The 56,675-nt window shown below is 70.1% G+C and carries 50 protein-coding genes (2 of these 50 cut by a window edge); 21 read left to right on the forward strand and 29 right to left on the reverse strand.

Annotated features, from left to right (window positions below; translation table 11 throughout):
• Positions 1–102, reverse strand: partial view of a hypothetical protein gene (locus ACLIME_RS07990; RefSeq protein WP_411558597.1) — the 5' portion only. Its footprint begins 489 nt before the window's first position; the window shows 102 of its 591 coding nt (coding positions 1–102); the start codon lies at positions 100–102; the stop codon falls past the left edge of the window.
• A gap of 147 nt (positions 103–249) precedes the next feature.
• Here ACLIME_RS07990 and ACLIME_RS07995 point away from each other — a divergent pair, with 147 nt between their 5' ends.
• Positions 250–750 (forward strand): Rv3235 family protein, encoded by a 501-nt coding sequence (locus tag ACLIME_RS07995; protein ID WP_411558598.1) that lies wholly within the window; start codon positions 250–252, stop codon positions 748–750.
• 94 nt (positions 751–844) lie between these two features.
• On the opposite strand, the gene secA is transcribed toward ACLIME_RS07995, so the two are convergent.
• Positions 845–3,673, reverse strand: a complete 2,829-nt coding sequence (secA, locus tag ACLIME_RS08000; protein ID WP_079707252.1) for a preprotein translocase subunit SecA — start codon at positions 3,671–3,673, stop codon at positions 845–847.
• A 226-nt stretch (positions 3,674–3,899) separates the two neighbouring features.
• Here secA and ACLIME_RS08005 point away from each other — a divergent pair, with 226 nt between their 5' ends.
• Positions 3,900–4,520, forward strand: coding sequence for a PadR family transcriptional regulator (locus tag ACLIME_RS08005; protein WP_124769637.1), 621 nt, complete (start codon positions 3,900–3,902; stop codon positions 4,518–4,520).
• On the opposite strand, the gene hpf is transcribed toward ACLIME_RS08005, so the two are convergent.
• From hpf to mtrA, 5 genes are all read right to left on the reverse strand, one after another.
• Positions 4,495–5,139, reverse strand: coding sequence for a ribosome hibernation-promoting factor, HPF/YfiA family (hpf, locus tag ACLIME_RS08010; protein ID WP_064295235.1), 645 nt, complete (start codon positions 5,137–5,139; stop codon positions 4,495–4,497). The two genes, ACLIME_RS08005 and hpf, sit on opposite strands and share 26 nt — an antisense overlap.
• Before the next feature lie 141 nt (positions 5,140–5,280).
• Positions 5,281–5,982, reverse strand: coding sequence for a ComF family protein (locus ACLIME_RS08015; RefSeq protein ID WP_164486962.1), 702 nt, complete (start codon positions 5,980–5,982; stop codon positions 5,281–5,283).
• A 95-nt stretch (positions 5,983–6,077) separates the two neighbouring features.
• Positions 6,078–7,811, reverse strand: coding sequence for an LpqB family beta-propeller domain-containing protein (locus tag ACLIME_RS08020; RefSeq protein WP_411558599.1), 1,734 nt, complete (start codon positions 7,809–7,811; stop codon positions 6,078–6,080).
• Positions 7,804–9,495 (reverse strand): MtrAB system histidine kinase MtrB, encoded by a 1,692-nt coding sequence (gene mtrB / locus ACLIME_RS08025; RefSeq protein ID WP_079707256.1) that lies wholly within the window; start codon positions 9,493–9,495, stop codon positions 7,804–7,806. Before mtrB ends, ACLIME_RS08020 begins: the two co-directional genes overlap by 8 nt.
• Positions 9,496–9,501: 6 nt before the next feature.
• Complete coding sequence (gene mtrA, locus ACLIME_RS08030) at positions 9,502–10,185, reverse strand: MtrAB system response regulator MtrA (RefSeq protein WP_064295232.1); 684 nt, start codon at positions 10,183–10,185, stop codon at positions 9,502–9,504.
• A 163-nt stretch (positions 10,186–10,348) separates the two neighbouring features.
• Between mtrA and ACLIME_RS08035 the strand changes: the two genes are divergently transcribed.
• The 5 genes from ACLIME_RS08035 to ACLIME_RS08055 are packed head-to-tail and all read left to right on the forward strand — an operon-like array spanning position 10,349 to position 16,021.
• Positions 10,349–11,848, forward strand: coding sequence for a hypothetical protein (locus ACLIME_RS08035; protein ID WP_411558600.1), 1,500 nt, complete (start codon positions 10,349–10,351; stop codon positions 11,846–11,848).
• Positions 11,845–12,513 carry a DUF4129 domain-containing protein gene (locus tag ACLIME_RS08040; protein ID WP_411558601.1) on the forward strand — a complete coding sequence of 223 codons (669 nt, stop codon included), beginning with the start codon at positions 11,845–11,847 and terminating at the stop codon, positions 12,511–12,513. Before ACLIME_RS08035 ends, ACLIME_RS08040 begins: the two co-directional genes overlap by 4 nt.
• The gene (locus ACLIME_RS08045; RefSeq protein WP_411558602.1) at positions 12,510–13,727 is read left to right on the forward strand and encodes a DUF4350 domain-containing protein; all 1,218 of its coding nucleotides are present in this window, start codon (positions 12,510–12,512) and stop codon (positions 13,725–13,727) included. Before ACLIME_RS08040 ends, ACLIME_RS08045 begins: the two co-directional genes overlap by 4 nt.
• A complete protein-coding gene (locus ACLIME_RS08050; RefSeq protein WP_411558603.1) occupies positions 13,724–14,713 on the forward strand; it encodes an AAA family ATPase in 990 nt (329 codons plus the stop codon). The genes ACLIME_RS08045 and ACLIME_RS08050 overlap by 4 nt, the downstream gene beginning before the upstream one ends.
• Positions 14,714–16,021 (forward strand): DUF58 domain-containing protein, encoded by a 1,308-nt coding sequence (locus ACLIME_RS08055; protein WP_191941443.1) that lies wholly within the window; start codon positions 14,714–14,716, stop codon positions 16,019–16,021. It abuts the gene before it with no gap.
• Between the two features lie 60 nt (positions 16,022–16,081).
• Here ACLIME_RS08055 and ACLIME_RS08060 read toward each other — a convergent pair whose 3' ends face one another.
• The gene (locus ACLIME_RS08060) at positions 16,082–16,948 is read right to left on the reverse strand and encodes a LysR family substrate-binding domain-containing protein (RefSeq protein ID WP_411558604.1); all 867 of its coding nucleotides are present in this window, start codon (positions 16,946–16,948) and stop codon (positions 16,082–16,084) included.
• A gap of 98 nt (positions 16,949–17,046) precedes the next feature.
• On the opposite strand from ACLIME_RS08060, the gene ACLIME_RS08065 reads away from it, so the two are divergent.
• Positions 17,047–17,442, forward strand: a complete 396-nt coding sequence (locus tag ACLIME_RS08065) for a DUF5997 family protein (protein ID WP_056012681.1) — start codon at positions 17,047–17,049, stop codon at positions 17,440–17,442.
• Between the two features lie 3 nt (positions 17,443–17,445).
• Here the strand turns inward: ACLIME_RS08065 and ACLIME_RS08070 are convergent, their stop codons facing one another.
• The gene (locus ACLIME_RS08070) at positions 17,446–18,441 is read right to left on the reverse strand and encodes a stage II sporulation protein M (RefSeq protein ID WP_191941445.1); all 996 of its coding nucleotides are present in this window, start codon (positions 18,439–18,441) and stop codon (positions 17,446–17,448) included.
• A 67-nt stretch (positions 18,442–18,508) separates the two neighbouring features.
• Here ACLIME_RS08070 and ACLIME_RS08075 point away from each other — a divergent pair, with 67 nt between their 5' ends.
• Positions 18,509–19,369 (forward strand): RDD family protein, encoded by an 861-nt coding sequence (locus ACLIME_RS08075; protein ID WP_085513390.1) that lies wholly within the window; start codon positions 18,509–18,511, stop codon positions 19,367–19,369.
• A 22-nt stretch (positions 19,370–19,391) separates the two neighbouring features.
• On the opposite strand, the gene ahcY is transcribed toward ACLIME_RS08075, so the two are convergent.
• On the reverse strand, positions 19,392–20,882 hold the full coding sequence (gene ahcY, locus ACLIME_RS08080; protein ID WP_411558605.1) for an adenosylhomocysteinase: 1,491 nt from the start codon (positions 20,880–20,882) through the stop codon (positions 19,392–19,394).
• Positions 20,883–20,964: 82 nt separating this feature from the next.
• Positions 20,965–21,174, reverse strand: a complete 210-nt coding sequence (locus ACLIME_RS08085; protein WP_369808449.1) for a DUF3499 family protein — start codon at positions 21,172–21,174, stop codon at positions 20,965–20,967.
• A gap of 107 nt (positions 21,175–21,281) precedes the next feature.
• On the opposite strand from ACLIME_RS08085, the gene ACLIME_RS08090 reads away from it, so the two are divergent.
• The gene (locus tag ACLIME_RS08090; RefSeq protein WP_079707264.1) at positions 21,282–21,719 is read left to right on the forward strand and encodes a metallopeptidase family protein; all 438 of its coding nucleotides are present in this window, start codon (positions 21,282–21,284) and stop codon (positions 21,717–21,719) included.
• Positions 21,720–21,735: 16 nt separating this feature from the next.
• On the opposite strand, the gene ACLIME_RS08095 is transcribed toward ACLIME_RS08090, so the two are convergent.
• The 5 genes from ACLIME_RS08095 to ACLIME_RS08115 form a co-directional block, all read right to left on the reverse strand.
• Complete coding sequence (locus ACLIME_RS08095; protein ID WP_411558606.1) at positions 21,736–23,169, reverse strand: DUF5719 family protein; 1,434 nt, start codon at positions 23,167–23,169, stop codon at positions 21,736–21,738.
• Positions 23,159–26,527 (reverse strand): glycosyltransferase, encoded by a 3,369-nt coding sequence (locus tag ACLIME_RS08100; protein WP_411558607.1) that lies wholly within the window; start codon positions 26,525–26,527, stop codon positions 23,159–23,161. Before ACLIME_RS08100 ends, ACLIME_RS08095 begins: the two co-directional genes overlap by 11 nt.
• Before the next feature lie 111 nt (positions 26,528–26,638).
• A complete protein-coding gene (locus ACLIME_RS08105; protein ID WP_079002812.1) occupies positions 26,639–26,968 on the reverse strand; it encodes a WhiB family transcriptional regulator in 330 nt (109 codons plus the stop codon).
• 186 nt (positions 26,969–27,154) lie between these two features.
• A complete protein-coding gene (galE, locus tag ACLIME_RS08110) occupies positions 27,155–28,117 on the reverse strand; it encodes a UDP-glucose 4-epimerase GalE (RefSeq protein ID WP_159879353.1) in 963 nt (320 codons plus the stop codon).
• A gap of 54 nt (positions 28,118–28,171) precedes the next feature.
• Positions 28,172–28,315 carry a hypothetical protein gene (locus ACLIME_RS08115; protein WP_411558608.1) on the reverse strand — a complete coding sequence of 48 codons (144 nt, stop codon included), beginning with the start codon at positions 28,313–28,315 and terminating at the stop codon, positions 28,172–28,174.
• 93 nt (positions 28,316–28,408) lie between these two features.
• On the opposite strand from ACLIME_RS08115, the gene ACLIME_RS08120 reads away from it, so the two are divergent.
• Positions 28,409–29,389 (forward strand): GlxA family transcriptional regulator, encoded by a 981-nt coding sequence (locus tag ACLIME_RS08120; protein WP_411558609.1) that lies wholly within the window; start codon positions 28,409–28,411, stop codon positions 29,387–29,389.
• A gap of 31 nt (positions 29,390–29,420) precedes the next feature.
• Here the strand turns inward: ACLIME_RS08120 and manA are convergent, their stop codons facing one another.
• Positions 29,421–30,620: a mannose-6-phosphate isomerase, class I gene (gene manA / locus ACLIME_RS08125; protein ID WP_159879359.1), complete on the reverse strand. Its 1,200-nt coding sequence runs from the start codon at positions 30,618–30,620 to the stop codon at positions 29,421–29,423.
• Positions 30,621–30,816: 196 nt separating this feature from the next.
• Between manA and ACLIME_RS08130 the strand changes: the two genes are divergently transcribed.
• Genes ACLIME_RS08130 through ACLIME_RS08140 form a run of 3 tightly spaced genes read left to right on the forward strand, consistent with a single transcriptional unit; the run spans position 30,817 to position 34,764 of the window.
• Positions 30,817–31,995, forward strand: coding sequence for an acyl-CoA dehydrogenase family protein (locus ACLIME_RS08130; RefSeq protein WP_124769654.1), 1,179 nt, complete (start codon positions 30,817–30,819; stop codon positions 31,993–31,995).
• Between the two features lie 56 nt (positions 31,996–32,051).
• On the forward strand, positions 32,052–33,479 hold the full coding sequence (locus ACLIME_RS08135; protein WP_411558610.1) for an O-antigen ligase family protein: 1,428 nt from the start codon (positions 32,052–32,054) through the stop codon (positions 33,477–33,479).
• A 7-nt stretch (positions 33,480–33,486) separates the two neighbouring features.
• The gene (locus ACLIME_RS08140) at positions 33,487–34,764 is read left to right on the forward strand and encodes an O-antigen ligase family protein (protein WP_411558611.1); all 1,278 of its coding nucleotides are present in this window, start codon (positions 33,487–33,489) and stop codon (positions 34,762–34,764) included.
• A gap of 22 nt (positions 34,765–34,786) precedes the next feature.
• Here ACLIME_RS08140 and ACLIME_RS08145 read toward each other — a convergent pair whose 3' ends face one another.
• A complete protein-coding gene (locus tag ACLIME_RS08145; RefSeq protein WP_411558612.1) occupies positions 34,787–36,184 on the reverse strand; it encodes a sugar transferase in 1,398 nt (465 codons plus the stop codon).
• Positions 36,185–36,417: 233 nt separating this feature from the next.
• On the opposite strand from ACLIME_RS08145, the gene ACLIME_RS08150 reads away from it, so the two are divergent.
• The gene (locus ACLIME_RS08150; RefSeq protein WP_411558613.1) at positions 36,418–37,338 is read left to right on the forward strand and encodes a polysaccharide pyruvyl transferase family protein; all 921 of its coding nucleotides are present in this window, start codon (positions 36,418–36,420) and stop codon (positions 37,336–37,338) included.
• A gap of 1,220 nt (positions 37,339–38,558) precedes the next feature.
• Here ACLIME_RS08150 and ACLIME_RS08155 read toward each other — a convergent pair.
• Together ACLIME_RS08155 and ACLIME_RS08160 are read right to left on the reverse strand one after the other, a co-directional pair.
• Complete coding sequence (locus ACLIME_RS08155; RefSeq protein ID WP_411558614.1) at positions 38,559–39,671, reverse strand: glycosyltransferase family 4 protein; 1,113 nt, start codon at positions 39,669–39,671, stop codon at positions 38,559–38,561.
• The gene (locus ACLIME_RS08160; RefSeq protein WP_411558615.1) at positions 39,671–40,735 is read right to left on the reverse strand and encodes a glycosyltransferase family 4 protein; all 1,065 of its coding nucleotides are present in this window, start codon (positions 40,733–40,735) and stop codon (positions 39,671–39,673) included. The genes ACLIME_RS08155 and ACLIME_RS08160 overlap by 1 nt, the downstream gene beginning before the upstream one ends.
• 120 nt (positions 40,736–40,855) lie before the next feature.
• Here ACLIME_RS08160 and ACLIME_RS08165 point away from each other — a divergent pair, with 120 nt between their 5' ends.
• Positions 40,856–41,701: a glycosyltransferase gene (locus tag ACLIME_RS08165; RefSeq protein WP_159879375.1), complete on the forward strand. Its 846-nt coding sequence runs from the start codon at positions 40,856–40,858 to the stop codon at positions 41,699–41,701.
• Positions 41,702–41,803: 102 nt separating this feature from the next.
• A complete protein-coding gene (locus ACLIME_RS08170; RefSeq protein ID WP_411558616.1) occupies positions 41,804–43,084 on the forward strand; it encodes a lipopolysaccharide biosynthesis protein in 1,281 nt (426 codons plus the stop codon).
• On the opposite strand, the gene ACLIME_RS08175 is transcribed toward ACLIME_RS08170, so the two are convergent.
• Positions 43,081–44,070 (reverse strand): glycosyltransferase family 2 protein, encoded by a 990-nt coding sequence (locus ACLIME_RS08175; RefSeq protein WP_411558617.1) that lies wholly within the window; start codon positions 44,068–44,070, stop codon positions 43,081–43,083. The two genes, ACLIME_RS08170 and ACLIME_RS08175, sit on opposite strands and share 4 nt — an antisense overlap.
• Before the next feature lie 73 nt (positions 44,071–44,143).
• Between ACLIME_RS08175 and ACLIME_RS08180 the strand changes: the two genes are divergently transcribed.
• Positions 44,144–45,238 (forward strand): glycosyltransferase family 4 protein, encoded by a 1,095-nt coding sequence (locus ACLIME_RS08180; protein WP_411558618.1) that lies wholly within the window; start codon positions 44,144–44,146, stop codon positions 45,236–45,238.
• A 109-nt stretch (positions 45,239–45,347) separates the two neighbouring features.
• Here ACLIME_RS08180 and ACLIME_RS08185 read toward each other — a convergent pair whose 3' ends face one another.
• The 5 genes from ACLIME_RS08185 to gmd form a co-directional block, all read right to left on the reverse strand.
• Positions 45,348–47,867 (reverse strand): glycoside hydrolase family 65 protein, encoded by a 2,520-nt coding sequence (locus tag ACLIME_RS08185; protein ID WP_159879383.1) that lies wholly within the window; start codon positions 47,865–47,867, stop codon positions 45,348–45,350.
• A complete protein-coding gene (locus ACLIME_RS08190; RefSeq protein WP_411558782.1) occupies positions 47,864–48,598 on the reverse strand; it encodes an HAD family hydrolase in 735 nt (244 codons plus the stop codon). Before ACLIME_RS08190 ends, ACLIME_RS08185 begins: the two co-directional genes overlap by 4 nt.
• Positions 48,599–48,815: 217 nt before the next feature.
• Positions 48,816–50,003, reverse strand: coding sequence for a DegT/DnrJ/EryC1/StrS family aminotransferase (locus tag ACLIME_RS08195; RefSeq protein WP_124769667.1), 1,188 nt, complete (start codon positions 50,001–50,003; stop codon positions 48,816–48,818).
• Positions 50,000–50,935 (reverse strand): NAD-dependent epimerase/dehydratase family protein, encoded by a 936-nt coding sequence (locus tag ACLIME_RS08200; RefSeq protein WP_079707283.1) that lies wholly within the window; start codon positions 50,933–50,935, stop codon positions 50,000–50,002. Before ACLIME_RS08200 ends, ACLIME_RS08195 begins: the two co-directional genes overlap by 4 nt.
• A gap of 5 nt (positions 50,936–50,940) precedes the next feature.
• Positions 50,941–51,972, reverse strand: a complete 1,032-nt coding sequence (gene gmd, locus ACLIME_RS08205) for a GDP-mannose 4,6-dehydratase (protein WP_206428248.1) — start codon at positions 51,970–51,972, stop codon at positions 50,941–50,943.
• A 90-nt stretch (positions 51,973–52,062) separates the two neighbouring features.
• On the opposite strand from gmd, the gene ACLIME_RS08210 reads away from it, so the two are divergent.
• The 3 genes from ACLIME_RS08210 to ACLIME_RS08220 all read left to right on the forward strand — a co-directional run bounded on the left by ACLIME_RS08210 (position 52,063) and on the right by ACLIME_RS08220 (position 54,215).
• Positions 52,063–52,950, forward strand: a complete 888-nt coding sequence (locus ACLIME_RS08210; RefSeq protein ID WP_411558619.1) for a glycosyltransferase family 2 protein — start codon at positions 52,063–52,065, stop codon at positions 52,948–52,950.
• Positions 52,951–53,076: 126 nt separating this feature from the next.
• Positions 53,077–53,820 carry a glycosyltransferase family 2 protein gene (locus ACLIME_RS08215; protein WP_079707285.1) on the forward strand — a complete coding sequence of 248 codons (744 nt, stop codon included), beginning with the start codon at positions 53,077–53,079 and terminating at the stop codon, positions 53,818–53,820.
• Complete coding sequence (locus ACLIME_RS08220; RefSeq protein WP_236555503.1) at positions 53,817–54,215, forward strand: DUF2304 domain-containing protein; 399 nt, start codon at positions 53,817–53,819, stop codon at positions 54,213–54,215. Before ACLIME_RS08215 ends, ACLIME_RS08220 begins: the two co-directional genes overlap by 4 nt.
• Here ACLIME_RS08220 and ACLIME_RS08225 read toward each other — a convergent pair.
• The 3 genes from ACLIME_RS08225 to ACLIME_RS08235 all read right to left on the reverse strand — a co-directional run.
• Positions 54,148–55,203, reverse strand: a complete 1,056-nt coding sequence (locus ACLIME_RS08225; protein ID WP_411558620.1) for an acyltransferase family protein — start codon at positions 55,201–55,203, stop codon at positions 54,148–54,150. The two genes, ACLIME_RS08220 and ACLIME_RS08225, sit on opposite strands and share 68 nt — an antisense overlap.
• Positions 55,204–55,279: 76 nt before the next feature.
• Entirely contained in the window at positions 55,280–56,575 is a 1,296-nt protein-coding gene (locus ACLIME_RS08230; protein ID WP_411558621.1) for a hypothetical protein, read from the reverse strand.
• Positions 56,559–56,675: the 3' end of an NAD-dependent epimerase/dehydratase family protein gene (locus tag ACLIME_RS08235; RefSeq protein ID WP_079707288.1), read on the reverse strand. 951 nt of this gene lie beyond the right edge of the window; the window shows 117 of its 1,068 coding nt (coding positions 952–1,068); its start codon lies off the right edge, out of view; its stop codon occupies positions 56,559–56,561. Before ACLIME_RS08235 ends, ACLIME_RS08230 begins: the two co-directional genes overlap by 17 nt.

Genomic DNA, 56,675 nt, shown 5'->3' on the forward strand with positions numbered 1-56,675 from the left:
ACGCCGAAGCCGCTCGGCCTCGATGCGGACGGCGTCGTCGTCGACGGCGAGCTCGTCGTCGAGCTGACCGGCGAGATCGTCGAACAGGCTGTCCCAACGCATACGCCGACGGTAGTGCGCAGAGGGCGGCGACGTCCTGCGTTCTCCACAGACCCCTGGTCCTGGACACCCGGGAACTGACATGATGAGTGTGACATGTCAGATTCTGGTCGCCCGACTCGTGGCGGCCGCTCACCCCTCGGAGGCCCCATGAGCACCGTTGCCCGGCACGACGACGACGAGCCCGAAGCACGCACGGCTCGCCTCCGGCCGGCGCCTCCGCTCCCCGAGCGACGCACGCCGGAGATGCGGGCGGCGGCGCGCACCGGCGCTGACGACTACTTCGCGCCGCAGCCGGCGCCCCGAGCCGAACTCCCTGATCCGCGACCACTGCTCGAGAACCTCACGCGGAGCGTGATCGAAGTGATCGCCGGAGCCCGCGACCTCACACAGCTCGCGCGGTGGATCACCGCCGACGTGCACACCGTCCTGCTGAAGCGCGTGATCCTCGCCGAACGGGCACGACGCGTCCGCGGCGTCCCGGGCACCGTGCCGGCCGTCTCCATCGGCACCGTGACCGTCTCCGAGCCACGCGACGGCGTCGTCGAGTCCGTGGTCATCGTCCACGGACGAGCGCGGTCCCGAGCCGTGGCCATCCGACTGGAGGGCTTGGACGGCCGCTGGCGGGCGACCTCGGTGAGCGTGCTCTGACCGCCGCTGCACATCCGCCCGCAACCGACAGACGGGAGCCCTCCGGACCGATGTCACCATGGTCCGGAGGGCTCCCGTTCGCGCCGGCGTGGGCCTACTTCTTCTTGCCCTGCTTGCGACGGTCCGAACGGTTGCTCGGAGCAGCCGCAGGCGCCTCGGACTGCTGACCGAAGGCCCCACGCGACGCCTTCGCGGCCGGGGCGGCCTTCGTCGCCGGAGCCGCATCGCCGGCGGGACGGTTCGTCTGCTGGAGCCGCTGTGCGCGTTCGGTGGCCGCCTTCTCGATCTGCCCGCGCTGGTTGCGGACCTCGACCCCACCCTGCTCGCTCGGAGCGGAGTAACTGAGCTTCTCGGTGTCGGGGGTCTCCTGCGTCAGGCCCTTGGCCGTGATCGCCGGTGCAGCGGTGCCCGCATCGACCTCGCCGGCGACCTCGACCTCGAGGTTGAAGAGGAAGCCGACGCTCTCCTCGCGGATCTGCCCCATCATCTGCTGGAACATCGCGTAGCCCTCGCGCTGGTACTCGACCAGCGGGTCGCGCTGCGCCATGGCCCGCAGACCGATGCCGTCCTTCAGGTAGTCCATCTCGTACAGGTGGTCGCGCCAGCGGCGGTCGATCACCTGGAGGACGACGCGGCGCTCGAGTTCGCGCATCGCCGGGGCACCGAGCGACTCCTCGCGGTTGGTGTACGCGAGCTTGGCATCGGAGAGGATCTCGCGCCGCATGAAGTCGCGGTTGATCCGCCCCTTCGTCCCCGCCTCCTGGACGACCTCGTCGATCGTCAGGCCGACGGGGTAGAGCGTCTTCAGTTCGGCCCAGAGTGCGTCGAAGTCCCAGTCGTCGCCGTTGCCCTCGCCGGTGTGCTCGTCGAGGACGTCGTCGACGACGCTCTCCAGGAACTGCTGTGCGCGATCGTGGAGGTCGTCGCCCTCGAGGATGTGGCGGCGGTCGGAGTAGATCGCCTCGCGCTGCCGGTTGAGGACGTCGTCGTACTTGAGCACGTTCTTGCGGATCTCCGCGTTCCGCGCCTCGACCTGCGACTGGGCGCTGCGGATCGCGCGGCTGACGATCTTCGACTCGATCGCGAGGTCGTCCGGCACGTTCTGGCGCCCCATGAGGCTCTCCGCGGCTCCGGCGTTGAAGAGGCGCATGAGGTCGTCGGTGAGGGACAGGTAGAACCGGCTCTCGCCGGGGTCGCCCTGACGGCCGGAGCGACCGCGCAGCTGGTTGTCGATGCGGCGCGACTCGTGGCGCTCGGTACCGAGGACGTAGAGTCCGCCGGCGTCGATGACCTTGTCGGCCTCCTCCTTGACCGCGGCCTTCACCTCGGTGAAGACCTCGTCCCACGCGGCCTCGTACTCCTCGGGGGTGTCGATCGGGCTGAGACCCTTGGCGTTCATCTCCGCGACGGCGAGGAACTCGGCGTTGCCGCCGAGCATGATGTCGGTTCCACGACCGGCCATGTTGGTGGCGACGGTGACCGAGCCGAGTCGACCGGCCTGGGCGATGATCGCGGCCTCACGCGCGTGGTTCTTCGCGTTGAGGACCTCGTGCTTGACGCCCTTCTTGGCGAGGAGCCTCGACAGGTACTCGCTCTTCTCGACGCTCGTCGTGCCGACGAGGACCGGCTGGCCCTGCTCGTGGCGCTCGACGATGTCCTCGACGACCTGCGCGAACTTCGCCTCCTCGTTCTTGTACACGAGGTCCGACTGGTCGATGCGCTGCATCGGGCGGTTGGTCGGGATCGGGACGACGCCGAGCTTGTACGTCGACATGAACTCCGCCGCCTCGGTCTCAGCCGTACCGGTCATGCCGGACAGCTTCTCGTAGAGACGGAAGTAGTTCTGGAGCGTCACGGTCGCGAGGGTCTGGTTCTCGGCCTGGACGGCCACGCCCTCCTTGGCCTCGATCGCCTGGTGGATGCCCTCGTTGTAGCGACGTCCGACCAGGATGCGACCGGTGTGCTCGTCGACGATGAGCACCTCGCCGTTCATCACGACGTAGTCCTTGTCCTTCTTGAAGAGCGCGCGGGCCTTGATCGCGTTGTTCAGGAAGGAGATGAGCGGGGTGTTGGCGGACTCGTAGAGGTTGTCGATGCCGAGGTAGTCCTCGACCTTCTCGATGCCGGGCTCGAGCACGCCGACGGTGCGCTTCTTCTCGTCGACCTCGAAGTCCTCACCGGGCTCGAGTCGCACCGCGAGCCGGGCGAACTCCTGGAACCAGCGGTTCGCCTCGCCGGAGGCCTTCCCGGAGATGATGAGCGGGGTCCGTGCCTCGTCGATGAGGATGGAGTCGACCTCGTCGACCACGGCGAAGAAGTGACCGCGCTGGACCATGTCCTTGGCCTGCCACGCCATGTTGTCGCGGAGGTAGTCGAACCCGAACTGGTTGTTCGTGCCGTAGGTGATGTCGGCCGCATACTGCTCGCGGCGCTGCTCCGGCGTCTGACCCTCGACGATCACGCCGGTCGTCATGCCGAGCGCGCGGAAGACGCGCCCCATGATCTCCGACTGGTAGGACGCGAGGTAGTCGTTCACCGTGACGATGTGCACGCCCTTGCCGGCGATGGCGTTGAGGTAGGCCGGGAGGGTCGCGACGAGCGTCTTGCCCTCACCGGTCTTCATCTCGGCGATGTTGCCGAGGTGCAGCGCGGCGCCACCCATGATCTGGACGTCGAAGTGGCGCATGCCGATCGTGCGGCGTGCAGCTTCGCGCACCGCGGCGAAGGCTTCGGGGAGGAGGTCGTCGAGGGTCTCGCCGTTCTCGAAGCGCTCGCGCAGCTCGACGGTCTCGCTCTTCAGCTCCTCGTCGCTCAACTCCGTGAAGTCGTCCTCGAGGGCATTGACCGCCTTCGTGAGGCTGGTCAGCTTCCGGAGGATGCGACCTTCGCCGACGCGAAGGATCTTCTCAAGTGGTGAGGCCACGAATTGCTCTCCATTACGTGTTCCTGTTCTCCGTCCTGGTCGACTGACCGGGACGGACGGGGTGCACCAGAACGGGGCAGTCCTCTGAACATGTTAGCGGGGAGTCCCTTGAGTGGACGCTGTGTATCGAGGGGCGGACGGATGTCGACGGAGCGCCGCCGCAGCGCGGGACGGACGGGTCACTAGGCTGGCGACACCTACGGCGTAGGTATTTCATGGAGGTTCGATGTCGGTCAAGCACGGTCTGCTCGCGATCCTCGCGCTCGGCGACGACTACGGGTACCGTCTGCGCGGTGAGTTCGACCGGCGGACGACACCCGACACACCGCTCAACGTCGGCCAGGCCTATGCGACCCTCGATCGTCTCGAGCGGGACAGGCTCGTCGAGCGGGCCGCCGTGGATGCGCAGGGGCATGTCTTCTACCGCATCACCGCCGACGGGCGCGACGTCCTCGAACGCTGGTGGGCGACACCCGTCGCGGCCAGCGCTTCGCGGGACGAACTCCCGAACAAGGTCGCCCTCGCGGCGTCACTCGACGGCGTCGACGTGTTCGGGGTCATCGCCGTCCAACGCGCGTGGGCGCTCGATCTCGTGCAGCAGCTCGACGAGGATCTGTCGACGCTCCCCCCGACGCCGCAGGGTGACATCGCGTGGATCGGGCTCGAAGCCAGACGGCGACGCTCCCTGGCCGAGCTCGACTGGCTCGAGGTGACCTCGGCACGCCTGCGGGTACACGACGCCGTCTTCGACGTCGCCACCGACATGCCACGACGCGGCCGCCCGGCGAACCGGGCGACCGCGTCGGTCGGGGTGCAGGACGCTAGTTCGAGCCGTCCTCGAGGCTGATCACGCCGTAGTCCCAGCCCTTGCGGCGGTACACGACGCTCGCCCGCTCCGACGAGGCGTCGATGAACAGGAAGAAGTCGTGGCCGACGAGTTCCATGCGGTCGACGGCGTCCTCGACGCTCATCCACTCCGCGGGGAACTCCTTCGTGCGGATGACGACGGGCGAGTACGCCTCCTGCTCCTCGTCCTCGTGGGTCAGCGTCGCGACGCTGCCGGTCGCGACCTGCTCGAGCAGCTCCGGCGCGGCAGGAGTGATGTCGACGCCGCTGAACCCCTCGCTGCTGGCGGCGTGCAGCGAGGTGCGGTGCTTGCCGCGGTGCTCCTTCTTGCGGTCCTTCGAGCGGCGGACGCGCTCGAGCATCCGCGCGATCGCGAGATCGAAGGCCACGTACTTGTCGGAGCCGGTCGACTCCGCACGGACCAATGGTCCGGGGCCGACGAGCGTCAGCTCGACGCGGTCCTCGCCCTTGCGTCCGTTGGCGTCGTGATGGCGGGACACCTTGATGTCGAGCGACTGCGCCTGCTCGACCAGATGGGCGACCTTCTCCGCCTTCTCGGTCGCGTACTCGCGGAACCGATCGGTGATGCCGAGTCCAAGTCCGACGATGTTGATATCCACGTTCGACCTCCTCATCCGGCTGACCACCCGGTCCCGGGCGGTCCTTTCACGCCGTTCTGCAACCGTAGTGCCCGAGCCTGCGGAAGTCATCAGCGGTGTTCAGGGAACGTTCATCTTCCGGCCTCGTGACCCGCCGTCCGTTCACGGTCCGACCCTGGCGAGGGCCACGACACCGACGACGAGGCCACCGCCGTCGTGCATCGCCCGGACCGCTTCCCCGACGGTGGCGCCCGTCGTGACGACGTCCTCCACGAGCAGGAAGCGGCGCCCGTCGAGCCGCCGTGGCGCGACCAGGGCATCGGCGAGGTTCTCGAGACGCTCCGCCCGGCCGAAGTCCCGCTGGTCGGCGGGCTCCCGCGCCCATCGCAGCGGGCGCGACGGTCTGGCGCCGAGCCGGCGCACGAGCTGCTCCACCGGGTGGAAGCCCCGATCGCGGGCGGCGCGTCGTCTGGCCGGGATCGTCGCGATCTCCGGCGAGACGCCGCCCATCGCCCGGCTCGCCTCGAGCACGGCGGACCGGAACGCCGGTTCGAGTGCGGCGGCCAGCGGGCGGACGAGGCCGGTCCGGGCATCCTCCTTGTAGGCGAGGAGGATGGCGCCGACGAACTCGTCGTAGCGACGGGCGGCGAGACCGGGGGTACCGTCCGCACCGTTCCACCGCACGAGGAGGGCGTCGTCGTCGGGGGCCGCCGGTCGGACCAGACGCCCGCGGCAGTCGTCGCACAGCCCGCGGTCCGGCGCACCGCATCCGGCGCACGTGACCGGGACCACGAGGGCCCATGCGTCCAGGCAGGCCTCGCGGGCATGAGCGAGGGGCGTGCTTCGACTCGACGAGGATCGCATCATCCGATGGTCGCGCCCACGCGGCACGTCCGGTGGCGCATCGTCCGAGACGCAGACGGCTTCGGCACTCCGAACACGCTGTGGAGCGCGTTCACTCAGTCGGGCGACCCCAGCTGGGTCGCGATGAACCGGACGTCGCTGCCCGCCTCCTGCCAGCTCGACCCACGGGGCAACAGCAGCCGACCGTCACTCGTGAGGGCCCGCAGTTGCGTCGGTCCGTTGCCCCCGACCAGGTTCGTAACGTCCGCGAGCTTCGGCACGGGCGCGGAGCGGCCGCCGATCTGCTGCGTGACGATCGCCGTCGCGTCACCGCCACCCAGCAGGACGGCGACGGTGATGTCGTCGACCCAGGTGACGGTCGTCGCCTCCGTCGACATGACGCGGAGCTCGACGGGGTCGCCGAGTCGCAACGGCGCGTTCCGGTCACCGCGGATGATCGCGGCGGCCACGAGCCGCGACTGCGTCCCGTCCCTGAGCAGCGCGACGAGGCGCGTACCCTCCCGGGACACCTGGATCGAATCGATCGTGGACGCGCCGGTCCAACTCGTCGCGACCTGCACCGTGCCACCCGCGGCGTCGTGCGCGAGCAGTGCGGACGGCGCCGCCGCGGGGACGGTCCAGGTGAAGCCGAACGGGTCCATCGTCGGCGGGAGGAGTCCCGGGCGGTTGTCGACGAGCCGGATGTCGCCGTCGGCCTGGATCACCGTGACACCGGCGGCGGAACGGACCGCGGCCTGGTCATGGTCGGCGGACAACACGGCCGCGTCGGCCCCGGCCGCCACGACCGCCGTCGAGATCCCCGGCACGGCCTCGAGCCGGTTCCCCGAGGCGAAGCCGAACTCGTCCCCGCGCTGGACGAGTGCCCGGGGGTCGACCCGCGGTGCGGCGAGCGACAGCGGCGAGACCGTCTGCGTGGAATTGCCGACGACGGTGATCGCGACGTTCGAGACGGCGGCCACCCCGCCGACGCTGCCGGACAGCTGCACGAGGCTGCTGCTCAGCTGGAGCTGCATCCGCTGGAGGGTGACCGCGTCCGCTTGCAGGGCCGGTTTGGTCAGGTCCACGCGCGCGGTCCCGGCCTCGACCGGAACGGCGTCGCTCGTGAGCGAGGTCCCCTCGGGGAACGCCGTCGCCACCGCGCCCTTCAGCCACTCCGCCGGTCCGTCGAGCAGCGCCCCCACGATCCTCGTCGCGGTCGACGCCCGCGAGGGGAACCAACGCTGGTCGGGGACGAGTCGGGTGAAACTCGGGTCGAAGTAGCTCAGTGAGTAGGCCGCGAAGACGTCGGCAAAGGTCGATGACTCGAGGACGATGCCCGGCGGAGCGGCCGCGATCCGCCACTCCCCCCGCACCTGCTCGAAGGAGTAGGTCCAGCTCAGTGGCGACGAGTTCCCCGATTCGCGGTACTCACCCCGGTCGTCGACCGCCGCGACGGGGCTGACGGTGAGTTGCACCGTGTCGGCGACCGGGGCGAACGTGCGGCCGCCCTGGTCGATGGTCACTCCGGCGTCGGGATCCCAGTCGGACCGGAGCGCGGGTGCGAGGAACTCGCGCGCGATCTCGTAGTTGTTCTGCGGGCTCGCGGCGGCGTCGATGAAGCCCCGGAGGATCTGCTCCGGCGTCGCCCCCTCGGCGGGGCCCGGCGCGATGAAGTTGACGTCGACGTCGCCGCCGTCCCCCTCGACCGTTCCGCCGTCCTGCACGGAACCGCCCCGCGGGATGCCCACGCAGGCGCTGAGCACCACCACGAGGAGCATCGGCAGCGCCGCCGCAGCGATCCGACGTACTGCGGATCGTCGTCTCGGCGATCGTGCGGGGACGTCAACCACGAGCATCCTCCTTGTCGTCGTCCGCCGATCGCACGGTCGGGAGTGAGCGGGTCGTCGGCGCGGTGAGCTCGTCGACGATGGACTCGATCGCATCGTCGGGCGGCAGGCTGATGGGCGAGCGGACGATCTCCGTCCCGGGTTCGCGTGGGATGGTGAGGCGGAAGGACGAGCCGGCGGCGGGCTCCGACCAGACCTCCAGCCACCCCTCGTGCAGGACCGCGTCCTCGAGGGAGATCGCGAGTCCGAGCCCGGTGCCGCCGATGGTGCGCTTGCGGGACGGGTCCGCGCGCCAGAAGCGGTCGAACACGCGCTCGGTGGCCTCACGCGTCATGCCCTGGCCGTAGTCGCGTACCGCGATCGCGACCGAGGACTCGTTGCTATCCACCGACACCACGATCGGTTTGCCCTCGCCGTGCTCGATGGCGTTGCCGACGAGGTTGCGCACGATCCGCCGGATGCGCCGCGGGTCCATCGGGACCGCCGAGTAGCCACCCGGTGCGACGATCCGGAGGTCCGAACCGGTCGGCTCCGCGAGCGGTCGGAGCTCCTCCACGACCTCCTCCGCGAGATGGACGAGACTCGTCGGTTCCAGTTCGAGTTCGATGCTCCCGGCGTCGTAGCGGCTGATCTCCAGCAGATCGGCCAGCAGGATCTCGAACCGCCCGACCTGATCGTGGAGGAGCTCGGCCGTCCGCTCGGTGGCCGGTGGGAAGGAGTCGCGCTGGTCGTAGAGCACGTCGCCGGCCAGGCGGATGGTCGTCAGAGGTGTGCGCAGCTCGTGTGAGACGTCCGACACGAACCGCTGCTGCACGAGCGAGAGGTCCGCGAGTTCCTTGATCTGCTTCTGCATGCTGGCGGCCATCCCGTTGAAGGAGCGGGCGAGGATGGCGAGCTCGTCCTCGCCCTTCTCGGGCATCCGCACGTCCAGGTCGCCGCCGGCCAGACGCTGACTCGTCTCGGCGGCGAACCGGATCGGTGTCGCGACGAAGCGGACGATGAACCACGCGGCACCACCGACGAGGATCATGAGGCCGACGCCCGCGAGGAAGAGGGTCCGTTGGACGAAACCGAGCGTCTGCTCCGAGTCGCTCAGGTCGTAACCCAGGTAGATCTCGTATGACCCCGCGGTCGGCATCGACACCATGGAACCGACGACGATGCCGGCGGTGGTCGAGCCGTCGGCGGCCGTGAGGGTCACCGACTGCCACTGGAGGGTGTCCGGGTCGGCCCGGACCGCCTCGCTGAGCGCGTCCGAGATGACGCCCCCTCCCAGCCCCGGCGACTCGAAGCCCGGAGGCGTGACCTGACTGGGGTCCTGCCCGGGCGCCCGGTAGGCGGCGATGAGGCTGCTGCCGGAGGTCGTCTGGAGATCGGTCCGGACGGTCCCCATGAGCTGCTGGAGGGCGACGCGCTCGCTGGCGTCGGACGCGTCGAGGATGCTCTGCGCGGACGCGATGGCACGACCGGAGCCGCCGAGCGCCTGCTGCAGTCGGGATTGGAAGAGATCGTTGCCGATGCTGAACGAGAGGTAGGCACCGGTCAGGAGGATGGCGAGTCCCGAGAGGCCGACCGTGATGGCGACCGTCCGGAACTGCAGCGAGCGCCGCCACTGCGAGCGCACCTGCTGCGGCCACCTCCGCCACAGCCGCCAGTCGGCCGCCCAGCCGGCGAGTCGGGAGGCCATGTCGGATCAGCCGGTGACCGCGCCGGCGCGGTATCCGACGCCACGCACCGTCATGACGATCTTCGGGTTGTCGGGGTCTTCCTCGACCTTCGCGCGGAGCCGCTGCACGTGGACGTTCACGAGTCGGGTGTCGGCCTTGTAATGGTATCCCCAGACCTGTTCGAGCAGCATCTCGCGGGTGAACACCTGCTGGGGTTTGCTCGCCAGTGCGAGGAGGAGGTCGAACTCCAGCGGCGTGAGCCCGATGACCCCGTCGGCGCGACGGACCTCGTGGCCCGCGACGTCCACGGTGAGGTCGCCGATGCGGAGGGTCTCAGCGAGGTCGGCGGCCGGCGCGCGCAGCCGCGTGCGGATCCGGGCGACGAGCTCCTTCGGGTTGAACGGCTTCACCATGTAGTCGTCGGCGCCGGACTCGAGCCCCTTCACCACGTCCGCGGTGTCGGACTTCGCGGTCAGCATGATGACCGGGACACCGGACTCCTGACGGATCAGGCGGCACACCTCGATCCCGTCGATCCCCGGGAGCATGAGGTCGAGGAGGACGAGGTCGGGCTTGGTGTCGCGGAACGCCTGGAGCGCGCCGCCCCCGTCCGCGCAGAACGACGGCTCGAAGCCCTCGGTGCGCAGCACGATGCCGATCATCTCGGCGAGTGCGGTGTCGTCGTCGACGACGAGAATGCGTGCGTTCATAGCTCCGTCTCGGGTGTGACCGGCCGGCCGCGCTGCCTGACCGGTGTCCTTACGTCTCGCCTCAGCGTAGTCGAAGTGTCCAGGAGAACCGCCGAACCGCCGGTCGCGGGCAGGCTCGGTGTGACAACATGGAGGGGTTCGAGACGGCGAGGGGGTGTTGCTGATGGACACGGAACAGCGAGCCGGGGGCGAGACGGGCGATCAGGATCCGAACCCGTGGGTGACGCCGCAGGGGCCACAGCAGCCGGTGGCGCCGGAGCAGGCGACACCGCAGCCGCTGCCACCGCAGCAGGGGTATCCACAGCAGCCCGGCTATCCGCCGCTGCCGCCGCAGGGAGCCCCACAGCAGCCCGGGTACCCGCCGCAGCAGGGATACCAGCAGCAGCCCGGGTACCCGCCGCAGCAGGGACACCCGCAACAGCCCGCGTATCCGGCGCAGGCGGGGTACCCACAGCCGGGATACGGCCAGCAGCCGTATCCACAGCAGATCCCGCCCCGGTACACCCAGCCGTATACCCAGGCGCAGCAGCCCGGGTACGGGACCCCTCCCTCGGCTCCGACCGCCGCCTACGACGCGAACCCGTACGCGACCGGTGCGTCCTGGGCCCCGGGTCCCCAGCAGGGATGGGCACCGCCGCCGAAGCCGGGGCTCATCCCGCTCCGGCCGCTGTCCTTCAGCGACCTGTTCGGCGCCCCCTTCCTCGTGCTGCGACGCAACCCGAAGGCGACGTTCGGGAGCGCCCTCCTCCTGCAGGGTCTCACCGCCGTCCTCTCCCTCGTCATCGTCGGCGTCGTCACCTGGCTCTCGTTGAGCCGGCTGTCGCAGGCGGCCCCCGGCGAGGAGGACGCCATCAGCGCCGGGGCGATCACGGCCATCATCCTGTCCTTCCTGATCCCGGTGGCGGTCTCGATCGCCGGCAGCGCGATCCTGCAGGGCATCATCGCGCAAGAGGTCGCCCGCGGCACCCTCGGTGAGAAGTTGCCGCTCGGCGTGCTCTGGCGACGCACGAAGGCGCGGTTCCTGCCGCTCATCGGCTACACCTTCCTCCTGATCGGTGTCGTGACGGTGTTCATCGCCGTCGCGGTTGGCCTCGGATTCGTGCTGACCGGTCTCGGCGGGACCGCGGGCGTGGCCCTGACGGTGGTCATGGGCATCGGCGCACTGCTCGTCCTGATCGCCGCTTCCGTGTGGCTCGGGACGAAGTTCTCCCTCACACCGAGCATCATCGTCCTCGAGAACGGCAAGGTCTTCGCCTCGCTCGCTCGCTCCTGGCGCCTGACCGACGGCTATTTCTGGCGGACCTTCGGCGTCCAGTTCCTCGTCTCCTCGGTCGTCAGTGTCGCGTCGCAGGTCGTCGCGACCCCGATCAGCCTGCTCGCGAGTCTCGTCCCCGTGCTGTTCGTCGGGGTGGACTCGGAGGCGACCATGATCGTCGCCACCATCGCCGCGCAGGGCCTCTCCCTGCTCGTCTCCGTCATCATCGGTGCGATCACGGTCGTCGTCATCAGTGCCACGTCGGCGGTCATCTATGTGGACCTGCGGATGCGCAAGGAGGGGCTCGACCTCGACCTCGCGCGGTTCGTCGAGGCGCGCGCCGGCGGTCGCGAGACGGTCGACAACCCCTTCGACGTCGCCGCCGCCGGAGGCAAAGCGACCCGATGAGCCCACTGTTCCTCGCGTCGCGCCTCGACGTCCCGCTCGTCCCTGATGCACCGGGCGCCCGGGACCTCCTGCAGCGTGAGCTGTCGAAGCCCGAGTACCAGACAGCGCAACCGTCGTTGTGGGACATCGTGTCGAAGGCGTTCTGGGACTGGGTGAACTCCCTCCGGGTGCCGGGTGAGGGCCCTTTCACCGGCCTGTTCCCGATCATCGCGATGACCGTGGTCGTCGTCGGGATCGTCATCGCGTTCATCGTGTGGGGCGTCCCCCGCCTCAACCGACGGAGCGCCCGTCAGCTCGACCTCTTCGGCGAACGCGACGATCGGACCGCCGATCGGTTGCGCCAGGACGCGAGGGCCGCCGCCGCGGCCGGCGACTGGACTCTCGCGCTCCAGGAGCTGTACCGGGCGATCGCTCGCGGACTGTCCGAGCGGACGATCGTCGTGGTCACCCCCGGCACGACGGCGCACGGTTTCGCCGCCCGGGCTGCGGCCGCGTTCCCGCAGGACGGGCGCGCGCTCGCGGAGGCCGCGGACGTCTTCGACGCCGTCCGCTACCTCGAGGCGACGGGCACCGAGGCACAGTACCGTGAGTTCGAAGCGCTCGACGCCCGGCTCTCCGCCGCCGCGCCGCAGCTGCTCGCCGACCCCGAGGAGCTGGTCCGGTGACGCTCACGACGAAGCCCGCGGTGCAGCGGGAGCCCGAGCCCGACGTCGCCACGCCTCGGCTGCGAACCCGGCTGCGGCGGAACCGGTTCTGGATCGTCGCGGCGGTCTTCGCGGTCGGGATCGCCCTCGTGCTCATGTTCGCGACACGAGGCGCGTCGATCGACGCGGCCCTGCTCAGCCCCGGAAACCAGACCCCGAACGGCGGACGCGCGCTTGCGCAGGTGCTCCGCCAGGAGGGCGTCACCGTGACGGAGACCACCACGCTCGACGCGACGCTCGAGGCGGTCGAGGACACCGACAGCACCGTCCTCCTGTTCGACCCCAGCGGACTGCTCGACGCCTCGCAGCTCGAGCGGTTGAGCGACGCCGACGCCGGACTCGTCGTCGTCACCCCCCGGGCCGCGGCGCTCCGCACCCTGTTCCCCGGCGTCTCGTTCGCGGGCAGCTCGGACACCGCCGACGTCCTGTCGTCCGACTGCGGCGACCCCACCGCCGAGCGGGCGGGGACGGTCACCGGTGGCTGGACGCTGTACACGACCACCGACGCTGACGCCGACGGCTGCTTCACGGCCGACAGCGGCGGGAGCGCGGTCGTGACGCAGGCGGACGGCGCACGGGTGCTGCTCGGCTCGGCCGACGCCCTGACGAACGATGTCATCGACCGGGCGGGGAACGCCGCCCTGGCGCTCGGCCTGCTCGGCTCCACCGAGCAGTTGGTCTGGTACCTGCCGAGCCTCGCCGACGTGCCGGTCACCGGTCCCCCGAGCCTCGACGAGCTGACGCCGAGCTGGGTCGCCGGAGTCACCGGCACCGTCGTCGTCACGGCGATCCTGGCCATGTTCTGGCGCGGGCGACGCTTCGGCCCGCTCGTCATCGAGGACCTGCCCGTCGCGGTCCGCGCGAGCGAGACGATGGAGGGGCGCGCACGCCTCTACCAGCGGTCCGGCAACCGTCAGCGGGCGCTCGACGCGCTGCGGATCGGCACCGTGTCCCGCCTCGCGGTCGCCGCAGGCCTCTCCCGCCACGCCTCGGTCGTCGAGGTCGCCGACACGGTCGCCGGACTCGCCGGACTCGATCCTCGGCACGTGCGGTCCGTCCTGCTCGACGCCGTACCGACGAGCGACGCCGACCTCGTCTCCCTGTCCGATCACCTGCTCGATCTCGAAGCCGCCGTCGCGCGCGCCACGGACCTCACCGGAAGGAACCATCCATGACCGACGCCCCCGCGCCAGGATCCACCGCACCGCACCCCGACGACCTCCGGCGAGCCCTCGCCCAGGTCCGCGTCGAGGTCGGCAAGGCCGTCGTGGGTCAGGACGCCGCCGTCACCGGGCTCGTCATCGCGCTCCTCGCCAAGGGCCACGCGCTCCTCGAGGGTGTGCCCGGCGTCGCGAAGACGCTCCTCGTCCGATCGCTCAGCCACGCGCTGAGTCTGGACACGAAGCGCGTGCAGTTCACGCCCGACCTCATGCCCGGCGACGTCACCGGCTCGCTCGTCTACGACGCCAAGACCGGCGAGTTCGAGTTCCGCGAGGGCCCGGTGTTCACGAACATCCTGCTCGCCGACGAGATCAACCGCACACCCCCGAAGACCCAGTCCGCCCTGCTGGAGGCGATGGAGGAGCGCCAGGTCAGCGTCGACGGCCGTTCGCTCCCACTCCCGGACCCGTTCATCGTGGCCGCCACGCAGAACCCGATCGAGTACGAGGGCACCTACACGCTCCCGGAGGCGCAGCTCGACCGCTTCCTGCTGAAGCTCGTCCTCGACGTGCCCGAACGCGACGTCGAGGTGGAGGTGCTCCGACGGCATTCCGCCGGGTTCAGCCCGCGCGACCTCACGGCCGCGGGTGTCAGGCCGGTCATGGGCGCGGCCGATCTGCGGGCGGCGCAGCTCGAGGTCGGACGCGTGGGTGCCAGCGCCGACGTCCTCGCCTACATCGTCGACCTCGCGCGCGCCACTCGGCGCAGCCCGTCCGTCCGGCTCGGGGTCAGCCCTCGAGGGACGACCGCCCTCCTCGCGTCGGCGAAGGCCTGGGCCTGGCTGAGCGGCTACCAGTCGATCACCCCCGACCACGTGCAGACGATGGTCCTCCCGGTGTGGCGCCACCGCATGCAGCTGCGGCCCGAGGCCGAGCTCGAGGGTGTCTCGGTCGACGCGATCCTGCGTTCGATCATGCAGCAGGTGCAGGTGCCCATCTAGATGGCCGTCACCGGGAGGTTCGTCGCGCTCGTCGCGTTCGGCATCGTGCCGATCGTGGTGCTCGGCGTGCTCACGGGCGACGCAGCTCCGGCGTTCATCGCGTGGCTCGTGCTCGCCGCCGCGCTCGGAGCGCTCGACCTCGTGGTCGCCGGTTCGCCTCGGGACATCGTCCTGCAGCGGCAGCTGCCGTCCCGGGTCAGGCTCGGTGACTCGGCGACGAGCACCCTCTTCCTCACCAACCGCGGAGGTCGCCGCGTCCGGGCGCTGGTGCGCGACGCCTGGCAGCCGTCGGCCGGCGCACCCACCGGGCGGCTCCGCGTCGACCTCCCGCCCGGGGAGCGACGGAGCGTCAGCCTGGTGCTCACCCCGTTCCGTCGGGGCGAGCGACGGGTGTCCCAGGTCACGGTGCGGTCGTTCGGTCCGCTCGGTCTCCTGGCTCGACAGGCGACGCTGAACAGCGCCGGGCACCTCCGGGTCCTGCCGGCGTTCAACTCCCGGAAGCACCTCCCGAGCCGGATCGCACGCCTCCGCGAGCTCGACGGCGCGACGAGCGTCATGGTCCGCGGTCAGGGCACCGAGTTCGACTCCCTCCGCGAATACGTGCGAGGTGATGACGTCCGTTCGATCGACTGGCGTGCCACGGCACGACGCGGCGACGTCATGATCCGCACCTGGCGGCCAGAGCGCGACCGCCGGGTCGTCATCGTCACCGACACCGGCCGCACCTCCGCCGCGCGCATCGCCGACGAGCCGCGCATCGACACCGCGTTCGAAGCCGCGCTCCTCCTGGCCGCGCTCGCCACGAGAGCAGGCGACCGCATCGACTATCTCGCCTACGACCGTCGCGTGCGTGGTCGCGTCCAGGGGGCGACCGGCGCCGAACTCCTCTCCAGGATGGTCGATGCGATGGCGCTCGTCGACCCGGAACTCATCGAGACAGACTGGGACGCCGTCCCCGGCCAGGTCAGGCAGATCACGAACCAGCGCGCCCTCGTCGTCCTGCAGACCTCGATCGACGCCCCCGGGGCCGCGCGCGGGCTCCTCGCCGTCCTCCCCCAGCTCACGCAGCGCCACACGGTCGTCGTGACGAGCGTCGTCGACCCGGCGACCCTCGAGGCCACGCGCGACCGCGGCGACCGCGAGACCGTCTACCGCGCCGCTGCGGCCGAACGCGCCCTGCTGGACATCGAACGCGTGTCGGCGGCGATCAGACAGCTCGGGGCCGACGTCGTCACCGGTTCGCCGGAGACCCTGCCCCCGGCGCTCGCCGACGCCTACATCGCGCTCAAGGCCTCCGGTCGGCTCTAGCCCGATCCGTCGCCGATCGAGCGGCTTCCTCCGAGTGCCGGCCGGAACCGGATCGACGGGTCAGCGGCCCTTACGCTTCTTGCGGCGTTCCCGGGCGAGCTCCTCCTGCTTGGCCTTGCGCGCGGCGAGCTGGGCGCCTCGGCTCGTCCCGGCGGCGGTGCCCTGGGTCGAACCGGCCTTCGGCGCCTTCCGTCGTCTCGCGGCCTGCTGCGGTGCAGGAGCGGCGGCCTGCTCGGTCGGGGCGGACCGTCGCGAGCTGTTGGCCGTGCGTCCGCGCACGATGCCGATGAACTCCTCCACGGCTTCGTCCTCGCGGTCCTGCGGCCAGACCAGCACGACCGGGATCGAAGGAAGACCGACGATCGGACGGTACTCCACGTCCTTCCGCTGGTGCAGTCGCGCGACCGACTGCGGGACCACGACGATCCCGACCTCGGACGCGGCCAGTTCGACCGCTGCCTCCGGGTCGTCGGTCAACGGTGCCGCCGGGGCGTCGAACCCGAGCACGGCGGCACGTTCGGCCCACTCGAGGACGAGCGGCGTCATGATCAGCTGCTCGTCGGCGAGCGCGGCCATCCCGACCGTGTCCTCGGCTCCGAGTGCAGCGCCCTTGGCGAAGACGACGACGGGGAGTTCCTCGAACAGGGCGATCGTGTTCAGCCCGTCCTGGTCGATCGGGACCCGGGCGAGCACGACGTCCGCCGCACCGGAGGCCAGGACCGCTCGCTGCTCGTCGAGGTCCACTCGGATCAGGCGGAGTTCGTCGTCCGGACGGCGCTCGCTCCAGATGCGCGCCCACTTCCCCGGGTTCACGCCGCGCGCGTAGGCGACGGTCAGCGCCGGCGGGACGATCTCCGGCACCGTGTCGGCACCGATCCCGTCGTCGCCGACCTCGATCCCGTCGACCTGGTCGTCCTGCCTGTCCATCGAAGCCTCCACTGCTCGGCTTGCCACACTACTGCAGCTCGGTCGACGGGTGATCCGGCCGGTTGGGCGAGGACACCGCAGCGAGGTACGCTGAGCGGATGGGTGCGAGCGAACAGATCATGAAACCGGCGACCGCGGCGAAGAAGCTCGGGGTCTATCTGCCGGCGACCCCGGCGTCGTTCCAGGAGGAGCCGATCACGCGATCGGCGTTCCTCGAACTGCAGGCGAACCCGGCGGACTGGCTCGTCGAGCTCCGCAAGAACGGACCGCACCCGCGCGACGTCGTCGCCCGCAAGCTCGGCGTGTCGACCTCCGGTCTGGCTCGCGCCGAGATCACCGAGGCGTTGACCACCGAACAGATCCAGGAGCTCCTCCGCACGCTGCCCGCCTGGCTCGTGCAGGAGCGCGCCGTCCACGCCGAGGTCAATGCCGAGAACGCCCGGGTCAACGCGAGGAACGCCGAGCGCCGCGCGCGATCCGAAGCCGGCGAGTAGCCGTCAGCCGGCGACGATCCGCTTCGCGCCGGCCTCGAACTCAGCCAGGTCACCGCGCTCGCCCGAGCGGTATGCGCGGCCGCCCCACCAGCACATGTAGCTCAGGAATGCGGCGAGCGCTCCCCCGCCGATGAGCATCTTGACCGCCCACGGCCATGGTGCGGGCGTCACGAAACCCTCGACGAGCCCCGAGACGAAGAGCACGATCACCAGCCCGATGGCGATCGTGAACAGCGCTCGGCCCTCCTCGGCAAGCGCCTGGCCCCTCGTCCGTGGCCCCGGTGCCACCCAGGCCCAGAAGATGCGCAGACCCGCCGCTGCCGCGACGAACACCGCCGTGAGCTCGAGCATGCCGTGCGGGAGGATGTACTCGAAGAACACGTCGCCCTTGCCGTAGGCGAACATGACCCCTGCGGCCTGCCCGACCCCCTGGGCGTTGGTGACGATGATGTACGGGACCCAGACACCGCTGATGCCGAACGCGACGCATTGCGCTGCGATCCACGCGTTGTTGGTCCACACCTGGCCGGCGAAGCTCGCAGCCGGGTTGTTGGAGTAGTAGGCGACGAAGTCGTCCTCGACGTACTGCTTGAGCTGGGCGTCGGTACCGAGGTTCGCGAGGACCTGTGGGTTGCCGGCGATCCACACGGCGTACAGGGTCGCGATGACGACCGTCGCGACCGCGACCGCGAGGGTCACCCATCGGACCCGGTAGAGCGCGGCCGGCAGCGCCAGGACGAAGAACCGCGGGACACTCGACAACACGTTCGCGCTGGCCCCGGTGAACCGGAGGCGCGCCCGCGAGAGCGACACCGAGAGGCGGTCGCCGACGAGGGTCGATCCGGCCGTCGTCTTGATCGCGGAGAGCTGGGTCGCTCCGGCCTGGTAGCGGTCGATCAGCTCGTCGGCCTCCGGCCCGCTGAAGAACCGCTGCTTGCCGAGCGCGTCGAGGCGGTCCCATTCCTGACGGTGGGCTGCGGAGTAGGCGTCGAGGTCCATCGCAGCCATGCTACGCGGTGGTGGCGCTCCATGGCCGGTCCCCCGCGCATCTGCTTGAATGGAGCACATGTCCGAACCGGCCCGGGTCCCGCTGCACGAGACGACGCTGGACGACGGCACCGAGCTGATCACCGGCGAGGCGGTCGCCCTCGACGTGCGGCCCACCGGATTCATCCTGCGCGCGGCGGGCGCCATCATCGACTACGTGGTGTCCATCCTCGTGTTCGTCGGCCTCATGCTCGCGATGTTCTCCTGGATCCTGTCCGGGGTCGCCATGGACACCGCGATGTTCACCGCCATCGTGCTCGGCCTGACGGTGCTCTGCCTCGTCGTCCTGCCGGCAGCGGTCGAGATCGCCACCCGCGGACGGTCGCTCGGCAGACTCGTGGTCGGTGCCCGCATCGTCCGGGACGACGGGGGTGCACCCGGCTTCCGGCACGCGTTCATCCGTGCCCTCACCGGGTACTTCGAGATCTACGCCACAGCTGGTGGCATCGCTGCACTCACCGGCCTGCTCAGTGCTCGCTCGAAGCGCCTCGGCGACGTGCTCGCCGGGACCTACAGCCAACGTGAGCGTCTGCCGCGGGTGGTGGAGCCCGTCGCGATGATCCCACCGCAGCTCGCCGCCTGGGCCGGCGGCGCCGACGTGGCCCGACTGCCCGACCCGCTGGCGCGGCGCGTCACCCAGTTCCTCAAGCAGGCCGGCTCACTGACCCCGGCCACGAGGACCCGATTGGCGGCCGAACTCGCGGCAGAGGTGTCCCGATTCGTGTCGCCGCTGCCGATCGCTCCCCCGGAGGCGTTCCTCGTCGGTGTCTCCGTCATCCGCCGGGAGCGCGAGTACCAGGCCCAACTCGCAGCTCGTCAGCGCCTGTCGCTCCTCCAGCCGGTGCTGAGCGGTCAGCCGCACCGGTTCCCCGACCGCTGAGGCGGGGAACCGGCGGCACCGCCTAGTAGCGGTAGTGGTCGACCTTGTACGGGCCCTCGACCGGCACACCGATGTAGTCGGCCTGCTCGCCCGTGAGCGTCGTCAGCTGCACGCCGAGCGCGTCGAGGTGCAGGCGAGCGACCTTCTCGTCGAGGTGCTTCGGCAGCACGTACACGCCGATCGGGTACTCCTCGATCCGCGTCCAGAGCTCAAGCTGTGCGAGCACCTGGTTCGTGAAGGAGTTGCTCATCACGAACGAGGGGTGCCCCGTCGCGTTCCCGAGGTTCATGAGTCGTCCCTCGCTGAGCACGAGGACGCTGCGCCCCGTGGGGAGACGCCACTCGTGGACCTGGGGCTTGATCTCGATCTTCTCGGCGCCCTCGAGCGCCTCGAGCGAGGCCATGTCGATCTCGTTGTCGAAGTGCCCGACGTTCGAGACGATCGCGAGGTGCTTGAGCGCGAGGATGTGATCGAGGGTGACGACGTTGAAGTTGCCGGTGCACGTCACGATGATGTCGACCTGGTCGGCGACGCTCTCGAGGGTCGCGACCTGGAAGCCGTCCATCGACGCCTGGAGGGCGCAGATCGGGTCGACCTCGGAGACGATGACCCGAGCGCCCTGGCCGCGGAGGGCCTCAGCTGCGCCCTTGCCGACGTCGCCGTAGCCCGCGACGAAGACGACCTTGCCACCGATGAGCACGTCGGTCGCGCGGTTCAGGCCGTCCGGCAGCGAGTGCCGGATGCCGTACTTGTTGTCGAACTTGCTCTTCGTGACCGAGTCGTTCACGTTGATCGCGGGGAACAGCAGCTCACCCTGCTTCGCCAGCTCGTAGAGGCGGTGGACACCGGTGGTGGTCTCCTCGGTCACGCCGAGGATGTCGGCGGCGACCTTCGTCCAACGGTCGCTGCTGCCGGCGAGCGAACGACGGAGCACGTCGAGGACGATGCTGTACTCGTGGCTGTCGGCGTCGGTCGTGTCGGGGACCGCTCCGGCCAGCTCGAACCGACGGCCCTGGTGGACGAGCATGCTCGCGTCGCCACCGTCGTCGAGGATGAGGTTGGGTCCGGTCCACTCGGCTCCGGCCGCGGCGGCCTCGGTCGACCAGTCGAAGATCTGCTCGGTGCACCACCAGTACTCTTCGAGCGTCTCGCCCTTCCAAGCGAAGACCGGCACGCCGGCCGGTGCCTCGACGGTCCCGTGCGGACCGACGGCGACGGCCGCTGCCGCCTCGTCCTGGGTCGAGAAGATGTTGCAGCTCGCCCAGCGCACCTGGGCACCGAGCGCGACGAGCGTCTCGATGAGCACCGCGGTCTGCACCGTCATGTGCAGCGAACCGGCGATGCGGGCACCGGCGAGCGGCTGGCTCGCGCCGAACTCCTCACGGAGGGCCATCAGGCCAGGCATCTCGTTCTCGGCGAGGCGGAGCTGGTGTCGGCCGGCCTCGGCGAGCGACAGGTCGGCCACCTTGTAGGGCAGGGTGGTCGTGGGGGCAGTCGGTGCGGAAGAACTCATGACGCCATTCTCGCAGACCGTCAGGCGTCGTGGACCTTCATGTCGGGCCCGAGATCGGCACCACGCGGTGGCGGGCCGACGGTCAGGAGCCGTAGCCGACGTCGCCGAGGACGCTGTGCTTCACGACGCTCCAGCCCTGCGGCACGCTCAGCCGTACGGCGTGGATGGAGCAGAGGTCGTAGCTGTGCGGGCTCTTCTCGATGCTCAGCGGACCGAGGACGGCCATCGAGTCGCGATAGTCGTAGGTCAGCGTCGCCACGGGCTCGCGCGAGCAGCCGACCTTCGAACACATCCTGTCCACCATTTGCCCCAGCGTAGCCCGCGGGCGCCGGCGGCACCGTCCGGCTCGCCGGTCGAGCGGGTCTGAACCGGGCCGCCGACCACACCTAGACTGGACGCATGGCGCAGGCTGACGAGGAGACGCGAGGCGCCCTCTCGCGCCGCCGATCACGGCACGGTCGCAACGGTCGGTCGAGCGTCGTCGGACCGGACGTGCCGCCGATCGACACCCGGATCGACCAGTTCGACCTGACGGTCGCCACCACCGCCGACTACCTCCGCGGAGCCTGGCCCACCGAACTCGCCGACGTCCGGTTCGAGGTCGGCGCGATGCCGGCGCAGAACTCCGGGACGGACGGCGTCGACCGTTGGTTCGTCGACCGAGCACGCCGACGGATCATCCTGTACCGGTTGCCCATCCAGCGGATGAGCAAGCTCCACCGGAACGACGAGCTGCATCAGCGCATGATGGTGGAGAGCTGCGTGTTCCGCGCCGTCGCCGAGCTCCTCGGCAAGGACCCCTGGGACCTCGGGCCGGAACGGTACCGGTTCCTCTGACCCGAGGCCGCCGCGGTCAGCGCGGGTAGACGCTGATCGGCGCCGCCAGCGGGTTCGGCGGCGTGACCGGCAGCGACGTGAGCCGCCCCGCCGCAGCGAGACTGATCGAGGCGTGGAGGCCGTCGGCCCCGGCGAGGACGTAGCTCTGACCGGCGCCGACGCCGATGGTCACGGCCGCTCCAGCGCCGACCTTCGCCGTGGTCTCCTTGCCGTCAGCCCCCGTCAACGTGAGTTCGGCGTCGGAGCCAGACGGGTTGAAGACGTGGAGCTTCTGCCCCGGCCCGGTGGGGACCGTGAGGGCCGCGGTGTCGTCGAGTGCGGGCGTCGCTCCGAACCAGGCGAAGTCCTCGAGCGTTCCGCCGCGCGAGTTCGTCCTGGCCGCCGCGACCACCGGTCGGGTCGAGGTGATCTCCAGCGAGAACTCACCGGCCGGGAGTTCGGCCAGGGCGATCTCACCGGGAACGCCCGGCTGGATGGTCGCGTCGATGACGATCGGCTCGTCCTTCGCATTCTCCCGGGTGGCGGTGATGACGACGTCGGCTGGCTCGGATCCCGGCGCGAACAGTCTGAGGGCCGTGGCCCGGTCGTCGACGGACGCGGTGTCGGAGCTCGCCCCTGCGGCCGCGGGGGCCGTGACGACGACGCCGGGGATCACGAGGTCGGTCGAAGGCGACGCGGTCGGCCCCTGGACCTCGACGCCACCGGGGGTCAGGACGCGGACCGTGCTCTGCTGGAGCGCCGCCACCACCTGGCCGCCCTCGCTCGTCACGTGCACGACCGGGGTCGGCTCATTGGGTGCGAGGCCGGTGAGGGCGATCACCCGCTGCGTGCCGGTGGCGACGACGATCCCGGCGGCACCCGGAGCGTCGATCCGCCCGGCGGCACCGAAGACCTCGAGGGTCACGTTCGCGTCGACGGCCGACGGGTTGCTCAGGAGGATCAGCGTGGTACGACCGATGTCGCTCGAACCACCGACGAGCCAGCTCTCGGCCGATGCCGGCGTGCAAGCGGCGGCCGCCAGACCGGCGACCTCGGCTTCCGCGGCGATCTGCGACTGCGCACCGCTCAGCGGCGTCACCGTGCCGTCGGTCGCGCCGGGGACGGTGATCACCGTGGGTCCACCGTCCGCCGCACCGCTCGTGTTGTCGGGTGCGGCCAACTCACTCGTCGTGGGCGTCACCCCGTTCGCTCCGAAGTCCACGGTCGCCGGGCCGAAGGAGCCGGCCGCCGTGGCGGCCGTCGCATCCTGAGCCAGGGCGAGCAGCGGCCCCGGGCACACGACCGACTGGTCACCGGCCACCGGGGTGACTCGGATGTCCTGAGGGGCGATCTCGACCGTCGGGAGGGGCAGCTGCCCGGCCGCCGCGATCGTGACCGCGGCGATCCCGATCCCGACGAGGCCGGTGACGATCCGACCGGAGGTGATGGCGACTCCGCGCTTACTGGGCATGCGGCTGCTCCGTTCCCGGGGTGTCCCGGCGGGTGGTGTCGGGATCCGGCGTCGTCTCGGTCGAGTCGCTCGGATCCGGATCGGACACGACGGCATCGCCTGTGGCGACCGCCGGTTCGTCGGGGACCTGGTCGGCTGTGGTGTTCGTGTCGGCGTCGGCGTCCGCGTCTGGAGTCGACCCGGTCACGTCGAGGTCCGTGTCGACGGTGTCGTCCGTGACCGGCACGGTTCCATCGCGAGCGACGGTGTCGTCGGCCGACCCGGTGACGACGGTCGATGCACGGTCGTCGACGGACTCGGCGTCATCGGCTGGTTCGGCGGTCACCGCCGCGGGTGCGGGCACCTCGGCGGAGGCCTGACCCCGACGCCACCAGCGCGGCTTGGGCGGGCGGGTCGACGCGTCGGCGGTGTCGGCCGACTCGGATCCCTCCGCCTCGTCGTCGAGATCGGCGGTCGGTTCCTCGTCGTCATAGGTGCCGGTCGCGTCGTCGTCGATCACCGCGACCGTCGCCCCGGAGGCGGCCGCCTTACGAGCGGCACGGCCCTTCAGCTTCGCCGGCTTCCTGGATCCCGCGCGGTACCCGTCGCGGGACGCACCGTTGGGGATGCTCAGGAGCAGGGTGATGAGGAACACGACGCCCAGGCCGACACCGATGAGGGTGCCGAGCACGTTGGACGTGGGGAGCTCGGGACCGGTGCCGACGTCCGCGACGGTGCGCCAGAGCGTCCCGCTCGTCGTGTCACCGACGGCGACCAGCGCCGCGTTCGCGTCGAGCGCGCTCGCCGCACGGCCGGCGGTCTGACCCGCCGCCGTCTGCTCTTCGCCGTCGGCGACCGGCGACAGCAGCACGAAGGCGATGCCGTGCTCGACGAGGGTCTCCGTCGGGTCCAGTCCGCTCTGCGACGCGAGGTTGCCGGCGAGCTCGGCGACGACGCGGTCGTCTGAGGACACGCCGGGGGCCGTCTGGGCGATGGTGGACTGGCCGTCGAGCGTCTCCCCCTGTCCACGGATGACGACTGCGGTGATGGTCCCGTCGTCGCCGGGCGTGATGACGAGGGTGCCGAGCCGCGGATCGGTCTGTGTAGCGGCCGTCACGTAGGCGGGCAGCTGCCGCCCGGAACTCTCACGGACCACCGAGGTGCCGAGGGGCTGCGCGAGCGCGAGCGGGAGGGCGATCACCGCGGCGGCGAGGACCATGACGAGCGCCGGGGCTGCCTGGAACCGCGGGATGCGATCGAGGCCGAGGGTCGCAGCACCCACGATCCCGAGCCAGTACAGGCTGATCGCCGCGCCGGCCCAGACGGGGACGGCCGTTCCGGCGGCGGAGGCGAGGAGGAGATGCGTGGCGAACACCGCCGACACGAGTCCGAGGAACGCCGCGATCAGCAACGGGACGGCCCGTCTGGAGCCCGGAAGGAACAGGGCCAGCAGAGCGACGATCGCGAGTGGCGCGAGCAGCGCGGGTACCACGATGGCGGGAGTCGCACCCGGCAGCCCGAGCGCTGCGCCGAGCTGGCTCCATCCACCCAGGCTGCCGCCGGGGAAGCCGAGGGACAGTTGCCAGCCGGACGCCGCGGTCCCGGGCGTCGCGACGCCCGGGTCGGCGAGGAGTCCGAGCCAGTTGTCGCGATGGAGCCCCTGCTGCCAGATGAGCGGGGCGAACAGCGCGATGGCGGGGATCGGGACGAGTCCGACCCTGGCGACACCTCGACCGGCGAAGACCATCGCGACGACCCAGATGACGAGCAACGCCGGGGCGAGGGACGGCGAGCTCGCTGTGATCGCTGCGAACAGGAAGGCGCTCGTGCCGGCTGCGGCCCACGACCGGGACGCGACCACACCCGCGTAGAAGAGCCAGGGCAGCAGGACATGGACGATGACGGCCGCGGGACGGCCATCGGCGAGCGCGGTCAGGAGCGTCGGGGCGAGCGCCCAGAGCAGCGCCGCCACCGCACGAGGACCGCTGCGCTCCGTGAGCCGGGTGGCGGCGAACCAGGCGCCGAGCGCCGAGAGCGGTAGCGCGAGCAGGAAGAGCAGGACCAGGGAGAACGAAGGCTGCCAGAAGGTGATGGTCCCGAGCACCGCGAGGACCGCACTGAACGGGTCGGCGGCACCGACGAAGCCGAGACCGACGTCGCGCCACCCGAAGCCGATGTGCTGCCAGAGTTCGCCGACGGTCGCCGAGAGCGGGAGGAGTCCCCCACCGGTGAGGTACGTGGCTCCGAGGAGCGGAGCGAGGATCGCCGCTCCGATGACCGCCGTCGCGAGGACGACCCAGGCGCCTCCGCCGGAGAAGAAGCGGAGGTCGCGTTCCTCGCCGATGAAGCCGATCTGCGTCGCCTCCCGCGCGAGCGCGCGTTTGCGGCGGACCTCGTCGAGTCGCATCCGCAGGCCGGCGATGCTCGACCAGCCCAAGGTCCGGTTCTTCGCGAGCTGGCGCCGGGCACTCCCGACCTTCGTTCCGGAGAACGCGACGGCGAACGCCGCCGAGAGCTCGCCCAGCACGAGCTCGGGTTGCTTCTTCACGAAGTGGCCGATGACCCGCAGGATGGCGAGGGGCACGAGGCTGAGCCAGTGCACGGGGACCATGATCCCGGGCGCATAGACGAGACGCCGGTGGAGCTGTGCGGCGCGGGCCTGGCGATGGCGACGACGACGCGCGCCGAGCCGGTTCGACCAGGAGGGCCCGGCGATGCCTTCGCCGGCTGAGGCGACCCGCGCCGTCGGCACGACCGCGACCAGGTAGCCCGCGAGGCGGGTCCTGATGCAGAAGTCGAGGGCGTCGTCCGCCACGAGGGCCTGGTCGAAGCCGCCCAACTGGTCCCACAGCTGATGGCGCACGAGCATGCCGGCCGGACCGACCGCCATCACGTCGTTCATCGTGTCGTGCTGGGCCTGGTCGAGCTCGTCCTCGACCACCGGGACCGCCGCCCCGAGGGTGGTGATCGTCTCGCCGTAGCGACGAAGGAACGACGCGTCGTCCCAGTCGAGGATCTTCGGGCCGGCCACACCGACGGACGGCGAGACCTCGAGGGCGCCCAACAGGGCGGCGAGCGCCGTCGGCTCGGGAGCCGTGTCCTCGGAGAGCAACCAGAGCATCTGCTCGGCGTCCTCAGGCTGATCGGTGACGCGGACGCCCGCGGCCACGGCTTGCGCGAAGCTGAGGTCCTCGGTCGAGGTCACGAGCTTCATGCCGGGGACGCGACCGAGTTCCTCGATCGTCGCCTCACTCGCGCGGGTGGCGACGGCGATGATCCCGTCCGCCGGACGGGTCTGGGCACGGAGGGCGTCGAGCGTGCGTGCGAGCGGCTCTGAGCCGTCGCGCACCACGAGAATCGCCGTTACTCGGGGAGACATCGGATTCAGACTAAGCGGGTCCGGCCGGAAGAGCGGGAACCGAGCGGGCGCGCCCCGAATCGGGGGTGTTCCGGTGAGTCGTGAGCGGTTCGGTCAGCGTCCGGCGACGGGTCAGACGGCGCGTTTGCGGAGTTTGCGACGCTCGCGTTCGGACAGGCCGCCCCAGATGCCGAAGCGCTCGTCGTTCGCGAGTGCGTACTCGAGGCACTGCGACTTGACGTCGCAGCTGGTGCAGATCCGCTTGGCGTCGCGCGTGGAGCCACCCTTCTCGGGGAAGAACGCCTCAGGGTCGGTCTGCGCGCACAGCGCGTCGGTCTGCCAGGAGAGCTGGGTGTCGTCCTCGCCCTCGGCAGCGGGCTGACGGACGCCGGGGACACCGAGATTGACCGGATCGACGAACCAGTCGTCGGGTACTCCGGCACGATACTCAGGAATCGCCATACCGTCTCCCCACCTAGTCGTACCCTGCGCCACGCGGCGCGATACATAATTACACCCTTGTAGTTATGGTCGAGTCAAGTCGCGCATCGTAAAGCCTCAATCACGAGGTGAGGGTTCGCGACGCGCCGGGTGTGACCCGAACTGGGTGTCGGGGGCCGCCTCGGCGGATCGAGCGGTCGCGCGACGTCAGTCGGCGGCGCGCCTGGCCCGCCATGCGCTCTCCACCATCTGGCGCAGATCGTGTCGCATCCGCCAGTCGAGATCGCGAGCTGCGAGCGCACCGGACGCGACGATCCGCGCAGGATCGCCCGCCCTCCGCGGCATGATCTCGGGGGTGAAGTCGATCCCGGTCACCTCCGCCATCGCGGTCATAATCTCGCCGACGCTCGACCCGTCCCCACTCCCGAGGTTGTAGGCGGCCTCGAGGGACTCACCCGCATCGAGCCGCTTGGCTGCGGCGACGTGCGCGGCCGCGAGATCCGCGACGTGCAGGTAGTCGCGGACGCAGGTGCCGTCCGGCGTCGGGTAGTCGTCACCGTTGATGCGGGGGGTGCGTCCGGCGAGAAGCGCGTCGAAGACGAGTGGGAAGAGGTTGTGTGGGCTCGTGTCGTAGACCTCGTCCGTCCCGGAACCGACGACGTTGAAGTACCGCAGCGAGGTGTGACGCAACCCGGTGGCGACACCCTGGTCGCGGAGCAGCCACTCGCCGATGAGCTTGGACTCGCCGTAGGGCGACTCGGGCGCTTTCGGGGTGTCCTCGGTGACCAGGTCGACGTCCGTCGTCCCGTACACCGCGGCGCTCGACGAGAAGACGATGCGCTCCACCCGGTGCTCCTCCATCGCGGCGAGCAGCATCGCGGTGGCCGTGACGTTCTGGGCGTAGGTGTGGAGCGGGCGCTGCACGGAGACACCCGCGTACTTGTACCCGGCGACATGGACGACACCGCTCAGCTCGAACTCGGAGAAGGTGCGCTCGAGGACCGAGCCGTCGAGCAGGGTTCCGCGGACGAACGGCACCCCGGCCGGGACGAAGCGCTCGTGCCCGCTCGACAGGTCGTCGAGGACGACGACGTCGATCCCCTCCGCTTGGAAGGCCCGAACCACATGGGCTCCGATGTATCCGGCTCCGCCCGTCACCAGCCACGCCACGATGCTTCCTCCAGGGAGTCCTCCACCTGCCGTGCTGCAGACGGAGTGACCAGACTACTGGAGGCGCGTGCCCCGCGCGGCGGGGCGGACGGGGACGCGGCGATAGCCGTCCTTCAGGACGGCACGGATGGTCGCGGCGGAGGCGACGACCGCGACGAGGACGATGAGGAAGCCGACGACGAGTGCGATGATGGACATGTCTGAAACTCTAGGAATGGCGAAAAACTGCCACCAGTGGCAGAATGGACGCAAAGCAGCACATTCCTGCCAAATCGATCATCCGGAGGTCCCATGCTGTCGAAGGTCGCCCTGCTCGCCATTCCGGGGCTCCAGCCGTTCGAGTTCAGCGTCGTCTGCGAGGTCTTCGGCATCGACCGGTCGGACCAGGGCGGTCCCGCCTTCGACCTCCGCATCGTCACGAAGGACCCGGGCCCGGTCCGGATGAACCTGAGCGACGACGGTGCGCGGGGCTTCGACATGATCGTCGACGACGACCTGTCCTTCGCGGCCGAGGCGGACCTCGTGGTGATCACCGGTCGTGGCGGATCGCGTGGCGGAGCGGTCGACGAGGCCTACCTCGGCGTCCTCCGAGCGGCGGAGGCGCGGGGTGCCTGGGTCCTCAGCGTGTGCAGCGGGTCGTTCGTCCTCGGTCAGGCAGGGCTGCTCGACGGTCGCCGCAGCACGACCCACTGGATGTACACCAGCGAGCAGCAGACGATGTTCCCGGGCACCACCGTCGACCCCGACGTGCTGTTCGTCGAGGACCGCAAGGTCATCACGGGCGCGGGGACCGCTGCCGGCATCGACGCGTGTCTGCACCTGGTACGACAGGAGTACGGCGCGGCGAGCGCCAACGTCATCGCCCGCCGGATGGTCGTCCCGCCACAGCGCGACGGTGGTCAGGCGCAGTACGTCCTCTCCCCCGTCGCGGCGCAGCAGTGCGAGTCGCTCGCCCCGGTCGTCGACTGGATGCTCGACCACCTCGCCGAGGACCTGCCCATCGGGCGTCTCGCGCGGCAGGCGCACATGTCCGAGCGGACCTTCGCACGCCGCTTCCGCTCAGAGCTCGGCAGCACGCCGGCCGCCTGGCTGAACCGACAACGCCTGTTCCGAGCGCAGGAGATGCTCGAACGCACCGACCACGGTGTCGAGCGGATCGCTGCGGACACCGGGTTCGGCACCGCGGCGGTCCTCCGTCACCACTTCGACCGCGTCCTCGGCACCACGCCCGCCGCCTACCGACGGAGTTTCGGGGTGCGGGAGAGCGCCTGAGCCACCTGGACCGGACCATTCGGCCGGGCGGTCAGCCCTGGGTCGTCGCGAGGAAGAGGGTCCCGGTCCCGGAGAAGCGCAGCTCCGCCTCGTCGGGCGTGATGAAGGCGTAGCCACCTCGATCGAGCTCCACCGACGAGGTGGCTCCGGTGATCCGCGCCGAACCGTCGGTCACGATCGCGATGCCGGGTCCGGGGAGGTGGAACGATGGATCCTGCTCAGACGGCTCTGCGGGCAGATCCACCCGCAGCAGCTCGAAGTCCGGCACGTCCGGCACGAAGAGGCTGCGTCCACCGCCCAGGTCCGTCGGGGTCAGCCACGGCACCGGCCTCGGCTCGAACTCCAGGACCTCGAGCAGCTCGGTCACGTCGACGTGCTTCGGCGTGAGCCCCCCGCGCAGGACGTTGTCGCTCGCGGCCATGAGCTCGACGCCGATCCCCCGGAGGTAGGCGTGGATGTTGCCGGCGGGGAGGTAGAGCGCTTCCCCCGCTCGCAACGTGACGAGGTTGAGCAGGAGGGCGACCGCGATGCCCGGATCGCCCGGATACTCCTCCGCGAGCCGCCCGACCAGGGCCCGCTCGGCGTCGAATGCACCCGAACCCGGAGCCGCGGCGGACGCGACGAGGGCGTCCAGTAGCCCGCCGGGGAGCTGTTCGAGCAGGATCCGCACGGTGTCGCGGAGCCCGTCGGGGGCGGCCAGCATCCCGCGGAGCATGGTGATGCGCGCTGCCGCAGCCGGATCGGGTGCCGAGGCCACCAGGTCGACGAGCAGCGCATCGGTCGCGGCGAGCTCGCGGAACCCGCAGAGCGCCTCGAAGCCGTCCCGGAGCGCGACGATGAGTTCCGGCTTGTGGAGCGCGTCCTTGTAGTTGCGGTGCGGAGCGTCGAGCGGCACCCCGCGTTCGTTCTCGGCGGCGAAGCCCGCGGCGGCCCGGTCCAGGTCGGGGTGGGCCTGCAGCGAGAGCGGATGGGCCGCTGCGAGGACCTTGAGGAGGAACGGCAGCGAGCCGCGCCCGCCGAGCGCGGCGGGATCGGCGGCGAGCCAACGTTCGAGGTCGGCATGTCCCCCCACCGTCGATGGATCCGCGATCGGCGTCGGGGCCCCGGGGTGTGCGCCGAGCCAGAGTTCCGCCTCCGGACGTCCCGAGGGCTCGGACCCGAGCACCTCCGCGATCGCCGTCGACGACCCCCACGCGTAGTCACGAGGAGTGGCACGGAGCGGCACGAACATGGTGGAGCCCTTTCGACGGACGAGGGTGACGCGCCAGCCGGACCCTGGGGCCGCTTGGCGTCGTCCTACAAGCCGTGCGACGCGGTCGCCCGGCACCGTGCACCAAACTACCAAGCCGTTGTCCGCGCCGAGCACACCTGCCTAGGCTGGCCGGGACGCCGATCCGGCGCCAGCGGACGCAATGGAGCAACGGACCATGATCTTCGAACCCCTCGCCAGCGACTTCTACGGCTTCGAGAGCCTCCTGACGGCTCCCGAGCAGGAGGCCATCGCCCGCCTCCGAGCCTGGGCCGAGACCGAGGCGAAGCCGATCGTGAACGAGTACTGGGAGCGGGCGGAGTTCCCGAAGCACCTCATCACGCCGCTCCTCGAGCTCGACGTCGCCCGGTGGGCCTGGCCGGAGACGACGCCGTTCGAGAACAGCGCCGTGTTCCGCGGCCTCGCCTCGATGGAGCTCTCCCGGATCGACGCGTCGATCTCCACCTTCGTCGGGGTGCAGGACGGCCTCACCATGGGCTCGATCAGCGAGTGCGGGTCCCAGGAGCAGCAGGACGAGTGGCTTCCGAAGCTCGCCTCCGGCGAGGTCCTCGGCGCCTTCGGTCTCACCGAGCCGCAGTCGGGGTCGGACAGCGCACAGGGGCTCCGCACCACGGCCACGAGGGACGGCGACGACTGGATCCTGTCCGGCTCGAAACGGTGGATCGGCAACGCGACCTTCAGCGACATCACGATCATCTGGGCGAAGGACACGGCCGACGGTCAGGTGAAGGGCTTCATCGTGCCGACCGACTCCCCCGGCTACTCCGCGACCAAGATCGAGGGCAAGATCAGCCTGCGCATGGTGCAGAACGCCGACATCACCCTCGAAAATGTCCGGGTCCCCGAGCGCCTCCGGCTGCAGCACGCGAACTCCTTCCGCGACACGGCGAAGGTCCTGCGGCTCACCCGCGCCGGCGTCGCCTGGTCGAGTGTCGGCGTCGCTGTCGGCGCGTACGAGGCGGCGGTCGCCTACGCCAAGGAGCGCGTGCAGTTCGGCAAGCCGATCGCGGGCCACCAGCTGATCCAGGACCTCCTCTCGAAGTGCCTCGGGAACATCACGGCATCGATGGCGATGTGCGTCCGGGTCTCGCAGATGCTCGACGAGGGCACCCAGCGCGACGAGCACTCCGCGCTCGCCAAGGCGTTCTGCACCGCGCGGATGCGCGAGACGGTCGCCTGGGCACGGGAGATCATGGGTGGGAACGGCATCGTGCTGGACTACCACGCCGCCCGGTTCTTCGCGGATGCCGAAGCCCTCTACAGCTATGAGGGCACGCGGGAGATGAACGCGCTCATCGTCGGGCGGGCCATCACCGGCACCGCGGCGTTCGTCTGACCACCGGGCCGGACCAGGGCCTCGGTGCCGGCCGCAGCCGCTACCCTGGGGGCACGATGCTGTCCACCGAACCCGCCCCGCCCCGCCCGCCGGCAGCGCTGACGACACGCGCGCTCGTCGTCAGACATGTCGCCGTGTTCGCGACGTTCGCGGTCCTCGCCGGGACGTTCTGGACGAACCTCTTCACCATCTGGGGGTACACGGCGGTGGCCCTGGTCTCAGGCGGCGCCGCGCTCGCGTGCCTGATGGTCGTCCGCCCGAAGTGGCGGCGCACCCGGGTGCCGTGGTCGCTCGTCGGCTACGGGGCGCTGTCGATCGTCTCGCTCGCCTGGTCCGCCTACCCCAGCGGCACAGCCGCGACCCTGCTCGGTGCGGCGCTCTGCACCATCCTCGGAGTGACCCTCGCCGGCTGCTTCACCTGGCCCGAGGTCATCCGGGTCCTCGGACGTGCCGTGACGTGGGTGCTGTCACTCTCCCTCCTCTTCGAGTTCGTCGTCGCGGCGATCATCCGGCACCCGGTGCTCCCCAACTTCTACGCCGGTGACGCGGCGGACCCGCCGTTGCTCGACTACTGGTCGCGGGACCTCCTGTTCTCCGGAGGACGCATCCAGGGCATCTCGGGGAACGCCAACCTCCTCGCCGTGGTGGCGCTGCTCGGGATCATCGTCTTCGGGCTTCGGCTGGCGGCGCGGCGCGACGAGCCCGGCGCAGCCAGGCTGGCCGGCCCCGAACGTCGCTGGACCCTGCTCATCCGCCTCGGTCTCTCCGTCGTGATGTTCCTCCTGAGCTTCTCGACCACCATCCTGCTCGCCGCCGTGGTGACGGCGGTGGTGCTCGCCGCCGCACTGGCGATCCGTCGGGCACCTCGCCCGGAGGCGAGGACACCGGTGTACCTCGGCTTCCTCGGCATCGGGGTCGTCGGCGCGGTGGGAGCGGTCGTCTTCCGGACGCAGCTCCTCGGCCTCCTCGGGAAGAGCCCGGACCTCACCGGTCGACTCGACATCTGGGCGACCGTGTGGCGCCTCATCGAACAGCGACCGGTCTTCGGTTGGGGCTTCTCGAGCCCGTGGGCACCGTGGGAGCCGCTCTTCACCGACCTCGTCATCCGACGCGGCGTCCGACAGCTCCAGGCGCACAACGCCTGGCTCGACGTCTGGTTCCAACTCGGCGTCGTCGGCCTCGTGCTCTTCGCCGCGGTCGTCCTGTCCATGTTGACGCGCACCTGGTTCCTGGCCGTCGACCGTCCACGCGTCGACCTCGACGCACGGCGGCCGTACACGGCCCTCTCGCTCGCCCCCGTCCTCATCGCGGTCTCCCTCGTCGTGCAGTCGGTCGCGGAGAGTCGGTTGCTCATCGAATCCGGCTGGGTCCTCCTGGTGCTCCTCGTCGTGAAGACGAAGCAGGAACCCGCCTGGCCGATCCCCGCCGTCGCGACCTCGGCCGACCTCGCACCCACGCACCGGCGCGACGTCGTCGGCGGATGAGCCCGGCGTGAGACCGGCGGACTTCGACGCGTTCTCCGTCGCCGCACGCGTCCTCTCGTCAGCGCCGCTGGCCGCCGCGTTCGCCACCATCGCCGTCGCCACCGCCTTCGGCGAGCACCTCGTCACGAGCCTGATCGGTGTCGCCGGTTTCAGCGCGATGCTCGTCGGCCTCACGACGATCGGCACGGGCATCCTCCTCGCACGCCTCCCCATCATCGAGTGGCGTGGCCTCCTGCCGATCTCGGTCCTGCTGTTCCTCGCCTGGAGCGCGGTGTCGGTGGTGTGGAGCGCCACGCCCCTCGCGACCCTACCCGCCATCGGCGGGCAGCTCGCGTGGGCCTTCATCGCCATCGTGATCGCGCTGACCCGCGACACCATCCAGATCGTCCGGGCGACGGGCACCGCCTTCCGCGCACTCCTCGGCACGTCCCTGGCGCTCGAGGTCGTGAGCGGCGTCCTCATCGACACCCCGCTGCCGTTCCTCGGGATCAGCGGGAACCTCGCCTTCGGCGGCCCCTTGGAAGGGGTCTTCGGAACCCGGAGCGCCCTCGGCATCGCAGCCCTGCTCGGTCTCGTCACCTTCGTCGTCGAGTGGCGGACCCGTTCCGTGCGGCACGGGGTGACGATCGGGTCCATCGCCCTCGCCATCGGGCTCATCCTCGGCACGCGCTCGCCGAGCGTCGCACTCCTCGCCGCGGCCCTCGGCATCGCGACCGCCGTGCTCTACGTCTTCAGGCAACTCCGACCGGAACTCCGCCGCACCTGGCAGTTCGTCCTCCTCACCGTCCTCGCGCTCGTCGGCCTGGTCGGGTACCTCCTCCGATCCGAGGTGTTCCGCGTCCTCGGTCTCGGGCTCGAGATCGAGCAACGCTACGCGCTCTGGCAGGAGACCCTGAGACGACTGGCCCCGAGCGAACTCAACGGCTGGGGGTGGACGGGCGGCTGGGTCTCCGATGCGGTCCCGTACCGGTTCATCGACGCGAGCCTCGGCCGCACGAACGACTCGGCGTTGAACGCCTACCTGGACGTGTACCTGCAGCTCGGACTGATCGGGCTCGCCCTGTTCCTCCTCCTCGGCGGTCTGGCGCTCGTGCGGACCTGGCTCATCGCGACCAATCGGCGCAGCGTCGTGCACGTCTGGGCCGCGCTCATCGTCGTGACCCTGCTCGCATCGGGCGCTGCCGAGAGCAGCCTGCTGCTGAGCGGCGGCTGGCTGCTCCTCGTCGTCTGCGCGGTCATCGGTGCCGGCGGGCTGAGCTGGCGGCACAAGCTCCCGGAACGCTGAACCCGGCCCGAGCGGCGCCGGATCACCGTGCATCGGTTCCCGGGACGACGACCGCCCGCACCGTCTGCGCGAGGATCTTCAGGTCGATCGCGGCCGACCGATTCTCCACGTAGTACAGGTCGAGATCGACGGAGTCGTCCCAGGAGAGGTTGGACCGCCCGCTCACCTGCCACAGTCCGCTCATACCCGGCTTGACCAGGAGGCGTCGCTGGGCAAGCAGGTCGTAGCGTTCGACCTCCCACCCACGGTGAGGCCGCGGGCCGACGAGGCTCATCGAACCGCCCAGGACGTTCAACAGCTGCGGGAGCTCGTCGAGCGAGTACTTCCGGAGGATCCGTCCGATCGGCGTCACGAGCGGGTTGTCCGGAACCTTCGAGAGCAGTTCGTCCGCATGCTGCTGCCTGGCGAGGGCTGCTCCGGTGTCGGCGTCTGCGGCCATCGAGCGGAACTTCAGGATCTGGAAGGGGCGGCCGCGCAGGCCGACGCGCTCCTGCCGATACAGCACGGTCCCCCGACTCGTCGTCTTCACCGCGAGCGCGACCGCGAGTATGACCGGGGCCAGCAGCAGGAGCAGCGTCGCGGAACCGACGACGTCGAACGCCCGCTTCGCCGCCGCCTCGAGCCGGGACAACTCCAGGTGGTCGACGTGGATGAGTGGGATACCGGCCACCGCCTGCAGGTACAGGCGGGTCGAGGCCACACCCGTGAGCGTCGGCGCGATGATGAACTTCACCCCGCGCTCGCTGAGGTCCCAACCGAGGCGGCGGAGCTCGGCGGGGGTGAGTTCGACGGGGCCGACGAGCATCACCGTGTCCGCTTCGACCTCCTCGGCGGCGTCGACGATCGAGGGTCGCCCGGTGAGGACGGGGGCACCCACGATGCGGTCATCGTCGACGATGCCCGGGGTCGCGACGCCTACCACCCGATGCCCTGCCCAGTCGCCCCGGCGCATGCGCTCGGCGACATGCACCGCCTGGTCGCGGTCCCCCACGAGCAGCGTGCGGTAGACGAGTGCGCTTCCGCGTCGCCGCGCACGGAGGTGTCGACGGGCGCCCCAGCGGACCGCCAGGAGGAGGGCGACCCCGAGCGGCATGGCGGTGAGCAGGAACCCGCGTCCGATCTCGAGCTTGAGGAGGTAGGACGCCATCGCCACCGTGCCGAAGACCGTCGTCGTCACGACCACGACCCGCCGATACGGCGTCCAGCCGTCCGCCAGGACCCGCGGGTGGCGCGATCGGGCCGCGGCCAGGGGCGACCACCACGCGACGGCGAGCGCGAGGGTGACCGCCGGGTAGCCGAGGTCGAGGCGTCCGAACGGCCCGACGACCTCCACGGTCCCGCGCCAGTACGCGTCCCACCACAGGAGCTGGGTCACGGTGAGCGCCAGGGTGACGGCCAGGAGGTCGAGGACGAGAACCATGCGCGAGCACCGTCGCTCCCAGCAGCGGCGGGCTTCGACGAAGGGCATGACGGTGGCCTCCCTGGGGATGTTCTGGTGTGCATCGGATCGAGCCTCGGCGCGCACGGGTCGCGGCGGGCGAGGTCGATCGCCGGAACGCGAGACGACCCGGCGACAATCGAGCATAATGTATTCGACCAACTGAAGTATCCGATTGCAGCACAGCGCTCGGTGTCGATCCGGACGGAGCACCCATGCCCTACCTCGAGACCATGCGACAGCGCACCGAAGCCTCCTTCGTCGAGCTACATCGCGGTGTCACCGAACTCCACTACACACAGTTCCCCGATCACCGGAACTCGGGCGACTCGGCCATCGCCCTCGGACAGGCCCGGTTCTGGCGCGCACACGGCATCGACGTCCACACGACCTCGAGCGCCGGCAGCATGCCGGAGCGGGTCCGGGACTCGCCGATCCCGGTGCTCATCCAGGGCGGCGGCAATCTCGGAGGCCTCTACCCGGTGCTGAGCGAAGCTCGCTACGCACTCGCTGAGCGCCTCCCTGCCGACACCTTGCTCATCCAGGCACCGCAGTCGGTCGTGTTCCCCGCGGATGCAGACCGCCGGGCGTTCTCCCGACGGTTCGCCGCCCGGCCCAACCTGCGGGTCGCCGTCCGCGACCAGACCTCCTACGACCTCCTCCGCGACGAGGTCGACGACCTCAGCCTCTCGCCGGACGCGGTGCACCTCCTCGGCCCGATCAGCGCCCCCGAACCGACCCAGCGGCGCATCGTCATCGCCCGGACGGACGGCGAGAGCGCGGGTGGGCTCGTGGGCTCCGAGAGCGCCGACTGGCCGGCCGACCCGTTGGACCTCCGGGCGCACGAGTGGCTCGGCTGGCGGGCGGCGAAGCACCCGGTGTTGAAACCCCTCATGGAGCGCGACCATGCCGCGTGGATGCGGCGAGCCGAACGTCGATTCGATGCCGCCGTCCGGCTGATCGCCCGCGGCGAGGTGGTCGTCACCGATCGCCTCCACGCCATGCTCATCGGGCTGCAGATGGGCCGCCGGGTCGTCGCGCTCGACAACAACAACCGCAAGCTGTCGAACTACGCGGAGACCTGGTTCGGTGACCTCCAGCCGAGGTTGCGCTTCGAGCACACGATCCGTCCGTGACCTCCGGGCAGCCTTCCGCGCACCTGACGCGGCGGGACGCGGCCAGGGCCCGCGCGGAGGCCGGCGCCCACCGTGCCGTGCGGCGCCGGCAGCTGACGCAACGGACGCCCGATACCGGCGGGCGGGAACGTGACCGCCCGCTCATCGGCGGTTCGCTCCTCATGATCGCCTCGCTCCTCGCGCTCGCCTGGGTGGCAGCCGAGCAACCAGGACTGCCCGGGCACTTCGCGAACGACGAGGGCACGATCATCAGCGTGAACCGGGGGACGTTCACCGAGGCCGACTCGTCGTTCCGGCTCATCGCCGCGGTCTACCGCGGGATGGGTCTGGCCGAGCTGCCGACGCTCGCCGCCCTCGTCGGTGTCGCGAGCTACCTGCTCGTCCTGACGGTGGCGATCTCACGCACCCGGACGACGGCGGCCGAGTGGGTTGACTGGGCCATCATCATCAGCTGCGTCGCGCTCGCCGCCGTCTACCATGGCGCGTACACGAAGGATCTGCTGACCGTGGGCACGGTACTCGCCCTCATCGCCCACCGCGGACGAGGCCTGTCGGCCGAGCTGGTACCGGTGGCCGCGATGCTGCTGTACGCCCAAGGCTTCCGCACGTACTGGTTCCTCGTGGCCGGCTTCTATCTGGCGCTCCGTCTCGCGCTGCGGGCGCGGCGCGGCTGGACGGCCACCGTGGCGGTCGTCCTCGTACTCTACGCCGGGCTCTCCGTCGTCTTCCCGCTGATCGTCGGTGTCGACCTCGACCACTACCGCCTGACGGTGAACGAGCACCGCACCGCGGAATCGGTCAACACCCTGATCGTGCAGTTCTTCCCCGGTGCCGGCCCCGTGTCCGGGTTCGTCAACAGTGTCCTCACCTTCGCCTCGTTCATCATCCCGATCCCGCTGATGCTCCGCGGCGGGGCGATCTACCTCGTCGTGGCGCTCGTCCTGCTCGTCATCTGGGGATCACTCATCGCCGCGATCCGGTCGGCGAGGCTCCGAGCGCCCCGCGGCTCGTCGGTCCTCACGGCGTTCCAGAACCGGTTGTTCGCGGCGATCCTCGCCTTCCTGATCGTGCAGTCGATCTTCGAGCCGGACTACGGCTCGTTCCTCCGGCATCTCACACCGATGCTGATCGTCACCGTGTGCCTCCTCCTGAGCCTGCGGCCCGGAGCGACGGGAGCCTCAGCCCGGGTGGGGGCCGCCGTCCGCCGCATCCCGAAGGGGTCAGCGACCCGTGGACACGACGGATGCTGCCGCGACGCGCACGTCGGCTGCGACTCGCGCCCAGGAGAACGGACCCGCTGCAGCGAGCACCCCCGCCGCGGAGAGCGCCTGGTAACGACCGGCGTCGGCGAGGATCTCCTCCAGCGCGTCGGCGAGCGCGGTCGACGTCACCGTCGTGGCCACGATGCCCGATCCTGACGCGATCGCCTGCTCGGCGAGGCCGCCGACCGGCGTCACGACGGAGGGTACCCCGAGCGCCATCGCGTAGGCGAGCACACCGGACTGGCTGGCCTCGGTGTACGGCAGGAGGGCGATGTCGAACCCGCCGACCACCTGCGCGATCTCCTCCTGGCCGACCCAGCGGTTCTCGAGCTCGTCGTCCTCGTGTCGGAGGAGGTCGAGGGCGTCGTCGGTCCCGGACCCGACGACCCGCAACCGGACCCGGATCCCGCGGCGGCGCAGTTCGGTGATCGCTTCCACCCCCAGACCGAGCCCCTTGTACGCCGAAAGCCGACCGAAGCATCCGACGACCGGAACACCCTCCCGGTACGTCGACCGGACCACGGCACGGTCCGCGTCGACACGGTACGCGGCATGGACGGTCTCGTGGACGCGGTCTGCGCGGAACTCGCCACGGGACGTGAGTGCGGCAGCGACCGGCGCGGAGAACGCGATCGCTCCGTCCGCCGCCCTGCGCTCGGCACGACGCAGGAGATGCTCGAGCCGCGAGAAGTCCCCGGGGTGCATGGCCGCGTCATGGACGCAGAGCAGACTCCGACGACCGCCGAAGCGGAACACGGGCGCGACCACCCCCTGCCAGAGCTGCTCCATGGCGATGACGACGACGTCGATGCGATGCCGCCGGAGGAAGCGGTCGAGCCGGAGCGCCGCCCACAGGAGACGCGGGAGACCGAGCGCCGCGCCGCGCTTGTCGCGATACGTGCGGATCGGGAAGGCCGGCACGTCGAGTGTCACGAACCGATCGGCCACCTCGGCGTCGAGGGAATAGGACACGACGACATCGCAGCCGTCCTCCTGCAGCGCCTGAGCCAGTTCCTGGGCGAAGAGCGGGCCCGCACCGGTGCGGCCCCACTGCACGACAGCGACCCGCATCAGGCCACCTGCGGTATCCGGTACGCCTCGGCGAGGGCCGCGCGTTGGCGGGCCGGGGTGTGATCCTTGAGGCGTTCCGACCAGCGGGAGACGTTCCGCTCAGCCCAGCCGGCGAACGCCTGTGGTCCGGCCAGCCGACTGGCGACCATCGCCTCGAGCCCGCCCTTGAGGGTGAGGGCGTCCGGGACCACTCCGAACGCGGCGATCGGCCGGACGAGCGTCGGCACGCCGGCCTGCACGGCTTCCAGAACGGCGAGGGGAAAGCCCTCCCACGCAGCGGTGTGGAGGTAGACGTCACTCTGGACGAGGCGCGAGCCCACCTCGGCGTGCGGGATCCATCCGGTGACGTCGACGCCAGCCCTCTCCAGCCGGGTGACGTCCTCGACGCGGCCGCCGCCCATCCACACGGGAGCCACCTCGACCCCGCTCGCCCGGATCGACGCGATGGCTTCGGCGAACCGCATCGGATCCTTCTGGGGAGCGATGCGTCCGAGACTCGCGACCCGCAGCGGCCGGTTCTGACCCGGGTCGTCTCGGCGGTCATCGGGCAGCGGAACCGCGACCACGTTCGGCACGTGGACGACGCGCGGCCGGAGGGGCCCGCGACGTTCCGCGGCTTCGGCCTCGCCCTCGGAACAGGCAGCGATGGTCTCGACGTTGAACGAGAGCAGCCACTCGACGGCCCGGAACGTACGGCGGCTCCAGACGGAGAGGTCGGCGCGCTCGAACGCGTAACAGTGCGGGGTGTAGACGATGCGGGTCCGCGGCGAGCTGCGCAGGGCGACCCGCGCGTACGCACCGGCGAAGCTCGAGTGGGCGTGCACGATGTCGGCCCCGGTACGACGGCGCACCCGCCGGATCGCCCGCACGGCAGCGAGCGGCCGCCGCCCGAGCGCGGTCACGGAGGCGAAGCAGTCGGACAGCGTCTCGTCGAGCGGGGCGCCGTCCGGGATCTGCGCGAGCAGGTGATGTTCGACGCCCGGCGGTGAATTCCGCACGTAGGCCTCGATCGCCACGGGGATCCCACCCGCGTAGCAGTCGGTGACATGGAGCACGGTCGTCATGTCTGCCGCTCGTCGAACGGGATGAGCGGGTGGACGACGACGATCAGGCTCATATTTCATATGTTGTATGTTAGCCGACGGCAAAGTTGGTCACCTCGCCCATGCCAGATCCGGAGGCCCGTGTACTCGATCGTCATTCCCTGCCGAAACGGCTCGGAGACCCTCGCCACGCAACTCGAAGCCCTGCTCGCTCAAGGCTCGTCCGTCGACATCGAGATCATCGTCGCCGACAACGGCTCTGTCGACGGCACCGCAGCACTCGTCCGCCGATTCAGTGAGAAGGACGGGCGCGTTCGCCTCGTCGACGCGAGCGGCAGGCCGGGTATCAACCACGCCCGCAACACCGGCATCCGGGCATCACGGGGTTCAGCGGTGCTCCTCTGCGATGCCGACGACGTCGTCCAGGCCGGCTGGATCGAGGCTCACCGGCGCGCGCTGGAAGCCGGTGCGGATTGCGTCGGCGGCGCGCTCGAGCGGACCCTCCCGGACGGCACACCTGCGGGAAGACAGGAGGCCGTCAGCACCGTGCACGGCTTCCATCCATGGCCGCCGGGAGCGAACTGTGGGTTTCAACGACGGGTGTTCGACCGGCTCGGTGGATTCGACGAGACCCTGCTCGGCGGCGGCGACGAGACGGACTTCTTCTGGCGGGCGGCGGCGGCTGGTCACCCGACCACCGCGGTCCCTGAGGCCGTGGTCGAGTACCGACTTCGCGGTGACCTTCGAGCCGTGGCTCGGCAGTTCTTCGGCTACGGCCGGGGAACGGTGCGGTTGTTCCGACGACACCGTGGGCTGGGCATGCCGAGGTCCTTCGGCTGGGAGCTCCCCATCGTCCTCGTCGTCGGAGCGCTCCAGGTCATCAGCCCCAGCCGCGACGGCACGCGCCGTCGACGTGGTGTCGAGCGGCTCTCGTCGAGGGCAGGGCGCGCATTCGAGAGCCTGCAATCGAGGACGTGGTACCTGTGATCACGACGATCGTGGCATCCGACGACGACGAGGGTCCCGCCGACGCCACGACAACGCTCACCGACCGAGACGCGGATCGACCACCGTGCGGGTGAGCGGACGATGATCCACCTCGCTTGGGCGATCGTCGAGCGGATCCTTCCCCGGGTGGCGTCGGCGCTCGTCATGCTCGTCCTGGCCGCCCGCCTCACGCCGTCCCTCGTCGGCATGTACGCGTGGATGGTCCTCGCCCTCACGCTCGTCCAGACCGTCGGCGACACGGCCGCCCGGCAGACCGCCGTCGTCCACGGAGGCACCGAGGCCGGAGACCGGTTCGTCCACCGGTTCCGGGTCTGGTCCGCGCTGATCGGAGGCGCCGCGCTCGCCGTGACCGTCGGAGCCCTGCTCCTGACGCATCACGCGGAGGACCGATGGCAGGCGATCGCCCTCGCGCCGTTCGTCCTCGTCCCGGCGGCTTCGGCCGTGGGCGTCGACGCCCTGGTCCGCCTGCAGCGAGCCGGGAGGTGGAAGGAGATCGCATCGCATCAGGCGTGGTCGTCGACAGCCTCCCTGCTCTGCAGCGTGCCGACCCTCCTGGCGACGGGATCGCTGCTCGCCAGCGCCCTGCAGGCGATGCTCGCGGAGGCGGGGTTCGCTCTCCTCAACCGGCGACGCGCAGCGCGACTCCCCCGCGCGTCCGCCACCGACGCGCGTTCCCGCGAACCGACCGTGAACGTCCTGGGCGACTACCTGCACACGGCGCTGTTCTCGCTCCTCGGTTGGGGACAGGGGCAGACCGACCGCCTCTCGATCGGGGCTCTCGCCGGCGGGGCACGCCTCGGCCAGTACGCGTTCGCCATGTCGCTGTCACGGAGCATCGGCGATGCGGCGGCCCTGGCCACGATCAACGTCCTGCGGCCGGTCCTCGCCGAAGCGGCACGCGACGGCCGGGGGTCCGAGATCGTCACGGTCACGGAGGCTTCGCTCCGACGATCGCTGGTCCTGGCGGTCGTGGCCGCCGTGGCGACGAGCATCGGGGCTGAGCTGGTCGTGGACCCCTTCCTCGCAGACGACTGGGACACCGCCCTCGCAGTCGTCCCCGTCCTCGCCCTGTCGGTCGCTCCCTCGGTCGTCGCCTGGTCGGTCACGGCGGTCCTCCAGGCCGAGAGCCGGATGCGTTGGGCGAGTCCGATCAAAGCGGTCGGCGTGCTGCTGTCCCTCCCGGTCGGCATCGTCGCCCTCCACGACCTGCAGCTCGCGGCCTGGCTCGTGAACGCCCGGGAACTCGTCGTGATGGCGCTGCTCCTCCTCGCCGCGCGCCACCGAGCCCCGTGGCGGGGCGGCCTCCTCGCCCTCGGCGTCGTCGTGGTCGGCGCGGCCGTCTGGCAGGTGACGCGAGGCTAGGCCGGCTGCAGCAGATCCCTGACGATGTCCAGCGCCCCCTGGCTCGCATACCGCTGGTACTCGCCGCGGGGAGCACGCAGCATGACGGGGAGGATCCGTCGCCACCGGGCCGGAGCGAGATCGGCCCGGAACCGTTCGAAGGCCGCTTTGGCGACGACGGACGAGGGATCAGCGCGCGGCGCGGGCTCACGGGCATCGTCGAGCCAGGAAGCGAGACCGGCGACGCGATCGGCGATGTCGCGGTTGCGTTGGCGCCCCGGCTGCATCAGTCTCGAGATCTTGTACTTCAGCGTCGGCTCGACGATCCCGATCTGGTTCGCGCCGTGCTGCCGGTAGTCGACGAGCGGTTCGTCCAGGAACTCGATCGGTCCTCGTGCTGCGGCCACGATCGCCAACCACTCGTCGTGCACCCACGGAGCGGGGAACGGCGCTGCCGCGTCGAAGACCGCACGTCGGAACATCGCGGTCGCGCCAGTGACGAGGTTGCGTCGCAAGAGCACGCCGAACGCGTCGCCCGCGCGGATACGGTCGCGCTCGGACGGCCCGATCGACAGCGAGGCGAAGAGGGTGGTGCCGAGCGGGGTACCGTCGGCTCCGACGAGCCTTGCGTTCGAGCACACTAGTTGGAGCTCCGGACGCGCATCGAAGGCGGCAAGGGCACGCTCGACGCGGTCGGGCCGCCATACGTCGTCCTGATCGGACAGGACGACCAGTTCCCCGACGGTCGCGCGGATGGCGCTCTCGAAGTTGCGCGTCACGCCGAGCGCGGTCGGGTTCCGCAGGAAGCGGACCGGGACCGGCGACGCCTCGGCGAACCGCTCGACGATGGCCGACGTACCGTCGGTCGACCCGTCGTCACTGATCACGATCTCGCCGGGCAGCACCGTCTGCCGCGCGACACTCTCCAGCTGCTCGGCGAGGAACTCCCCACCGTTGTAGGTGCAGAGGGCGACGGACACGCGTGCGTCGACTGATGCTGCTGGCATGGATCCGCTCCTCACCGCTCACCGGACCACCCGACAGCCTATCCCGGCCGCCCCACTGGTATCCTCGTGCCTTATGCCCCGCGTAGCCGTCGACCTCCTCTCGTACACCGGCACGAAGGGCGGTATGGAGACCTACGCCCGCGAGCTGTACCGCGAGATCGGCCGGCAGGGCAGCGAGTTCGAGTTCGTGGGGCTCGCGAGCCGAGAGGGCTACCAGCTCGACCGCTCCTGGTTCCCCGGTGAGATGGTGGACACGGGGATCAGCGGGGAGAACCGGTTCATCTGGGCCTACGGCGAGCTGTTCCAGGTGGCCCGCCAGGCGAAGCGACACGGGGCGGACCTCATCCACTCCCCCGCCACGCTCGGGCCGGCGCGATCGTCGATGCCGTCGGTCGTCACCATGCACGACATGCTGTACTGGAGCAATCCGGAGCTCATGACGACGCCGCTGTACACCGCTCCCGTGAAGCTCATGGAGCGCCTCACCTCCAGGAACGCCACCAGGGTCCTCACCATCAGCGAGGTCTCACGTGCCGAGATCGAGAAGTACCTGCACGTCCCGCGGGCCCGGATCGACCTCGTGCCCCTGGCCGGCACCATGCCGACGATCGACGGCGACCGCGACCCGGATCAGGAGCATCCGTTCGTCCTCGCGACCGGGAACCGCCGCCCGCACAAGAACTGGGCGAGCCTCATCCGCGCCCTGCCGTTGCTCCTCGAGCACGAACGGCCGCGGCTCGTGATCACGGGCAGTCACGGCGACGATCCCCTGCAGGCGGTCGTCGAGGAGACCGGCATGCAGGACTGGGTCGAACTCAAAGGTTGGCTCACGAGCGAGGAACTGGGTGAGCTCTACCGACGAGCGACCATCATGGCGATGCCCTCGTTCGTCGACGGGTTCAGCCTCCCGGCGCTCGAATCCATGATGGTCGGCCTCCCCGTCATGATGAGCGACATCCCCGTTTACCACGAGGTGTGCGGCGACGCGGCCCTGTACCTGGACCCCACGTCACTCGACAGCATCGCGTCGGTCATGCGCACCGCCGTGACCCGGCCCGATGAGATGCGACGACTGGCCGCGGCCGGTCTTGAACAGGCGGAGCGGTTCTCCTGGGAGCGCACGGCGACCCAGACGCTCGAGACGTTCCGGCGGGCACTGACCGTCTAGCGCGGCGCCGTCCCCGGTCCCAGCGGCCAGGAACCGAGCCCGGAGCCGACCGTCGTCCACTGACCCACTCGACGGTCGGTCGAGCGGGTCAGTGGACGACGGGAGTCGCCTACTCCGACTGCGGCTGGATGATCGGGATCGACTCGGTGTCCGCCGGCCCGAGCGCGATGGTCGGCATCGACACGGTGATGAGCGAGCCGTCGGCACGGCGGCTGCCCTCGATGTCGCTCGCGCTCGGCTCGCCGACGAGGTGCGGACCCTGGTTGTCGAGCGGAACGGTGACCGTCGTGCCGGCTTCGACGAGGACGTTGCCGCCGCCGACGACGAACGAGGCGGAATCGCCCTCCTCGACGGTGAACCGCATCTCGGTGCGCCGGACGGAGATGCGCACCCGCGTGCCCTTGACGGTGAGCCGGAAGGTGATGCCCTGCCAGTCGACCGGCAGTCGCGGGGAGAAGGAGATCACGCCGCCGTGGTCGCGCATCCCGGCGAAGCCGAGCACGAGCGCGCTCCACACCCCACCGGTGGAGGCGACGTGCACACCGTCCGGGGTGTTGCGGTGCAGGTTGGCGAGGTCGACGAACAGCGCCGACCAGAAGTACTTGAGCGCGAGCCGCTGGTACCCGACCTCGGCGGCGATGATCGACTGCACGACCGCCGACAGGGTCGAGTCGCCCGTCGTCAGCGGGTCGTAGTAGTCGAAGTCGGCGAGCTTCTCCTCGTCGGTGAAGTGGTCGCCCTGCAGGAGCAGCGCGAGCACGACGTCCGCTTGCTTGAGCACCTGGAACCGGTAGATGACGAGCGGGTGGAAGTGCAGGAGCAGCGGGAGGTGCTCGGGAGGGGTGTGGTCGAGGTCCCACAGCTCCTTCTCGAGGAACTGGGCGTCCTGCGGGTGGATGCCGAGCCGCTTGTCGAAGGGGATGTGCATGTGCTCGGCGGCGCGCTGCCACTCGCGGATCTCGGCGTCGTCGAGCGACAGACGCGTGACCAGGCGTTCGAAGGAGGCCGGATCGTCCTCGCGGAGGCGCTCCACGGCCTCGACGGCCGACAGCAGGTTGGCCCGCGCCATGACGTTCGTGTAGAGGTTGTCGTTCACGACGGTCGTGTACTCGTCGGGCCCCGTGACCCCGTAGATGTGGAACGAGTCCTTGCCGTTCGCGCGCCAGAAGCCCAGGTCGGCCCACATGCGCGCCGTCTCGACGAAGATGTCGACGGCTCCGCGGGCGAGGAAGTCCTCATCCCCGGTCGCCGCGACGTACTGCCGCAGCGCATAGGAGATGTCGGCGTCGATGTGGTACTGCGCCGTGCCGGCCGCGTAGTACGCGGACGACTCGAGCCCGTTGATCGTGCGCCACGGGAACAGGGCGCCGTGCTGGTTGAGCTCGGTCGCGCGTGAGCGGGCGGCGTCGAGCATGTTCTGACGGAACCGGAGGGCGTTCCGCGCGACGAGCGGCGCCGTGTAGCTGAGGAACGGGAGGACGTAGACCTCGGTGTCCCAGAAGTAGTGGCCGCCGTACCCGGAGCCGGACACGCCCTTCGCCGCGACACCGCCACCGTCCGTGCGTGCGGACGCCTGCGCCAGCTGGAAGAGGTTCCAGCGCGTCGCCTGCTGGATTGCCGGCTGTCCGTGGACCTCGACGTCGGAGCGCGCCCAGAAGTCCTCGAGCCACAGCTCCTGGTTGCGGATCGCCGATTCGATGCCGTTCTCCGCGGAACGGTCGAGCGTGCGGGCACAACGGTCGGCGAGTTCTTTCGGAGGGACGGCGTTGGAGGTGTGGTAGCTGATGATCTTGGTGAGCTTCGTGGGCACGCCCGCGCGGCCGCGGATCGTGTACACGTGCTTCGCCAGGTCGGCCTCGATGTGCGTCGAGACCTCGTACTCGTTCTCGGTCTCGATCATGTGGTCGGCGCCGGCCACGATCGTCATCCCGGAGTTCGTCGTCTGGTACCCGAGCATGGCGCGCGGACCGTCGATGAGCTTGAACCGCGGCTGCAGCACCCGCTCGGTGAGGGACTCCGCCTTGCGCGGGTCGCCCATCCCCGGCTCGGGTGCGTTCGTGAGGTAGTCGTCCTGACGGTCCTGCCGGTTGATGATCTGACTGGAGAGCACGAGCGACGCGTCCGCATCGAGCAACGTGACCTCGTAGTCGAGGACCGCGAGATGGCGGTCGGTGAAGGACACCATGCGACGGGAGCGGATGTGGACCCGCTTGCCCGAGGGCGTCCGCCATTCGAGTTCACGGCTGAGGACACCGGTTTTGAAGTCGAGGCGACGCTCGAAGCTCAGGAGGTCGGCGTCGTTGAGGATCAACGGCTCGTCGTCGACGTAGAGGCGCACGACCTTCGTGTCGGGCGCGTTGACGATCGTCTGACCGACGCGGGCGAAGCCGAACGCCTCCTCGGCGTGACGGATCGGCCAGGTCTCGTGGAACCCGTTGATGAACGTGCCGTGGACGTGGCCGTCGCGGCCCTCCTCGACGTTGCCGCGGAAGCCGAGGTAGCCGTTGCCGAGCGCGAACAGGGTCTCGGTCGTGCCCTCGTCGTCCGCGTCGACATGGGTCTCGACGAGTGCCCAGTCGTCGAGCGGGAACCGGTGACGGTCGAGCGGGTCGCTGGTGATGTGGTTCATGCCTGGTCCTCGGAGGAGTCGTGGGGTGCCGTGAAGGTCTGGGAGTCGGCCGGATCGTCCGGCCCCGCTGTTCGCGAAGCCGACCGCAGTGGGTCGACGAGCTCGTCGAGGTCGTCGACCACGACGTCGGCTCCCGCATCGATGAGCGCCTGGTGCCCGATGCCGCGATCGACGCCGAGCACGAGTCCGAAGTCGCCACGTCGACCGGCCTCGACCCCGGAGTGCGCGTCCTCGACGACGACGCATTCAGACGGCGCGTAACCGAGCAGACGACCGGCCTCGACGTAGGTGTCCGGCGCGGGCTTGCCGGCGATCCCCTCGCGCGCGGCGACGACGCCGTCCATCACGACCGGGAACCGCTCACGGAGTCCTGCCGCTCGGAGGACGACCTCGGCGTTCTTGGAACTCGACACCACGGCGACCTCGAGCCCTGCCTGCTCGACCGTGTCGAGGAAGGTCAACGATCCCGGGTAGGCGGCGATGCCGTCCGCTTCCAGGACGGCCGTGAACACCGAGTTCTTCCGGTTGCCGAGACCGCACACGGTCTCCAGCTCAGGCGCGTCGGTCGGCGAACCCTCGGGGAGCGTGATGCCGCGTGACGCGAGCATCGCGCGCACCCCGTCGTACCGCGGTTTGCCGTCGATGTACTGGAAGTAGTCGGCGTCGGTGTACGGCTCGGTGATCCCATGAGCGAGGAGCTCGTCGGTGAAGAGCTTCGCCCAGGCGTGCATGTGGATCTCGGCGGTCGGGGTGATGACGCCGTCGAGGTCGAACAGCACCGCCCGGCAGCCGAGGAGCCGCGAGGCCGCCTCGCCGAGGGTCAGGACGTCGTTCGATGGCGCGTTGATCGGCTGGGTCACGGTGCACGGTCCTCGTCGGTTTGGGGGAAGAGGTGGACAGTGGAACGGAAGCTGCTGCGGACCGGTGGGGCGGCCGCGCAGACCCAGCCTAGGAGAGTTTGGCCACCACGTCGTACACGCGGTCGATACCGGCGTGGACCGGGAAGTGGTGGTTGCCGACGAACAGCCCGTCCTCGTGGATCTTGTCGGCGGCGGGGAGTTCGGCCGGGACCTTCGCGTCGAGGTACTTCATGACCGGGTTCTTCGTGAAGTTGCCCGCCACAATGGGCCGTGACTCGATCCCCTCGGCAGCGAACGCCTGCACGACCTCCTTGCGTCGGCCGGCGAGCGCGCCCTCGAGCACGAGAGAGAAGCCGAACCAGCTGCTCTCGCCCTGCTCGCGCTGGATGCGCACGGAATCGAGGTCGGCGAAGCGCTCTGTCCAGTACACGGCGTTCTCCCGACGACCCGCGATGAGCGACGGGACCTTCTGGATCTGCTCGATGCCGATCGCGCCGGACATCTCGAGCGGACGGACGTTGTAACCGGGAAGGACGAAGCGGAAGAGGTCGTCCCACTCGTCGCCCGACTTGTCGTGGACAGCGTTCTTCTCGGGGAGCCCACGGGTCCAGCCGTGGGCCCGCAGCGAGATGAGCATCTGCGCCGTGGCCTCGTCGTCCGTCAGGATCATCCCGCCCTCCATCGTCGAGATGTGGTGGGAGAAGAAGGCGCTGAACGTGCCCATCGCTCCGACCGTTCCGGCGAACCGACCGTCGTCCTTCGCGCCGAGCGACTCGCAGTTGTCCTCCAGCAGGAGGAGACCGTGACGTTCGGCGAGTGCCGTGAGCGCCGCGAAGTCGTTCGGGTTGCCGAGGAGGTTGACCGCGAAGATCGCCTTGGTGCGAGGGGTGATGGCGGCCTCGGCGAGCGATAGGTCCAGGTTGAGGGTGTCGACGTCGATGTCGACGAAGCTCGGGATGAGTCCGTACTGCTGGAGCGGGTAGTAGGTGGTGGCCCACGACACGGCGGGCACCAGGACCTCGTCGCCCGCCTGCAGGTCGACCCGCTCGTCGAGGACCGCAGCGGCGATCGCGAGGAGGTTCGCGCTCGACCCGGAGTTGACCATGACGCCGAATCCGGCGCCGAACGCACTGGCGAAATCGCGCTCGAACTGCGCGACGAGCGGACCCATGGTGAAGCGGCCGCTGTCGACGACGCGCTGGATGGCGGCGTACTCCGCAGCATCCCAGGAGGAGGTGGCGAGGGGGAAACCGGAGTCGAAAGTGTCGTCGGTCATGCTGTCTGTGGCTCCTGAGCTGCGAGGTAGGCGTGGTAGCTCGCAGCGACGCCGGCCGCGAGCGGGGTGGTGGGGTTCCAGCCGAGCGCACGGGCGGCGGCCGAATCGAGCAGGCGCTGGTGCACGCCGGACGGCTTGGTGGCGTCGTACCGGAAGTGACCGGTGAAGCCGGCGGCGCGACCGGCTGCTTCGTAGTACTCGGTGATGCTGTGGTCGACACCCGGCCCGAGGTTGAGCGTGACGGGCCATGCGTCGAGCGAGCCGAGCTGCGTGACGAGCCACGCCGCGAGGTCGGGCGTGTAGGTGAATTCGCGTCGGGCGGTGCCGTCGCCCCAGACCTCGACCTCGTCGGAGCCGCTCGTCACGGCGGCGTGCACCTTGCCGAGGGCGGCGGCGATGAGGTGCGCCTGACCGTGGGTGTAGTCGTCGCCCGGGCCGTAGAGATTCGACGGCACGGCTGCGCGATAGGCGAACCCGTATTGCCGACTCGCGTACTCGCAGAGCTTCGTCCCGGCGATCTTCGCGAGCGCATATCCCTCGTTCGCGCCCTCCAGCGTGCCGCTGAGGAGCGCGCCCTCGCCGATCGGCTGTGGGAGCCCCTCGGGGTAGATCGCCGCGCTCGACACGTAGAGCAGCTCGGGGACACCGGCGTCGATCGCGCCTCGGATGACCGAGGTGTCGATCAGGAGGTTGTCGAGCAGGAAGTCGGTGGGACGCTGCAGCTTCGCCTGGATGCCGGCGACCTTCGCGGCGGCGTGCACGATCGCGTCCGGCGACGTGCGCCCGATGAGGGCGGCGACGGCGGCACGATCGGTGAGGTCGGCGTCTGCGCGCGTCGCCACGATCAGTTCGTCGGCAGCGCGGAGCGTGGGCCAGACCTCGGCGATGCTCGAACCGAGCATGCCGGCACCACCGGTGAGGAGGACGCGCACCGCGCCTAGACCTCCGCGGTGTCGATGTAGGGCTTGCCCGACGCCTCGAGCTCGGCGACGTCGGAGTCGACCATGATCTGCGCGAGGCGCGGTGGCAGCACCTTCGGGGTCCAGCCGAGGACCGACTCGGCCTTCGCGTAGTCGCCGATCAGCGCGTCGACCTCGGTGGGACGGAGGTAGCGCTCATCGAACTTGACGTACTTCTCCCAGTCGAGGTCGAGCCGCTCGAAGGAGAACTGCAGGAAGTCCTTCACGGTGTACGCGGTGTTGGTGGCCAGGACGAAGTCGGTCGGTTCGTCGGCCTGCAGCATCCGCCACATGCCCTCGACGTAGTCGGGCGCGTAGCCCCAGTCGCGGACGGCGTCGAGGTTGCCCATGTACAGGAAGTCCTGCTGGCCGGCGGCGATGCGCGCCGCGGCGCGGGTGATCTTGCGGGTCACGAAGGTGCCACCGCGTCGCGGCGACTCGTGGTTGAACAGGATGCCGTTGACCGCGAACATGCCGTAGGCCTCACGGTAGTTCCGGGTGATCCAGTAGGAGTAGACCTTCGCGACGCCGTAGGGCGAGCGCGGGTAGAAGGGGGTCTCCTCGTTCTGCGGCGGCGGCGTCGCCCCGAACATCTCGGAGCTCGACGCCTGGTAGAAGCGGCAGTGGAGACCGACCTGACGGATGGCCTCGAGGAGCCGGACCGTCCCGATGCCGGTCGTGTCGCCCGTGTACTCCGGCTCGTCGAAGCTGACGCGCACGTGGGACTGGGCGGCGAGGTTGTAGACCTCGTCTGGCTGGATCTCGGCGAGCAGCGTCGCCAGGCGCGACCCGTCGGCCAGGTCGGCGAAGTGCAACTGGAGCCTGGGCGAACCGTCGTGGGTCGCCTCGGGGTCGTAGATGTGGTCGATCCGGCCGGTGTTGAAGGTCGACGCGCGACGCACGAACCCGTGCACCTCGTAGCCCTTCGACAGCAGGAGCTCGGCGAGGTAGCTGCCGTCCTGACCGGTGATGCCGGTGATGACAGCTTTCTTCACGGGGGTGTCAGTCATGAGGTTCCGCTCTGGATCGGTGCGTGTGATCGGGCCGGGAGATCGTCGAAGAATTCCGCACTGCCCGAGAATCGTTGCTAGCTTACCTGAGTGACGCTCGACATCATGATGCCCTTCTACGGCGGCTTCGACCACTTCCAGGCGGCGGTGGAGAGCGTCCTCGCGCAGTCCGATCCCGACTGGCACCTGACCATCGTCGACGACGTCTACCCGGACCTCGCCCCGGGTCGGTGGGCTGTCGGGCTCGGCGATCCGCGCATCACCTACATCCGCAACGAGGTGAACCTCCGCCCCTCGAAGAACTATCGCAAGTGCGTGTCCCTCATGTCCGGGGAGTTCTCCGTCATCATGGGCTGCGACGACGTCATGCTGCCGGACTACGTCCGCCGCGTGCGCGAGCTCATCGCCGCATTCCCGCACGCCTCGATCATCCAGCCCGGTGTCTCGGTCATCGACGAGAACGGCACACCCTCCCGTCCGCTCGCGGACCGGATCAAAGCGCTCTACCGGTTCTCCGGAACCGGTGCCCGCGAGTACCGGGGGGAGCAGCTCGCGACGAGCCTGCTCCGCGGCAACTGGACGTACTTCCCCTCGCTCGTCTGGCGGGTCGAGGCGCTCAGGAAGCACGAGTTCCGACTGGACCTCGATGTCGTGCAGGACCTTGCGATGCTGCTCGAGATCACGAAGGACGGCGGGAGTCTGGTCCTCGACGACGAGATCTGCTTCGCGTACCGCCGGCACTCGCAGAGCGTCTCCGCGGTCACCGGTCCGGACGGCTCGAAGTTCCGTCAGGAGCGCACGCTGTTCGGAGAGGCCCGGCGCGATCTCCGGGCGATGGGATGGAACCGGGCCGCGCGCGCCGCCGCGAACCACTGGACCTCCCGCGCCAACGCCCTGAGCGAGCTGCCCGCAGCCCTGCGCGCTCGGAACACCGCAGGACGCCGTGCCCTGCTGGAGCACGTGTTCGCGCGAGTCTGAGCCGGGCCCCGTCCCGCCCACGCACCGCGCCCCCGCCCAGGACGATCGCTTCGCTCCTCGCCCCGGATCCCGCTCCCCGAGCCTGTCGACGGGTCGGCTCCGCCCCCGATTGCTAGGATTCCCCGTATGACGACCTCTCTCGCCGGCACGCTCATCGTCATGCCGGCGCTCAACGAAGAGGCGTCCGTGGCCGCCGTCGTCCGCGAGGTGCACGCCAAGCTCCCGGGCGTCGCCGTCCTCGTCGTCAACGACGGCTCGACCGACAACACGACCGTCGAAGCCCGATCGGCCGGCGCGATCGTCGCGGAACTGCCCTACAACCTCGGCGTCGGCGGCGCGATGCGTGCCGGGTTCAAGTACGCCCTGGCCCACGGGTACCGGAACGTGGTGCAGGTCGACTCCGACGGCCAGCACGACCCCTCGGGTGTCGTGCGACTCGTCGAGGAGCTGCAGACCGCCGACCTGGTGCTGGGCGCCCGTTTCGCCGGAGAGGGCGACTACGAGGTGCGTGGTCCGCGGAAGTGGGCGATGGTCGTGCTCTCTGGCGTCCTCAGCAGGGTCGCGCGGACGAGACTCACCGACACGACCAGCGGCTTCCGCGCCACAGGCCCCCGCGCCGTGCGACTGTTCGCCGAGCACTACCCCGCGGAGTACCTCGGCGACACCATCGAGTCGTTGGTCATCGCCGCCCGCTCGGGTTGTGTCATCCGTCAGGTCCCCGTCGCCATGCGCCCTCGCGCGGGCGGCACGCCCTCCCACAATCCCCTCAAGGCCGCCAAGTACCTCGCACGAGCCGGTCTCGCGCTCGTGTTCGCGCTCATCCGACCGCCCGTGGCCCTGCACAACGGAGACGAGGTGGTGACCGCATGATCCCCATCGGCACCTACATCCTCGGCATCGTCGGCGCGGTCCTGACCCTCGGGATCGTCGTGGAGATGCTGCGGAAACGGCGACTGCGCGAACGGCACGCCGTCTGGTGGCTCATCGCCGGCCTGCTCGCACTCGTCATCGGCGTGTTCCCGCAGGTCCTCGTCTGGGCCGCCGGCGTCATCGGCGTCGAGATCCCGACGAACCTCGTGTTCTTCGTGAGCATCTTCATCCTGTTCCTCGTGAGCATTCAGCACAGCTCGGAGCTCACCACCCTCGAGAACCGGAGCCGGACGCTGGCAGAGGAGAGCGCTCTGCAGGATCTTCGGATCAGGGCGCTCGAACAGCGGCTGGCCGAGGTGCCTCGAGACGGTTCGTCCCCGGACGACGCGAGCTGACCCGCATCCTCGCGAGCGGCTGGTCGACGAACCACCACAGCAGATAGCCGTAGGCGACCGACAGGACGAGCGTCGTCAGGATGCTCGGGACCCAGTCGAGTTGCGGGTTCAGATGGATGACGAGTTGCTGGACCGGGAAACCGATCAGGAACATCCCGAAACTCGGGTCTCCGAAGCGACCGGCCGATCGCAGGACCGGGATCGGCTGCGATCCGACGGTCACGAGGACGTACGGGACCACGAGGTGCGCGACGAACGAGGTCAGCTCCGGCTCGAGCACCATCACGATGGCCAACACGGACGCGGCGATGATCGCCGCGTCGAGTCGGAGCGGGACACGCCACTCGCGCAGCGCCGCGCCGGCGCAGAAGAACGCGGCGACCCGGAGGATGTCGTCGACGAAGTTGCCCCAGACGATGTCACGCGTCGGGATCGCGTCGACGAGCGGAGCGACGACGCTCCAGACGAGCAGCCCCGTCCAGACCGAGGCCCGCACCCGCCGCCACGGGATCCATCCGAGCACCGGCACCAGCAGGTACATCGCGAACAGCGGTCCGAGCGACCAGAGGGCACCGTTCACGGCGTTCGCGTAGGGGTTGTCGGAGAACACGCCCGGCAGCGTGTAGTCCGGCAGAAGCACGAGGTTCTTCGTGAGGTGGTTGAGCGTCTGCGGATCCGACAGGTATGCGCGCACGCCGAGTGGCGTGGCGATCGCGCCGATGATGACCACCGTCACGAGGAGGCTGACGAAGAGTCCGGGGAAGACGCGCAGGACCCGGGCCGACACGTATCGCACGAGCTGCGGACGGCGTTCCCACGCGCCGGGGAGCAGGAACCCGGAGACCACGAAGAAGACCCAGAGCCCGAGTGCGGGGATGTCCGGCGCACCGAACGGCGAGATCTCGTCGTCCAGGATGATGAGCGAGTGCCGCACGAGGACCGCGACCGCCGCGATGAGACGGAGTGCGGTGAACGAATTGGGACTCACGGTCTGCCTCCTGACGGTGACGGGCCATGCTGCGGCCTGTCGATGCGCCCGCCCACGCTATCCGCGCCGCGCCGGATCAGGAAATCGGGTCGTCCGGCGCCGGCGGGCCGAGGTGCACCGACGCCGGCCGCCGCAGAGCGACGATGTGCACGATCAGACCGGCCACCGGGCCGACGACCATCGCGAGGATCGTGCGCTCGTGCAAGCCCAGCGGCAGGAGCAACGCGAGGATCGTGGAGACGGCGGCGACGATCCAGCCACCGGCGAACGGCCCGTGCTGCGCGCGCGACAGGGTGGCCGCGCCCGTGACGCACAGGACACCGACGAGGCCCGCGGTCGCTACCAGGAGGGCGATGGTGCCCCCGGACAGCACGTCCGCACGTCCGAAGAGGATCGAGAGGGCCCACGGACCGAGCCACCAGGCGAGCACGGAGAGGAGGCCCGCACCGGCGAGCACGATGATCGCGAACCGGACGACCCGGCCGAGCATGGCGTCGGCGTCGGTACGGAAGACCACGACGAGATAGCTCTGCAGTGCGAGCACGACGATGACGATCGGTGCCCTGGTGAGGGTGATGGCGTAACTGAGGGAACCGAACGCGTCCGAGGAGACGATGTCGCCGGTCGCCTGGATCATCAGCGGCAGGCCGCTGACCATGACCCCGGTCGCGGCGGCGGCGGTGACGGTCCGCAGGACGTTCCAGCTGAGTTCCCGCGGTCCGACGTCGATCCCGAACCGCCCGACCACACCGCGCCGGATGAACGGCCAGAGGATGAGCGGGGTGATGGCGAAGGGAAGCGTCACGCCCCAGGCGAGGACCGCGATATCGGTGGTGAGCGAGAGCATGACGGCCACGATGGCGAACCGGACGAGCCCGTCGACGATCGTGAGGGCCGCAGCGGACGCCCAGAGCGAGAGGCCGTAGAGCACGCCCGCGGTCGCAGCGACCACGACGTAGGCGGCGAGGCCGATGACGAGCGGAAGCACCAGCGACCAGCCGTTCGCGGGGAAGACCGCGCCGACCCAGATCCAGGCGGTGCCGGCGATGAGCACGGCGATGATGAGCGCCGCGACCACCGCGAAGTTGCGGACGACCGGCGCACGGGATGCGCCCCGTGCTCCCTCACCGAGGACGTGGGTGGCACGCGCGACCTCCTGCTGGACGCCCGACAGCGCGCTGATGAGCAGGTAGAGCGCTGACCAGAAGACCGCGAACGGCGCGTAGGCCGCCGTCCCGAGGGCTGCGCCCGTGATGATCTGGAGGAGGTAGCCCGCGCCTCCCCCGATGGCGGTCGCCGCGAGGATCAGGACGGCACCGTTCGGCCCGCGGCGCACGGCCTCGGGCGGAACGGCGCTATCGCTGGGCGGCAATCCACTCCTGCAGCGCCGCGACCCCCCGCGTGACGTCCCAGGCCGGGGCCCAGTCGAGTCCGGCGAGCGTGTCGTCGATGCTGCACTCGGCGTGCCGGAC

Origin of the sequence: Plantibacter sp. MPB07 (genome assembly GCF_046619465.1) — a bacterium.
Lineage (GTDB): Bacteria > Actinomycetota > Actinomycetes > Actinomycetales > Microbacteriaceae > Plantibacter > Plantibacter auratus.

Bases quoted from the DNA above. Each gene is read 5' to 3' on its own strand.
- ACLIME_RS07995 (WP_411558598.1), top strand. From the start codon at position 250: ATGAGCACCGTTGCCCGGCACGACGACGACGAGCCCGAAGCACGCACG.
- ACLIME_RS08005 (WP_124769637.1), top strand. From the start codon at position 3,900: ATGTCGGTCAAGCACGGTCTGCTCGCGATCCTCGCGCTCGGCGACGAC.
- ACLIME_RS08015 (WP_164486962.1), bottom strand. From the start codon at position 5,982: ATGCGATCCTCGTCGAGTCGAAGCACGCCCCTCGCTCATGCCCGCGAG.
- mtrB (WP_079707256.1), bottom strand. From the start codon at position 9,495: ATGGCCTCCCGACTCGCCGGCTGGGCGGCCGACTGGCGGCTGTGGCGG.
- mtrA (WP_064295232.1), bottom strand. From the start codon at position 10,185: ATGAACGCACGCATTCTCGTCGTCGACGACGACACCGCACTCGCCGAG.
- ACLIME_RS08035 (WP_411558600.1), top strand. From the start codon at position 10,349: ATGGACACGGAACAGCGAGCCGGGGGCGAGACGGGCGATCAGGATCCG.
- ACLIME_RS08040 (WP_411558601.1), top strand. From the start codon at position 11,845: ATGAGCCCACTGTTCCTCGCGTCGCGCCTCGACGTCCCGCTCGTCCCT.
- ACLIME_RS08050 (WP_411558603.1), top strand. From the start codon at position 13,724: ATGACCGACGCCCCCGCGCCAGGATCCACCGCACCGCACCCCGACGAC.
- ACLIME_RS08055 (WP_191941443.1), top strand. From the start codon at position 14,714: ATGGCCGTCACCGGGAGGTTCGTCGCGCTCGTCGCGTTCGGCATCGTG.
- ACLIME_RS08060 (WP_411558604.1), bottom strand. From the start codon at position 16,948: ATGGACAGGCAGGACGACCAGGTCGACGGGATCGAGGTCGGCGACGAC.
- ACLIME_RS08065 (WP_056012681.1), top strand. From the start codon at position 17,047: ATGGGTGCGAGCGAACAGATCATGAAACCGGCGACCGCGGCGAAGAAG.
- ACLIME_RS08070 (WP_191941445.1), bottom strand. From the start codon at position 18,441: ATGGACCTCGACGCCTACTCCGCAGCCCACCGTCAGGAATGGGACCGC.
- ACLIME_RS08075 (WP_085513390.1), top strand. From the start codon at position 18,509: ATGTCCGAACCGGCCCGGGTCCCGCTGCACGAGACGACGCTGGACGAC.
- ahcY (WP_411558605.1), bottom strand. From the start codon at position 20,882: ATGAGTTCTTCCGCACCGACTGCCCCCACGACCACCCTGCCCTACAAG.
- ACLIME_RS08085 (WP_369808449.1), bottom strand. From the start codon at position 21,174: ATGTGTTCGAAGGTCGGCTGCTCGCGCGAGCCCGTGGCGACGCTGACC.
- ACLIME_RS08090 (WP_079707264.1), top strand. From the start codon at position 21,282: ATGGCGCAGGCTGACGAGGAGACGCGAGGCGCCCTCTCGCGCCGCCGA.
- ACLIME_RS08095 (WP_411558606.1), bottom strand. From the start codon at position 23,169: ATGCCCAGTAAGCGCGGAGTCGCCATCACCTCCGGTCGGATCGTCACC.
- ACLIME_RS08100 (WP_411558607.1), bottom strand. From the start codon at position 26,527: ATGTCTCCCCGAGTAACGGCGATTCTCGTGGTGCGCGACGGCTCAGAG.
- ACLIME_RS08105 (WP_079002812.1), bottom strand. From the start codon at position 26,968: ATGGCGATTCCTGAGTATCGTGCCGGAGTACCCGACGACTGGTTCGTC.
- ACLIME_RS08115 (WP_411558608.1), bottom strand. From the start codon at position 28,315: ATGTCCATCATCGCACTCGTCGTCGGCTTCCTCATCGTCCTCGTCGCG.
- ACLIME_RS08120 (WP_411558609.1), top strand. From the start codon at position 28,409: ATGCTGTCGAAGGTCGCCCTGCTCGCCATTCCGGGGCTCCAGCCGTTC.
- manA (WP_159879359.1), bottom strand. From the start codon at position 30,620: ATGTTCGTGCCGCTCCGTGCCACTCCTCGTGACTACGCGTGGGGGTCG.
- ACLIME_RS08130 (WP_124769654.1), top strand. From the start codon at position 30,817: ATGATCTTCGAACCCCTCGCCAGCGACTTCTACGGCTTCGAGAGCCTC.
- ACLIME_RS08135 (WP_411558610.1), top strand. From the start codon at position 32,052: ATGCTGTCCACCGAACCCGCCCCGCCCCGCCCGCCGGCAGCGCTGACG.
- ACLIME_RS08145 (WP_411558612.1), bottom strand. From the start codon at position 36,184: ATGGTTCTCGTCCTCGACCTCCTGGCCGTCACCCTGGCGCTCACCGTG.
- ACLIME_RS08150 (WP_411558613.1), top strand. From the start codon at position 36,418: ATGCCCTACCTCGAGACCATGCGACAGCGCACCGAAGCCTCCTTCGTC.
- ACLIME_RS08155 (WP_411558614.1), bottom strand. From the start codon at position 39,671: ATGCGGGTCGCTGTCGTGCAGTGGGGCCGCACCGGTGCGGGCCCGCTC.
- ACLIME_RS08160 (WP_411558615.1), bottom strand. From the start codon at position 40,735: ATGACGACCGTGCTCCATGTCACCGACTGCTACGCGGGTGGGATCCCC.
- ACLIME_RS08170 (WP_411558616.1), top strand. From the start codon at position 41,804: ATGATCCACCTCGCTTGGGCGATCGTCGAGCGGATCCTTCCCCGGGTG.
- ACLIME_RS08175 (WP_411558617.1), bottom strand. From the start codon at position 44,070: ATGCCAGCAGCATCAGTCGACGCACGCGTGTCCGTCGCCCTCTGCACC.
- ACLIME_RS08180 (WP_411558618.1), top strand. From the start codon at position 44,144: ATGCCCCGCGTAGCCGTCGACCTCCTCTCGTACACCGGCACGAAGGGC.
- ACLIME_RS08185 (WP_159879383.1), bottom strand. From the start codon at position 47,867: ATGAACCACATCACCAGCGACCCGCTCGACCGTCACCGGTTCCCGCTC.
- ACLIME_RS08190 (WP_411558782.1), bottom strand. From the start codon at position 48,598: ATGCACGCCTGGGCGAAGCTCTTCACCGACGAGCTCCTCGCTCATGGG.
- ACLIME_RS08195 (WP_124769667.1), bottom strand. From the start codon at position 50,003: ATGACCGACGACACTTTCGACTCCGGTTTCCCCCTCGCCACCTCCTCC.
- gmd (WP_206428248.1), bottom strand. From the start codon at position 51,972: ATGACTGACACCCCCGTGAAGAAAGCTGTCATCACCGGCATCACCGGT.
- ACLIME_RS08215 (WP_079707285.1), top strand. From the start codon at position 53,077: ATGACGACCTCTCTCGCCGGCACGCTCATCGTCATGCCGGCGCTCAAC.
- ACLIME_RS08220 (WP_236555503.1), top strand. From the start codon at position 53,817: ATGATCCCCATCGGCACCTACATCCTCGGCATCGTCGGCGCGGTCCTG.